Origin of the sequence: Algoriphagus lacus (assembly GCF_003583985.1) — a bacterium.
Classification (GTDB): domain Bacteria; phylum Bacteroidota; class Bacteroidia; order Cytophagales; family Cyclobacteriaceae; genus Algoriphagus; species Algoriphagus lacus.
The window spans coordinates 1-56585 of record NZ_QXML01000007.1 but is presented as its reverse complement, the minus strand read 5'-3'; the positions used below and the strand labels follow the sequence as shown (position 1 = coordinate 56585).

The following is a 56585-nucleotide window of genomic DNA, read 5'->3' as shown; positions in this document are numbered from 1 at the left end:
GGCCGCTGGGATGATTTCCTTTAGTTCATTGGCCCAAGAAATCAAACCCACCTCCGAAAAAGCCCTTCAAGAGTCCGTGGACAAGCACAAAGCCATGCTCTCCTCTACTCCACTGAAAGACTTTAAAGCCCGCAATGTTGGACCTACCAATATGTCCGGCCGGATCGTGGATATCGAAGTAGCTAACAACGGAAAGACCTTTTATGTCGCCGCCGCTTCAGGTGGAGTTTGGAAAACCGAAGACAACGGACAATCCTTTAACCCGATTTTTGACCACCAAGGTGCATTGGGAATGGGAGCCATTGCACTTTCCCCTTCTGACAACAATGTGATTTGGGTCGGAACGGGAGAAGATAATTCCAGCCGATCAACCTATGCAGGTGCTGGGGTATACAAGTCCACTGACGGAGGTAAAACTTGGGAGATGATGGGGCTTTTGCACTCCCACCATATCGGACAGATCCTGATTCATCCGACCAATCCGAATATCGTTTGGGTAGGTTCTATGGGAGCTCTCTACTCCAAAAACAAAGAACGCGGACTGTACAAAACTACAGATGGCGGTAAGACTTGGAAAAAAGTCCTGTACATCGACGACAACACCGGAATCATTGACATGCAGATGCATCCAACCAATCCGGACATTCTTCTGGCTGCAAGCTGGGAAAGATACCGACAGGCACATGATTTTATCGGCAATGGAAAAGGATCTGCAATTTGGAGATCGGAAGACGGTGGGAATACCTGGAAAAAAGCAGTCGAAGGCTTCCCGCAGGATGAATTCGTAGGCCGAATCGGTTTTGACTTCAGCAGATCCAACCCTAATGTAGTCTATGCATTGCTGGATAATCAGGGTAAATCAGATAAACCGGCAGATCCTCCACGCCAGCGAGGTAATCAACAGCCAGAGGAAAATCCACTGAAATTGGAGGATTTTGCCAATATGACCTTGGATCAAGCCTTAGCTTTGGAAGATAAACGATTGGAGTCATTGGCCAGAAGAAGTCAATTCTCGACCAAATACACACCAGCAGAGATCAAGCGTCAGTTGAAAACCGGCAAAATAACCACTGCCCAGATTGCCAATTACAATGGAGGTGCAGTAGATGCAAATGCGGCCATGTTTGGTGCACCAATCAAAGGAGCAGAAGTTTACCGCTCAGAAGATGCCGGTAAATCCTGGAAAAAAGTTTCAGAATCCGACCTGAGCAGACTTTACAATACCTACGGGTACTATTTTGGTGAAGTAAGAGTAAGTACTTCAGATGAAAATGAGGTATTCGTCTTGGGTGTACCGTTGATGGTGTCACGGGATGGGGGAAAAAACTTTGCAACTACCGATTCGATTGGTGATCCGCACTCCGATCATCAGGCAATGTGGATTGACCCAAAAGACAGCAAGCACATTTTGTTGGGCAATGACGGAGGACTATACAGAAGCTACGGGGGAGGATCCCGCTGGGATCACCTGAATACACAGATGCCGATTTCCCAATTTTATTCCATTATGGTGGACAATGCCACCCCATACAACATTTACGGGGGAATGCAGGACAATGGCGTTTGGTATGGCAAATCCACCAACAAGCCTGAAGATCTTTGGGAGCCGCTTTTTGGAGGAGATGGAATGGTCGTGGCTGTTGATACTCGAAACAATGACATCGTCTACACTGGATCCCAATTTGGAAACTACGCCCGAATCAACAAAAAGACGGGAGAAAGACGCAGAATCACTCCCGGGCATGACATCGGAAATGCCCCTAACCGTTGGAACTGGCGAACACCTGCCGAGCTGAGTTACCACAATCAGGATATTGTCTACATGGGCTCTCAGTATGTGTATCAGTCACTCGATCAGGGGAATACCTGGACGACCATTTCCCCTGATTTAACTAAAAACCAGAAAAAAGGAAATGTCCCTTTTGCCACCTTGACGGTGGTGGAGGAATCCCCACTTGAATTTGGAACACTCTATGCCGGAACCGATGACGGAAATGTCTGGATCACTAGGAACAACGGCGGAAGTTGGACAAGCTTAAATGCAGGACTCCCTCAGGATCGTTGGGTGAGCAGTATTTCTCCTTCCAAATTCAAAGAAGGTAGAGTCTACATCACGCTCAATGGGTATCGCTACGATGAATTCAGCACTTTTGTCTATAAAAGCGAAGACTATGGAAAAACCTGGACTTCGATCAAGTCAAACTTACCAGAGGAATCCACCAACATTATCATAGAAGATCCGAAAATGCCGAACATCCTTTATTTAGGTACCGATCACGGGTTGTACGTAAGCATAGATGAAGGAAAAAACTGGAATTTGTTCCAAGGAGAAATTCCTAATGTGGCCATCTATGACATGGTCATTCAGGAACGTGAAAACCACTTGGTAGTTGGATCGCACGGTCGTAGTGTTTATGTAGTAGACCTTAAACAAATCCACGAATGGGCAAAACCTGGCCCCATGGTGATGGAAAGTAAATAAATGAAAAAGCCCGGCTGATTTGTTCAACCGGGCTTTTTTGTTTTTGTCTACTTAGAAAAGTTTGAATCCTAAAGAGAGAACCCACTGATTCAACCGCTGATCTGTACTATATCCTCCGATACTTTCGACCACGCCACTTAAACCTCCTTCATATTTGGCATCGATAAAAAGATTACCGATATCGATCCCCAATCCTGCCTGATAACCAAAAGTTGCCGAATTGGTGTCCACATCCTGAATGTCATCACCGGCATTACTGATATCCGTTTTCAGGTTGATACTGGCAATCGGGCCGGCTTGGAGTCGAAGAATCTTAAACATCCTGAATCCAACCATAACGGGGATGTCCAATCGGTTAAAATCTGCTTCAAAATCTGGGTCCCCTCCTGGATTAAATCCGTTATATTTGAAATCACCGCTGGTCTGGGTGAAAAGCACTTCCGGCTGAATAAACAGACCTGCTCCCCCAAATCTTGCAAATGCGCCAATATGATATCCAGTCTGATTGTCTCCTCCTTCGATTTCATCATTATCGAACTTTAGCGTGGTACTGCTCACACCAATTTTTGGACCGAAGGAAAATCCTTGGGAATAACTTTCCAAAGCAAAAAAGCTGAGGAATAGCAAAACGATTATTTTTCTCATGGGATAGGAATTTTGGTTTAGTTATAAAAGATGGTATTCACCTTTTACAATTCCTTTGCCAAGAATTAATTGGAGAAAATTTAAGCTGCTTTCGATTTTGCCAAACTGTATAAATCAAAAAAATCCATTGGCTTGGCAACCAAACAATCAAATCCGTTTTGGCTTTTTTCCCTGAAATACTCCACATCACCCGCAGTGAATCCAATTGTAGGAATACAGCTTGTTCTATCGCTTTCTTTCAGGTGCTGTAAAAATTCGACGCCATCCATTACAGGCATCATGATATCTGTTAGAATAATGTTGAAAAATGGGTCAAACTCAAGATGCTGAAGTGCCTCTTTTCCATTGTGAGCTACCACAACTTCATCATTAGATTTCTCAAAAATCTTCCTAAGAATCAGGAGGTGTACAGAATCATCATCAACTAACAGGACTTTCATGAAATATGAAATACTTTTTCAAGTATATGAAAAGCATTTTTTAATAAAAACAAAAACTGACTTTTCTTACTAAAAAAATAAAAAAGGAGCTTAAAAAGCTCCTTTAAATTGCTAATGAAAGGGTGGGTTAGACTGTAGACCCTCCAAAAACTCCAACCAAGTCTAGAATGATCAGGCTTATAACAATCGGACAAACCCATTTGATAAAGAAAACCCAACCTACTCGATACATGCCTTTGAAGTTTGGTGCACCATGGGTCAATTCTTCCGCAAAAACCGAGATTCTCTGGGCCCAACCTGTATATAGGGCTAAAACCAAACAGATCACGATACCAGAGAACGTTCCAAAAGTAAAATCCATGATTCCGAAGAAGCCTATTAATTCATGACCAAGGAAATTGAGTCGCATATCTGCAAAGAAATTACCCTCAATTGAAGACAAAGCCGAAGGCACAGAAAGAATCATCGCAGCAATCCCCACAGTCCAAGTTGCCCTTTTCCTATTCCATTTTTTCTCATCAATCAAATAGGATACAGGGACCTCCAACATGGAAATGGTTGAAGTCAAAGCAGCCACCATCAACAGAATGAAGAATAAAGCCCCAATAAAATTTCCTCCGGGCATGGCATCAAAAACTCTAGGAAGCACATCGAAAACCAACGCAGGACCTGATGCAGGATCTTTACCGGGAAGCAATGCAAACAAGGAAGGGAACACCATCAAACCGGCAAGCAAAGCAACCATGGTATCCATGCCTACGATCCAGCTAGCAGCCTGAATAATATTCGATTTTTTATCCAAATAGGAACCGAACGTAATCATCAATCCCCAGCCCACTCCAAGTGAAAAGAAAGCTTGGCCCATCGCAATCATCACTACCCTGGAATTGATCTTTGAAAAATCAGGACTTAGGTAATATTCAATTCCTGCTTGCGCACCTTCAAGGGTAACGGAGCGTGCAGCAATAAAAATTACAATGATAAAAAGTAAGGGCATTAATACTTTAGAGGCCTTCTCAATCCCGCCAGAAACCCCTCCTAATACGATCAGGATGGTCGCTAACATGAACAGGAAAGTCAGAGGAATTACATACAAAGGAGTTTTTATAAACTCCTGAAAATCCACTTGAATATTGACTAATTCCGTAAAAATATAGGCAATTGTCCACCCAGCGATTACTGAATAATAACTAAAAACAAAAAAACAAACCGCCAAGCACATAAAGCCCGCAATTTGCCAAAGCTTGCTCCCTCCAGTATCGCGAATGGCTCCGATTGGATTTTTACCTGATTTTCTCCCCAAAGCGATTTCGTTAAAAAGCAGCGGCAAACCGATCAACAAAACGCAAAGGATATAGACAAATACGAAAGCTCCTCCACCGTTTTCTCCGGTCAAATAGGGAAATCTCCAGATATTACCCAAGCCGATTGCAGACCCTGCAGCCGCCATGATGAAACCAAGACTGGAGCCAAATTGACCTCTTTCCTCGGTGTTTGAACTGTCTGCCATGCCTGTAAAACGTTAAGATTTGGGGTGAAAATTAATTTTAAGAGCTGGCTAAGATAATTTGTTTTGCCAAAATTGCTATTCCCTCCTGGAAAGTTTTCGGCTTGTAACCAAGCTCTTTTCGCGCTTTATCGATGACAAATCCCGTTTTCATCGGCCGTTTTGCCGGCTGGGTGAAGCGCGTGGAATCTGTCTTGTGGATTAGTTCTTTTTTTAGGCCAAAGTAATCCGCTGTCATCATGGCCATTTCATACGGAGTCAATACATCAGCTCCTGATATATTAAAAATGCCTTGTGCTTTTTGCTTAGCAATAAGAATACAACCTGCGGCTAAGTCTTCCGCCAATGTAGGCGTGCGAACTTGATCATCCACCACCTGGATTTCTTTACCAGCTTCGAGAGAACTTTTTACCCAGAGTATGATATTGGATCGACTGAGATCATTGGCAATTCCGTAGACTAAGACCGTTCGGGCTATTGCCCAGGAAGTCTTTGCGTTTCTGACTAAGTTCTCTCCAATGAGTTTCGTTTCTCCATAAAAATTGACAGGTTCTGCTTTCGCCTCCTCGTCGTATGGACCGTCATTTCCTGAGAAAATGAAATCTGTGGAGACAAAAATGAAGTGAGACTGAACTTTTTCTGCTGCTTTTACCAGGTATTCCGTGGCTTTAACATTTGCCTCATAGCATGCTTCCTGATTCAACTCACATTGATCCACATTAGTCATGGCCGCTCCGTGAATAATCGTCTCAGGAGCAAGCCGAGTAATCACCTGATCCACTTCGAGAGGATTGGTGATGTCTAGCACTTGATAGGTGTATCCATTCCCGTTTAGCCGACAGGGGCCTTTACCAGTGGCAATCACCTCAAAGCCCCCTTCTTCCACCAACTGTTCAACCAACTTTTGCCCAAGTAGGCCATTGGCCCCTGTGATCAGGATTTTGGGTTTATTTGACGACGGGATACTGATATCCATAGGTTTCGGTGATTTTCTTTTTTGATAGTTTCTCCACTTTCACCTGCATGTAAACAGGATTATTGGGTACCTCCCGGGAAGTAGGCTCGGCCGCGATTTTTTCTACCACATCCATTCCCGAGATTACTTCCCCAAAAACCGTGTATTCTTTATCCAAATGAGGTGTGCCGCCGATGGTTGCATAAGCTTTAATTTGCTCCGGCGTATATTCCTTGGTAAGTTTTACATTCAGCGATTTTGCTATTTCATCCCGTTTGGAAAGCAGGAGATTGGTCAAGCTGTCGAATTGCTGAGCGGCATAAAGTCGGTTGTACTCTTCCTTGAGCGGCTTTTGGCTTTCCAGTTGGACATATTGGAGCACTGCCTTTTGCAAAGCAGGAAAATCCGTAGTCAACTCCAGTTCCTCATAGGTCCTTCCTTGAACAATGTAAAACTGTGATCCATTGCTTGCTTTGGTTGGATTGATATTGTTACCCTGCCGTGCAGCGGCAATCATTCCCTTGCGGTGAAAATGATTAGGTAAGATTTCTGCAGGAATGGTCGGCCATTGCTCCGCGGGAAGCCCTTCTTTCCCAAACACATCCCCTCCCTGCACCATGAAGTCTTTGATCACCCGATGGAATTGTGTGGAGTCGAATCTTCCTGCTTCAGCCAAAGCGATGAAGTTGTTTTTATGCTCAGGCGTATCGTCGAAAAGTACCGCCTTAATCTCACCATGTCGTGTAGAAATGGTGATGAGGTAATCCTTATTTTGTCCACAGGCCAAAGTACTAAACAGTAAAAGGCTCAGGGTGAGGGATTTTACAATTCTGATCATGGTTTGGATTGTGATTTTTTGATGTCGTCCAAGATTTCTTTTCCGCCTGCGGCAAAAACCAAGGCTGCCAACTTCTTTCCCAAGACTTCACTTTCAGTTTTTTCACCTGAAACTTCCAGTGATATCCGATGCTTGCCGTCAAGGCTGATAATTCCTCCTTTGAGGATTAATGAATCCTTTTCCAAAGTTGCCAAAGCAAAAACCGGAATGCTACAGCCTCCCTCCAAAACTCGAAGAAAAGACCTTTCTGCCTTAAGTCTGAATTCAGTCTGGGGGTGATTGCATGCTGCGATGATTTGCTGTCGCAAGGTAGGCTCAAGATTTTTCGCAGACTCTATAGCTACTGAGCCCTGTCCAACAGCAGGCGTGAATTCAGATAAATCCAGCAAACCTGCGATCATATCATCATAGCCCATCCGATGTACACCGGCATAGGCCAACAGCAAGGCATCGCAAAGTCCTTCCTCCATTTTCCGGATTCGGGTTTGAAGGTTTCCTCGCACATCCACCGTTTTCACATGGGGATAAAAATGCTTGAGCGTAGCCACTCTTCGTGTGGATGAAGTCCCCAAAGTCAGTGGCTTGGATGAATCCTGAATATCAATTCCACCTTTCACGGAAAGAAGAATGTCATTTTCCTTTTCCCGTTCTGTGAAGGCAATCAACTCAAATTCCTCCGCCAAGGTGGACTGCATGTCTTTGGCGGAATGCACGGCGATATCGATCCGACCATCGAGTAATTGATCTTCGAGTTCTTGGGTAAAAACACCCTTACTGCCGATTTTGGAAATGGAAACATCAAGAACTTGGTCACCCTTGGTATCAATGATTACAATCTCAGACTCCAATCCTGACTTTTTCAGCAAATCCTCTACGTGATACGCCTGCCAAAGGGCAAGTTTACTTCCTCTGGTTCCGATTTTGACTTTTCTACTCATTGCTGCTTATCTCTCTTGGAAGAATTTTTCCGCACACCTGCCTCCACGTAGTTGATAATTTCCTTGGCAATGTTGACTCCGGTGGCCTGTTCGATGCCTTCCAATCCTGGGGAACTGTTAACCTCCAGAATCAATGGTCCGCGGGCGGACTGAAGCATATCTACTCCGGCAATGTCGAGCCCAAGAGCCTTCGCTGCATTTAGCGCAGCTTGCTTTTCATTTCGGCTTAGCTTGATGACGGTGGCTACACCTCCACGATGCAAATTGGACCGGAATTCTCCTTCTGCACCCTGTCGCTTCATCGCACCGACCACTTTGCCATTGACCACAAAAGCCCGGATATCTGCTCCTTTCGCTTCCTTGATGAATTCCTGAACGATGATTCTGGCTTTCAAACCATGAAAGGCCTCCACAACTGACTGGGCAGCTTTTTTGGTTTCCGCCAAAACTACTCCCAAACCTTGGGTTCCTTCAAGCAATTTGATGATAAGTGGTGCTCCACCCACCTGCTCAATCAGTTGTTTCTCTGCTCCTTTTGAAAAGTTGGTGAAAGCTGTTTTTGGCATTCCCAATCCGTTTTTGGAGAGGATCTGAAGACTTCTGAGCTTATCTCGGCTACGGACAATGGCTTGGGAATTGACAGCCGAAAAAGCACCAATCAATTCAAACTGTCGGACTACCGCTGTTCCATAAAAGGTAACCGAAGCCCCAATTCTGGGAATTATCGCATCGACCCCTTCGAGTTTTTGGCCTTTGTAAATGATCGAAGGTCCCTCCTGCTCGATGATCAAGTCACAAAGACTGTGATCTACGATCAAGGCCTCATGCCCGGCATTTTTGATTTCTTCAAAAAGCCGGCGGGTGGAATATAAATTTGAGTTCCTAGAGAGGATGGCAATTTTCATTTTTTTGTTCGGTAAGCTTTGGACAGGTTAGCGCCATTAACATCCACGAGGAATCGGTCCCGTAGGATCTTTCTCCCCAGCAGTATGGAATTTTTCATGCTGGAGCGATCCGAAAGCGTAAATTCTGCAGGAAAAACCTCTCCTGCTATTCTGATTTTAGTCGTAATCAGAAAACGAGTCTCTGCTTGACCAAATGAGTTTTTGACTTTTTTCTCACGATACTTTTCAAAAACGAGCGTTTTACCCGTAAACTTTTTATGTGATGGCATCAATATTTGAAAACAGAGGACTTTTTTACCGTCCCTTTCTTCCTCTCGGATGTTTTCGGCATGAAGGCTACTTGTATATGCCCCGGTATCTATTTTGGCCCAAACAAGCTTAAGACCAAGCTGTGGAAGGGTGATTTTTTCCTTTCTTCCGATAATCTTCTTCGTCATGATCTCACTTTTTGGACATCATGACCAGAATGTCCATTGACAAATCGGTGAATATCATTTTTGCATTTCCGTTGCGCTCGAGGTGATAATGCGCCTCGTTGAATGCCTTGTAAAGCTGGAGCACGTGGTCCTCATTGAGCACTTTTTTACTGATGTTATCAATGAATTTACGGTCCTCTTCCGTAGTTCGTAGTAGTGCATCGAGATCGAAATTTTTCAGCATAATCTCCCGGGTCACATTCAAACCGGTAAGCATGAGTGATTTTTGAGCTTCCTTGTCCACTTTGTGAAACCTGTCCGCCTCTTCGAAAATCTCTTTGAGGTTTTTGGCCGCACAAAGCCTAAACCAATCCCGGATTTGGGTCACCTGTTTATCTTCCACCTGATCAATCATGCGATAGGCTTCCCGGAGGTTACCGTCTGCGAGCATGGCTATCTGCTCGGCAGCCTTGCTGTCACAAAGTCCAGCTTTAACCAGATGGGTTTTGATCTCCTCATCAGAAAAAGCCCGCACAAGAATCTTTTGAGTTCGGGAAAGTATCGTAGTCAACAGCTGATCTGCCTGCGAAGTGACCAGCATAAACAGCGTCTTAGCTGGTGGTTCCTCAATGATTTTCAGCAGCGCATTGGCGGCAGAAGGATGAAGGTACTCCGGAGCCCAAATCAGCATGATTTTATATCCACCTTCAAAAGACATCAGTGACAGCGCCTGAATAATCTTACGGGCGGAGGCTTTGGATATGTTCAGCTGCTTCTTTTCAAACCCATTGAAGTAAATAAAATCATGAACATTACCATAGGGCTGGGCGCTTGCAAATTTCCTCCAGTTGGCGAGCACATCGGTTTTTTCTTCCTTCTCATCCTCATCGCCTGTTTCTTCTTTCGTGGAAGCTACCACCGGAAAAGCAAAGTTTAAATCCGGCATTACCAGTCGTTTCATTCGCTGACAAGAGGAGCAAGTTCCGCAGGAATCCAACTCTGACCGATTTTCGCAATAAAGATAGGTAGCCAAAGCTAGAGAAAGGGTTAAACTTGCCGAACCTTCAGGTCCATGGAAAAGCAGCGCATGAGCCAAATGGTTGTACTTGACAGCGTTGATCAACTTTTCTTTGGTCTCCGGAAGGCCGGGAATATCTGCGAACTGCATAAAATCTTTGGATCAGGAAGTTTTATCCCAAATTCTATAGCTTTTGGTCAAATCAAAAATCTGCTCCATTATTTCTTTGTCTATTGCTGTCCATTCTTTCCCTCTTCTCCCATAAACCGCCTTCGCAGTTTCTTCGAATTTAGGTATTGTAAAAGTGGAAAATCCTGCAGCACCTCCCCAGGCAAAAGAGGGGATGAAGTTTCTGGGATAGCCATCACCGAAAATATTTGAGCCCACCCCTACCACTGTTCCGGTATTGAACATGGTATTGATCCCGCATTTGGAATGATCCCCCATCATCAATCCGCAGAATTGCAAGCCTGTATTGGCAAAGCCACCTTTGGTGTAGTCCCAAAGTTTGACAGGGGCGTAGTTGTTTTTCAAGTTGGAGGTATTGGTATCGGCCCCCAGATTACACCATTCGCCAATTACAGAATTTCCCAGAAATCCCTCATGGCCTTTGTTGGAATATCCAAAAATCACTGAATTGGAGATTTCTCCTCCGACTTTGGAAAACGGGCCGACGGTGGTATCCCCCCGGAGTTTTGCGCCCATATTGACTGTAGAACCCTCACACAAGGCAAAAGGACCTCGAATCAAGGAGCCTTCCTGGATCTCTGTGTTTTTCCCGATGTAAATCGGACCACCTTCTGCATTCAGAACAGCGGCTTTGATTTTTGCACCTTCCTCTATGAAGATATTTTCGGGTGAGTAGACGATGGTGTGTGCATCGTTTACCGGTTGCGAAACTCTTCCCTTTGTGATTAGTGCAAAGTCCTTTCGGAGTTCAGCGGCGTTGAACTGGAAGATGTTCCAGGTTTTTTGGACCAAGACAGGCTCTTGTTCCATCTGTACTGGTTCTTTTTCAGACGCAGAGGCAAGGTTTTTTTCGGTTTCTCCTATATATGCTGCTAAAAGTGTTTTGCCCCAATAAAGTGCTTGACTTGGGGCAAGCTTCTCAAGAATTTTTACTGAATCCCCATCCGGCAACCAAGCTCCGTTGATGGCTAAGGCAAAATGGGAAGCTCTTGGAAATTTCTTCTGCAAATAATCCTGAGTGAGAAAAAATGCATCAGCTGATGTGTACTTCTGCCATTTCTCGGAGATCTTCAGGATACCCACCCGAATATCTGCCACAGGCCGGGTAAAAGTAAAGGGGAGCAAAGATCCCCGAATGGCTGGGTCGTCAAACAGTACGATTGAATTCATAGGGCAAAAATAAAAAAGTCTCCCGGAATCCTTGCCCCGGGAGACTTTTTCGGCGATTGCCGCAAAGATTTACTTCTTCGCGTATCTCTTGTTGAATTTCTCCACTCGGCCAGCAGTATCCAAAAGCATTTTCTTGCCAGTGTAGAATGGATGAGACTCAGAGCTCACTTCAATCTTAAACACAGGATAAGTCTTGCCATCAGTCCACTCGATAGTCTCATGCGTATCGATAGTCGATTTGGTCAAAAATTTAAACTCGCTGGACGTGTCATAGAATACTACGTCTCTGTACTTAGGATGAATATCTTTTTTCATGATATAGCTAGTTTTCTGTTGCTTTTTCGAAATGAGGCACAAAGATATCCTTTTAAATAAATCTCACCAAATCTTTGGCGATGATTTATTTGAACCAAGAAGTGGATTTCTCAACCAAAAGGATCTTAATCATGCTAGGGTTATTCAAAATGGGCAACTCCTGCTTGATTCCCCTTTACTTACTCTTCAAATCACCCCGCTTTATTGATCTTATAAATTGTGACCAAGCGAAGGGATCAAGGATTCGAAGCGGTCTAGGACCATATAGGTCCTGATTTTGAATCATCTGCCCTTCCTGGAAATAGCGGAAATTTTCCCCACCTGAAGCAGGCATCGATTCCGCCCACCGGAGGAGCATTTCAGGACTCATATTAGCCCGGCTAATGGACATCGGATCTACAACATTCATGGCAATCACTGCCTTTTTGAATTCTTCTTCTGTAGGATAAGGCATAACCTCAATTTCAGCCAAGGCGATTTCGTCTACTTCCATAGTCAAAATCAAGCTGATTCGGTCATTTTCAACCTTTTCGGGAATCTTGAAGCTTTGCTTTTTGAGACCAATAAAGGTAAAAACCACACTGTCACCTTCCAGAACTGGCATTGAAAAGTACCCAAATCGCCCGGAGACAGTTCCTCTTCCTTTTTTGGGCACATAAATATTCACGCCCGGAACAGCATCTGTACTGTCTGCATTAAGAATGATACCGGACAACTGAATGACTTTTTTCTCTTGCTGATCCTGACCGTATGATTGGAAGGAAAGGAAAACAAGCCCAAAAAACAGAACTAAAGCGAAAGGAAGAAGCTGAGTAATTTTCACGAATATTGAATCAGATGAAAGCCTGGCTGAGCGGATACGATTTTTATCGAATTTCGGATGAAATTTGGTTTTCCTCCTGTCATTCAAGTTAAAACTTACTAATGAGACTCAAAAATATCAGTTTAAACTATGGTTTGCGAATTTTTAAGGCGCTTTCTGAAGAACCACGCGTAAGAATCATCCATTTGCTCTTGTTAAACAAGGAACTAAGCATATCAGATCTCGAATTGATCCTGGATTTCACCCAAACCAAAACCAGTAGGCATCTGATTTACCTGAAGAATGCCGGACTTTTGGGAAGCCGTAGAGTTGACCAATGGATGTTTTATTACATTTTGGAGGAGTACATTGAAATCATTCAGCAGATTTTCAAGTTTATCCAGAAAGACCCCAGCCTCATCAAGGATCAGGAGACGTACGAGATTCTGAAATCCAACCGGGAACTGGCGATCAACAAAATTCAGAACAATCAATACAGACGCTGATTACTCCTTGAAAACTTACCAACATTTATTCTTCGATCTTGACCATACCCTTTGGGATTACGATCGAAACGTCACCGAGTCACTTTCTGAATTGTACCAGATCTATGGCCTCCAAGATTTGGGAATTCCAACTTTCGAAAAGTTTTTCGATGCTTTTCACCACATCAATTTCCAGTTGTGGGGCTGGTATAATATTGGGAAAATCGATAAGCAATTTCTGAGAAAAGAACGCTTTCCTAGGATTTTTACCCAAGCAGGTGGAAACGCGTCCGCCATTCCTGAAGAATTTGAGGAAGATTTTATGGTTCGGACCTCTTCCAAGCCGCATGTTTTCCCCTACTCCAAAGAAATCCTGACTTACCTTAAAGAGAAATACCGGATTCATGTCATCACCAATGGATTCAATGAATCCCAGGCCAAAAAGATGGCATCATCCGGTCTGGACGTTTTTTTTGAACTTGTCGTGACTTCCGAAACAACCGGTTACAAAAAGCCAGATCCTCGAATTTTCCATTTCACGATGGACCAGCTGAAAACCAATCCAGAGGTATGCCTGATGATAGGAGACAATCCATCCTCGGATATCCTTGGAGCCCAGCGGGCACAAATCGACCAGGTTTTTTTCAATCCCGAAGGAAAAAAAATCGAGTTGGAGCCAACCTACACTATTTCCCATCTTCGTGAACTCGAAGACCTTTTGTAAGCCAAACAAAGCCCTTTCGGAGTACATCACTTATCTTTGACCACTCAGAAACCAAATAAACTCCAAATATCATGTTAAAGGGATTTTTCAACGTACCGACGCCTGTCAATGAGCCGGTAAAATCCTATGCACCGGGTAGCCCGGAGCGAAAAGAACTTCAAGCCATGCTAGTAGAACTTCGATCCAAGCAAATCGACGTTCCAATGTACATCGGCAATGAAGAAGTAAGAACAGGAAACACCCGCCCAATGTCTCCTCCACACGATCATCAGCACATTCTGGGTCATTTCCACGAAGGGGATGCATCCCATGTTGAGCAGGCAATCAATGCTGCTTTGGGAGCCAAAGAGGCGTGGGAAAGTTTGGCTTGGGAGCAACGGGCTGCGATTTTCCTAAAGGCGGCCGATTTGATTTCCGGGCCGTACCGTGCCAAAATCAATGCCGCTACCATGCTTGGGCAATCAAAAAATGCCATGCAGGCTGAGATTGATGCTGCCTGTGAATTCATCGATTTCCTCCGGTTCAATGTCAAGTACATGTGCGAAATCTACGCACAGCAACCGCCGGTTTCCGGCAACGGCGTTTGGAACCGCTTAGAACAAAGACCCTTGGAAGGGTTCGTTTTTGCACTGACTCCATTCAATTTCACTGCGATTGCTGGCAATTTACCTACTTCTGCCGCAATGATGGGAAACACGGTGGTTTGGAAACCCGCATACACCCAGATCTACTCTGCCCAAGTGTTGATGGAAATTTTTAAAGAGGCTGGGGTACCGGATGGTGTGATCAACCTGGTTTATGTGGACGGGCCCACTGCCGGTGAGGTGATCTTCAAGCATCCTGATTTTTCAGGAATTCACTTTACAGGTTCTACGGGGGTATTCCAGCACATCTGGAAAACTGTCGGAGAAAATATCAAGCGGTACAAATCCTACCCTAGAATCGTAGGAGAGACCGGAGGAAAGGACTTTGTCCTAGCCCATAAATCCGCTGATGCAAAAGCTGTGGCAGTCGGTCTAGTTCGTGGAGCCTTCGAGTACCAGGGACAAAAATGCTCTGCCGCTTCCCGAGCTTACATCCCTTCCAACCTTTGGGAGGATGTAAAAAAATATATGCTGGAAGATTTGGCTTCAATGAAAATGGGAGGCACAGAAGACTTTACCAATTTTATCAATGCAGTGATCGACGAAAAGTCTTTTGATAAAATCGCCAAGTACATCGAAAATGCCAAATCAACTCCAGGTGTTGAAATCATCGCCGGAGGCAACTATAACAAGTCCAAAGGCTACTTCATCGAGCCAACCGTCATTTTGACGCAGGATCCGATGTACACGACGATGTGTGAGGAAATTTTCGGTCCAGTATTGACGATCTATGTTTACCATGAAGAACACTTTGAAACCGTGCTTGACCTGGTAGATCAGACTTCACCTTATGCCTTGACCGGAGCTGTCTTCTCTCAAGACCGCTATGCGATCGAATTGGCTACACAAAAACTGAGAAATGCAGCGGGCAATTTCTACATCAATGACAAACCAACCGGAGCCGTGGTAGGTCAGCAGCCATTTGGAGGCGCAAGAGCTTCCGGCACCAATGACAAAGCCGGCTCGATGATCAACTTGCTCCGATGGGTATCACCACGCACTATCAAGGAAACCTTTGTGTCTCCAAAGGATTACCGGTATCCGTTTTTGGGTAAAGATTAAAGAATAATCAAGTCCCAATTTTCAAATTAAAACAATCAAGGGCCTCGGGAATTTCTCGAGGCTTTTTCATTTGAGCAAAAAAAACGGCTGAGTTTCCCCAGCCGCTCGTATTTCCAACTTCTTATTTCGCCTTTATGAATTAAGTATACATTGCTCCATTCACATGAAGCACCTGCCCAGACACGTAGCTGCTCATCTCCGAGGCCAGGAACACACACACATTCGCCACTTCTTCAGGCTGACCTCCACGCTTCATCGGAATGCCGTCTCTCCAACCCTGAACGGTCTTTTCATCCAGCACTTCCGTCATCTCAGTTTCGATAAATCCCGGAGCCACGGCATTGCAGCGGATATTTCTTGAGCCCAATTCGAGAGCGACGGATTTGGTAAAACCGATGATTCCAGCTTTGGAGGCAGCATAATTTGCTTGACCGGCATTTCCTTTCACACCCACCACAGAAGTCATATTGATGATCGATCCAGACTTGGCTTTCATCATGGTACGGGAAGCTGCTTTCACGGTGTTGAAGCAGGACTTCAGGTTTACGTTCATAATTTCGTCCCATGCCTCCTCGGTCATTCTCATGAGCAGGTTGTCTCGGGTGATTCCGGCATTGTTGACCAGGATATCCAAGGCGCCAAAATCGGCGACCACATCATTGATTAGTTGTTCGGCTGCTTTAAAATCAGAGGCATCGGACCGATAGCCTTTGGCCTTTATTCCAAATGCTGCCAATTCTGCCTCCAATGCCTGTCCCTTTTCAACACTGGACAAAAAAGTGAAGGCAACATTCGCTCCCTCAAGTGCAAATCGAATAGCAATAGCCCTTCCGATTCCTTTAGAGGCTCCGGTGATCAAGGCGGTTTTTCCTGAAAGTAATCCCATGAAGTGTAAAATTTTGTTCGGTCAAAAATAGAAAAAAAGCCCGGACTTTGGCTTTTCCCACTGCGCTTCATATGTTTTTCCATTGAAAACCACTGATTTAAATCCTCCAAATCGCAAATGCAAAAGATTCCATCAACAATTAATGATTTGCTAAAATTTTCGAACAAAACCCTTAAAATATTCAGTTCAAGCAGGTTTTCGATTGAAGGATTTGAAGGAATTCCGATTTTTTTCTGAAGCCAAAAGACCTATTTTTGCACAGTTTCATTTTGTAATCAAACCCATTTTAAATATGTCTTCGACAAAATTTGACTTGATCGTGCTGGGAAGCGGACCGGGAGGATACGTGGCGGCTATTCGCGCTTCTCAACTCGGATTGAAAACTGCCATCGTGGAAGCGGAAGAGCTTGGCGGTATTTGCCTGAATTGGGGTTGTATCCCAACCAAAGCTCTTTTGAAAAGCGCACAGGTTTTTGAATACATCCATCATGCTTCCGACTATGGGATTTCTGTTCAAGGTGCCGAAGCAGACTTTGCCGCAATGGTGAAAAGAAGCCGTGGTGTGGCAGATGGCATGAGCAAAGGTGTTCAGTTTTTGATGAAGAAAAACAAAATTGAAATCATCGCAGGCTGGGGTAAAATCCAGGCTGGCAAAAAAGTCGAAGTCACTGATAAAGAAGGAAAAAAGGCAGTATACGCAGCAGATCACATTATCATCGCCACTGGCGCTAGAGCACGCGAACTTCCTGCCATAAAAATCGATGACAAAAAAATCATTGGATACCGCAAGGCCATGACATTGGAAAAACAGCCAAAGAAAATGGTCGTAGTAGGTTCCGGAGCAATCGGAGTGGAGTTTGCGTACTTCTACAATTCCATCGGCACGGAAGTGACGATTGTGGAATTTATGGACCGCATCGTTCCTGTGGAAGATGAGGAAGTCTCCAAAGCTTTGGAAAAAATCTACAAAAAAGCCGGCATGAAGATAATGACCTCTGCTGAGGTAACTTCTGTTGATACCAAAGGCGAAGGCTGCAAAGTGACAGTGAAATCCGCCAAAGGAGAAGAAGTTCTGGAGTGCGACATTGTGCTTTCTGCTGTTGGGGTAGTTTCCAACTTGGAAAATATCGGGTTGGAAGACGTAGGAATCCTGGTAGAACGAGGCAAAATCAAAGTTGATGACTATTACAAAACCAACATGCCAGGTTACTATGCCATCGGTGATGTGGTTCCCGGTCCGGCTTTGGCACACGTAGCTTCCGCTGAAGGCATCATCTGTGTGGAAAAAATCGCTGGACATCATCCCGATCCTTTGAACTATGGCAACATTCCAGGTTGTACCTATTGTTCTCCTGAGATTGCTTCTGTGGGCATGACCGAAGCCAAAGCAAAAGAGGCTGGTTACGATGTGAAAATTGGCAAATTCCCATTCTCAGCTTCCGGAAAAGCTTCCGCTGCAGGTGCTAAAGACGGTTTTGTGAAACTGGTATTTGACAAAAAATACGGAGAATTACTTGGAGCCCACATGATTGGCGCAAATGTCACCGAAATGATCGCTGAGATTGTAGCCATCCGCAAACTTGAAACTACGGGGCACGAACTGATCAAAACGGTGCACCCTCACCCAACCATGTCGGAAGCGATCATGGAGGCTGCCGCAGCAGCCTACGATGAGGTGATCCATCTTTAATTTTCATATTAATTGAAATAAATCTGACACCGGGCTAAAACATTTGGCCCGGTGTCTTACTTTTAGCTTTTCGACACTACGCTCCATTACTTTTGCAGGAAGAAGAAATCATAGCGGGTCTCAGAGCCCGAGATCGTAAAACCACCGAATACCTCTACGAGAAATATTCAAGGGCATTGTATGCCGTGATTTCCAGGATTATTTCCGATCAGGACATTGCAGAGGAAGTTTTTCACGATGCTTTTATCAAAATCACCCGTAAAATCGACTTCTACCAAGAGTCCAAAGGCCGTCTCTACACCTGGATGGCCAATATTTGCAGGAACTCAGCTATAGATAAACTCCGATCCAAAGAAATTTCCCAATCGGGTAAGACCAACACCATTGACGACTTCGTATATGGCCTTGAAAGTCAATCAGGAACCATGGAGCAAGTGGAGGCGATAGGAGTAAGAGAGTTGATGAACCAACTGAACGAAGATCAGCGATTCATAATTGAGTATATTTATTTCAAAGGATACACCCACACCGAGGTGTCGGAGGAGTTTGATATCCCTCTCGGCACAGTTAAATCCCGGGTCAGGGCAGCACTTCAGGTATTAAAAAAGAACTTAGACAGCATCTAGTGAACATTCAGGAATACATCGAATCAGGCAAACTCGAGCTCTTCATTTTGGGAGAGCTGACTGAGCGTGAGCGCGAGGAAGTGCTGGCTATGGCTAAGAAATACCCTGAGATTCAGCAGGAACTCGATGCATTGGAGGAAACGATATTTTCCTTTGACCAAAAAACCGGTGCTGTACCAAGCCAAAAAGTCAAACAGAAAATTTTTGACAGCTTGGAACAGGATTTCAAAAAAGAAGAAACCATAAAGGCTTCATCATCAGCTTCAACACCGACGAAGGTGGTCAAGATGACCCCATGGAAAACCTTCGCAGTGGCAGCTTCGTTGGTTGCAGTCTTTGCCAGTGCAGCCGCGATCTACTTTGCAGGCAAATTCTATGAAACCGATCAGAAATTCACGGCGCTTCTCCAGGATCAGCAGGTGATGGCGGATAATCTGAATCAGGTCAAACTCCAATACGAAGAAACTGACTCCCGATTGGATCGATTAGTTTCAGGTGATTTCCGAAGAGTAGAGATGAAGGGAGAAACCCTTCCGATGCAGAAGGATGCTAAAGTGGACGTCTTCTGGGATCAAAAAGCCCAGGAAGTCTTCGTGGCTGTAAATAATCTGAATACCCTGTCAGATGAATTTGACTATCAACTTTGGGCCATAGGGAAAGACGGACCGGTAGGAATCGGCCTGGTCAATCCGGGTGAGAAATTCACCCTTCAACAGATGCAAGCTGTGGCAGAAGCTGGTGCTTTTGCCATCACCATCGAGCCAAAAGGGGGTTCAAAAGCGCCCACACTTGACAAATTGGTCGTGCTGGGAGAAGTTGCCTAACTTCACCTAGTTCAAAAATCCAAAGCCTGCTTTGCAAAGAGCAGGCTTTTTTCATATGATGATAATTTGTTTTTTAATCCCATATGGAATGCCTTGACTAATCATCTCCCTTTGTTTGAAGATTTTTTCGTGGGCATTTCATGCCTTTTCCTGAACTTACCTTTTCTGAAATCACTTTCCTTGACCTATATGGAACTCCAACTCTCCACTCCTGCCCTGCTCTTTTCTGCGATTACGCTGCTGATGCTGGCGTTTACCAACCGATTTTTAGCCATCGCTACTCTGATCAGAGGTCTGCATAAAAATTACCTCAAAGAGCCCGATCAGGAAATCATCGTGGAGCAGATTCACAACCTCCGCCGTAGGCTGACGCTCATAAAAAACATGCAGCTTTTCGGAGTTTTCAGCTTTTTACTCTGCGTGATTTGTATGTATTTGCTGTTCCAAGGCTACACTGCCGCCGCCAATTGGGTGTTTGTGATCAGCATGCTTTCCCTGCTGATTTCCCTCGGAATTTCTCTGATCGAAATCCAGATTTCCACCAAAGCGCTGAATCTCGAACTGTCAGATATGGAAGAGATCTTCGAAAAGCGGAAAAGCAGCCTGGACATTTTCTTTAAAAAAGACGATAAGTAACCATTATGCTGATTGATTTAAGAAGTGATACCGTGACCCGGCCAACTCCGGGGATGAAGGAAGCCATGTTTGCTGCCCCTGTTGGCGATGATGTGTTTGGAGAAGATCCAACCGTCAATGCCCTCGAGGAGAAAATCGCCAAACTCTTCGGAATGGAAGCAGCGCTTTTCTGTCCCTCAGGAACCATGACCAATCAGATCGCGATTCGGCTTCACACCGGTCCACAACGGGAAGTGATCTGTCACCAGTATTCTCACATTTATCTGTATGAAGGCGGAGGCATCATGGCAAATTCCTTGGCTTCTGTGAAACTGTTGACTGGAGATCTGGGAAAGATCACCGCCACACAAGTTGCCGAATCCATCAATCCGGACGATGTGCATGCTCCCGAAACTACCTTGGTTTCTCTGGAAAACACCATGAACAAAGGCGGGGGCAGCATTTATACCTTGGATGAAATCAAGCCAATCCATGCACTTTGCAGGGAAAAGGGGATCAAGCTTCATTTGGACGGCGCTAGACTTTTCAACGCCTTAGTGGAGACAGAAGAAAGTCCTTCCGATTGGGGAGCACATTTCGATACGATCTCCATCTGCCTTAGCAAGGGCTTGGGTTGCCCAATTGGATCTGTTCTCTTAGGAACAAAAGTCGATATCAAGCGGGCCAGAAAAGTCCGAAAAGTATTCGGCGGAGGCATGAGACAGGCGGGATTCCTTGCTGCAGCAGGGATTTATGCCTTGGATCATCAAGTAGATCGACTCAAAGAAGATCATGCCCGAGCTCGTAGTTTGGGCGAAATGCTCAGCAAATTGCCAGTGGTATCGGAGATTTTCCCGGTAGCCACCAATATTGTGATTGCACGATTGGAAGGCACCACTCCAGAGGAATTCATGAAAAAACTGGCTCAGCAAAATATCAAGTCGGTCAAGTTTGGAAAAGACTTGGTTCGCTTCGTAACCCATTTGGATTTTGGGGATGAACAGTTGGATGAGTTTGGAAAAAGGATTGGGAAAAATTAAGATCTAAGATAAAAGATCCAGAATCTCAGATTTGTCCCAACTTCCTAAAAGCTTTATTTCTAGCGTCTAATGTTTTGCAACTAATAAAATGAACCCCACTCCCCTAGCCGAACGCATGCGCCCCAGCCGACTGGAAGACCTGATCGGTCAGGAGCATTTGTCAGCACCTTCTTCTTTTCTCTATAAATCAATCAAGTCGGGAAATGTGCCTTCTCTAATCCTATGGGGACCTCCTGGAGTGGGCAAGACTACCATTGCCAATATCATCGCCAACGAGATCAAGGCGCCTTTTTACACCCTGAGTGCAATCAGTTCGGGCGTCAAAGACATCCGGGAAGTTATTGACAAAGCCAAGTTTCAGCGGGGCACCGTCTTATTTATTGATGAGATCCATCGCTTCAACAAGTCCCAGCAAGACGCATTACTCGGTGCGGTAGAAAAGGGAGTCATTCGGCTGATTGGCGCAACCACTGAAAATCCATCCTTCGAAGTCAATTCGGCACTGCTTTCCCGTTGCCAAGTATTCACATTGAACCCTCTGGGAAGATCCGAAATGGAGGCCATGATGAAGCAGGCCCTGGAGAAAGATGCGGATCTGAAAAAAATACAGGTTGAGCTCAAAGAAACGGATGCTTTACTGAGAATTTCAGGCGGTGATGGTCGCAAACTTCTCAATCTTTTGGAAATCGTCATAGATGGTGTCAACGAAAATCCTTGTGTGGTCACGGATGAAAAAGTGATGCAGATCGCCCAGCAGAAAGTCGCATTGTATGACAAATCCGGAGAACAGCACTATGACATCATTTCGGCATTTATTAAATCAATCCGTGGTTCGGATCCGAATGCAGCGGTGTATTGGTTGGCACGAATGATTGAGGGAGGCGAAGATGTCAAATTTATTGCCCGAAGGCTGGTAATTCTGGCCTCCGAAGATATCGGCAATGCCAATCCCAATGCCTTGCTTTTGGCTACCAACTGCTTTGAAGCGGTGAAAATCATCGGCTATCCTGAGTCCAGAATTATCCTTTCCCAATGCGTGACTTATTTGGCGAGTTCGCCAAAAAGCAATGCTGCCTATTTGGCGATCAATCAGGCCCAGGCTTTGGTAAAAGAAACCGGAAACCTCTCCGTTCCCCTTCACCTACGAAATGCTCCAACCAAATTGATGAAGGACTTGAATTATGGCAAAGCATATAAATATTCCCATGACTTCCCGGGTAACTTTGTCGAGCAGGAATTTCTACCTGATGAAATCAAAGGCACTAAGCTTTATGAGCCAGGAGAAAATGCCCGCGAAAATGAGTTGAGAAACTATCTGTCAGGAAAGTGGAAAGGGAAATATGGGTATTAGAAATTTTGGGAGACCTTGGATTAAAAAGGAAAAATTTGATCTCGAAAAAATCTATTGGTATCTGTGGCTTTTTCCGGGGAAATCTGTGTCAAATACTTAAAAAATAAAAAAGCCCGAGAAAAATTCTAAGGCTTTAAGTGGAAGTTGAGGGATTCGAACCCCCGACCCTCCCGATTGCATCGGGATGCTCTGAACCAGCAGCCAAGCTTTATTTCAAAATCAACTCCTCAATCTTTTTTCTAGATTTCCATGATTTCACTTCTCTTTCTCTGCGGAAGGCAGCTGTTTTGTCAGTGTGCTCTTCATAATAGACCACTTCCCAATCCGCAGATCCACCTGTGAAGCCTTTATGTTTGGAATTATGTTTTCGAAGTCGTTCAGCCAATCCTTCGCAAGTATGGCCGATGTAGAACGTGTTTTTTGACTTCGAAAAAAGAATGTAGAAACCGCATGCCATAAACAAAAATAAAAAAGCCCCAGAAAGATTCTGAGGCTTTAAGTGGAAGTTGAGGGATTCGAACCCCCGACCCTCTGCTTGTAAGGCAGATGCTCTGAACCAGCTGAGCTAAACTTCCGAAGTACGTTCGGTATTAATAAAATGTGGAAGTTGAGGGATTCGAACCCCCGACCCTCTGCTTGTAAGGCAGATGCTCTGAACCAGCTGAGCTAAACTTCCATTTTCCTTTCCTTTCGAAAGGGAATGCAAAGGTAATCTGTAAACTTTTTAATGCAATAGAGACCCTAATAATTTTCCTTTCAAAAAAAGTAATACAATGAAAATAAGGGGCTTAATTTCAGAGATTGAGTGACATCTTCATGCTTTTTATATAGGCGTCTAGTTGAAAATTCCGCTCAAATGCCTTTCTGGCTTTTGTTTTTAGGAAGGAATAATCCTCGCTTGAAAGTCCTTTAACTTTTTTCAAAGTCAAATACAATGAATTCGTGTCACCTTGGGTCAGTAAAAATTCCTCCCCTTCCACTAAAAAATCCACAAGCCCAACCTGTGGTGTAATAATGATGGGAATACCGTTCCTCAATGCTTCGATTCCAACTGTGGGCAAAACATCTGATTTTGAGGGAATGATCAAAAAATCCAAGGATTGTAGAAAATCGTTCACTTCAGAATAGGGAATCGATCCTAGGTAATTTATTGAGGAAAAGGCGCCACTCCTTTTTTGAACTTCTTTTTCGAGCTCCCCACCTCCTGCAATCTTTAAGCGAATAGGACTTCCCGAATACTCCTCATCCAACTTAGAAAAGGCATCCATCAAGGTCAAAATATTCTTGTTTCGATCAAGCCTTCCCAAAAAACCAAACACTAATCCATCTTGATTCTTTTCCTTGGAAATACCCATTCGATCCGGCAAAGGATTTAAGATAACTCTTCCTTTTCGGCATTTAAAAAACCCTTCCAAATCTTCCAATGCATGTTGGGAAGGACAAATAACCTGGTCACAGAAAAGCCGGTAAAAGAGGGATTTTCGAAGGAAAAAAAACCGAAGCTTCAAGTCCATTTTCCCCTTTGCTTCGATAATAGCCTTAGAATTGATGTGGTGGTAATCGATTTTCCTTGTTCTGCTTCCTCCGACGAATTTGGCAGTAATATTCGAAGTTATACTTCCATTATGATGACCTATGATAACTTCCGGGAGGTACTTTTTGTACAATTTGAAAAACCAGCTGAAATCTTTAATTCCAGTGGATTTCACTTTACTAGGCCAGGAAGTCAAAATCAATTCGCCATTTCCTATTTTCTTTACAACCTGCTCTTCGAAATACGGATCCTTGGAAATAAAAACTACTCGATAGCCTTCTTCAGTCAAGTGATTTCCCAAGAAATAACTCATACTGGCAAAAGATTCATCCTTGTAGTTATGGCAAATAAAGACAGTCTTCATAGTGAAAATTGATTTCAAAAGCTGTCCAAGATTCAAGAAAAAGCTTCCATTTGCTTATTGCAAATTCAGCATAAACCCTGCTCTAAACCATCTCCCCGGCATCTGAACTGTGCCAGCCTCGATATAGTCAGAATCAGTGATGTTGGAAGCCTCAGCAAAGAATCCAAGTTTCCCGAGTCGGTTGTAATCCACCCGCATGTCCAGCAGAAAGTAAGGATCTTGACTAATGCGCTCCACGTAGCGCATTTTGGTATTCCACTCGATTTTTTTCCCAAATCCCAAGAGCACTCCGCCAATTACCTGATTTCTCAATGCGGTCAAGGCATAACGTGACTCAAGACCGGGGGTCTCTATAAATTCCGCATCGATGTAATTGTACGAAATCATCAATTCCCTGACCTGAAAAGGCTGTCCATTGGGATTGGTACGGTAGTAAGCGGAAGCCTCCACTCCGTTGAAAACTACCTCATTGAAATTTTGAGGTTGCCAAGGCTCCCGTTGCGTATTTCGGGTCCACTCGATTAGGTTATCACTGGTCCGGTTAAAATAGACCAGCTCCCCTCTCCAGTTATTTTTAGTCCATTTTCCCCCAACTTCAAAGGAAAGCGCCTGCTCCGGCACCAAGTTTTCATTTCCAATATTGGTAGGTCCTCGATAATACAGATCTGTGTAAGTCGGTATCCGATAGCTGGATCCAACACCTGAATAGAATCTCAAAGCGGGCGAGGCTTGAAATCCGACTTCCATCCCTGGAAAATGCTTCCACCCATATTCCGAATAGTAATTGGAATACAATCCTGCCCGGATGTCAGTCTTGCTTCCCAAGTTGACCAATTGCTCCAGAAAAACGCCAAAAAGCTCCCGCTCGTGATTTCCGAGATTATTGGATTCAATAGACTCCTTTCGCCCTTCTATCCCAAAGCCAGTGGTTCCGAGTTTGCTTTTATAGCTACCGTTGGATTCTACTGCAAAAACAGTTGAGGTGTGATTGTTTTGATAAAATTCAGGCTCATTTCTTCGCAAGCGATATTCATCGTTATTTCTTCTCCAATAAGTCCGGGTGTTGAGGGAAAACCGATCCTTGGTGAAAGAATGAGCCAAAGAGGCCAAGCTGGTCTGTATGCTTTCCCATTGATCCGGAAAAGCAGAAGTATAAAATCCATTTGCACCAAAAGTCCGGTCGGTGTAAGCCACCATTCCACGGAGGGAATGATTAGCATTGAGATCAACACCTCCCTCATAGAATACGTTGCTTACTTGGTAGTCGGAGTTGTATTGGTGCCCATCAGAATCATCATAAGAAATCGCTAGATTTTGCTTGTAGTTCCCGACTGGTAGTGACCCCGCAAAATTGATCCCTTTCATCCCGAAGTCACCCGCATACCCTTGCAGTCTCAAACTTCGAACTTCGCTCAGGCTTGTGATCACATTGACCGCACCGGTGTAGGCGTTTTGGCCAAAAATTCGAGAAGCTGGACCTTTCAACACTTCCACCCGGTCAATGTTGACCAAGGGAACAGGAATATTCATCATGTGATGGCCTGTCTGGGGATCGCTGAGTTTGATCCCGTTGAGCAGCATCAGTGTTTGTTCAAAAGAGCCGCCACGTATCCCAATATCCGCCTGGACGCCTGTCACGCCTCGCTGTCGGACATCCACACCAGGGACAAAACTCAACACTTCCTGGAGACTACGCGCCGGGGTGGTTTCAATCTGCTGCCGATCGACAAGCGACAGATTTCTGCTTTGCTTGGAAAAAGGAATTTGAATCCGGTTTTCTTGGATGATCACTTCATCCAATTTTCGGGTAGTGGTGTCGGTTTGGGCATTTGCCTGCAAGGCAATTGCTATCAGTCCTCCCACCCATAGTGCTTTCTTCATCGAGGTAATTTGAAACTTGGAACCAAAGGTAAAGGGGTTTTTCTTCACCATCCAACACTGAACTAACTTCAAAAAAAGGTAAAAGTCACAGGCTTGGAATAAAAAAAGTTCGTCAAAAGCGCATTTGTCCCTATTTTGAGTGCAAATAGAAAAGTACCATGAATAAATTGAGTATTCTAGGTGGAATATTGTCCACTTTTATTCTGACAGCTTCTTTTCCTGCTTTTTCACAGCAGGGCAAAGACAATAATCAAAAAGACTTTTCGGAGTTTTTGGACCGAAAGGGAAATAGCTACCGAAGCGCCTCCGGAAAACCGGGAGAAGCCTATTGGCAAAATGCAGCCGACTACCAAATCGAAGTTGCCTTGGATGAAGCTAACCACACGCTTTCCGGAAAAGTTACCATCACCTATACCAACAACAGTCCCGAGGCTCTGGATTTTATCTGGCTTCAGCTTGAACAAAATCGGTTCACCCCAGACTCCAGAGGAACTTTGACAACCCCGATCCAAGGCAATCGCTACAACGGGGACACCGATGGAGGCTATGCCATATCCCAAGTAGCTGCAAAAGTCGGAGTAAAGGGGGCAGTTTCTTCCAAGCACTTGATCGATGACACCCGGATGCAGGTGTGGTTTGCTGAACCGATTCCTGCGAAAGGCGGTAAAGCAACTGTCTCAATGAATTTTTCCTTCAAAGTCCCTCAGAAAGGCATGGACCGAATGGGTAGACTGAAAGTGAAGGACGGCTGGATTTATGCTTTCGCACAATGGTACCCAAAAGTTGCCGTCTTTGACGAGATCGAAGGCTGGAACGTGGAGCCTTACTTGGGTGCAGGTGAATTCTATCTGGAGTACGGAAACTTTGACTACAAAGTGACTGTCCCTTACAATCACATCGTAGTTGGTTCCGGTAAATTGATGAATCCTACTGAAGTACTTAGCAAAGAACTTCAATCCCGCTATGCCAAAGCAGCTCAAAGCGACCAAACAGTTTACTTAGTCTCCCCCGAGGAAATCAAAAACACCCAACTCACCCGACCTAAGCAGAATGGCACCGTGACTTGGCATTTCCGCATTCAAAATGCAAGAGATATCGCCTTCGCCACATCCCATTCCTTTATCTGGGATGCCGCCCGAATCAATCTTCCTTCCGGCAAAACCGCTTTGGCACAATCTGTTTATCCCCTTGAAAGTAACGGTCAGGATGCTTGGTCCAGATCTACAGAATATAGCAAAGCTTCCATCGAATATTACTCCAAACAATGGTATGAATTCCCGTACGAAACTGCCTCCAATGTCGCTGCTGAAATCAACGGCATGGAATATCCGGGATTGAATTTTTGCCATTATAATTCAAAGGGAGAATCTCTTTGGGGAGTAACAGACCATGAGTTTGGCCACAATTGGTTCCCGATGATAGTCGGAACTAATGAGCGCCGCTACGCTTGGATGGATGAAGGCTTCAATTCCTTCATCAATCACTACAGTTCCAATGCATTTAACAACGGAGAGTACGCTTCGGACTTAAATCAAACCCGTCGTTTCAACGGATATTTTACCAGCGAAAGCCGCGAGGGCATCGACAACTATCCCGATGTCACCGACACCCGAAACCTGGGGATGGTAGCTTACATTAAACCGGCGATTGGCTTGATTATGCTTCGAGAGTATATTCTGGGGCCGGAGCGATTTGACAATGCATTCCGATCGTACATCAAAACTTGGGCTTACAAGCACCCTCAACCCACTGATTTCTTCAACCATATGGAGAACGTTGCCGGAGAAAATCTTTCCTGGTTTTGGAAAGGGTGGTTTTATGGCAATGGAAACATCGACTTGGGAATCAGCTCAATCCAACCATATGGTGGAAATTATGTGATCAATCTAATCAACAAAGGAACTATCCCGATGCCTGTACTCATGGAAGTCACTTTTGAAGACGGGTCCAAAGAGCGGATAAAACTTCCTGTTGAAATCTGGCAGCGGGGAGATTCCTGGTCACACCTTTTCAAAACCTCCAAAAAAATAACAGCAGTGGAAATCGATCCGGACAAAGTGATTCCGGATATCGATCTTGGAAATGATCACTGGCCTGTTGAGATATACAAATAAAACAAATGGCCCCGGGAATAATCCCGGGGCCATATTTGTTAAATCTGAATTTTAAAACTCGGGAGTTTTAACGGTTGTCGATTCCAATTTTTCAAGCCTTTAACCCAGCGCCTGAGCCAAATCCTCCAGTAAGTCATCAGTGTGCTCAAGCCCTACTGAAACCCTGAGCAAATTAGGAGGGGTTTTGGAATTTGGGCCTTCTACCGCAGCTCTACGCTCGATCAGACTTTCCACCCCGCCAAGACTGGTTGCATTGGCAAAATAATGAAGTTTGGAGACCATCAGATCTGCTGCTTCAGCACCGCCTTTTACTGTAAAAGAAACAATCCCTCCAAAACCAGTCATCTGAGAAGCTGCAATTTCATGACCCGGATGGGATTTCAATCCGGGATAAAATACTTTTTCAACCTTTGGATGATTCATCAGAAATTCCGCCAAGATCGTGGCATGCTCCACGTGGCCTTTCATCCGATAGGCCAAAGTCCGAATACTTCTGCACAGCAAGTAACAATCCATTGGAGCCGGAACAGCCCCACCCACCCGCTGAACAATTCGGATCTTTTCCCAAAAAGCATCCTTCACTTTTGTAATCAAGGCACCTCCCAAAATATCGGAATGCCCTCCAAAATACTTGGTACTACTATGCATGACAATATCCGCTCCCAGATCGATGGGATTCTGGAAAACTGGAGTTGCGAAGGTATTGTCACAGGCCAAGATGGCTCCCTGAGCCTTGGCCAATTCGGAAATCTTTCGGATATCGGTGATTTTCAAAAGGGGATTTGACGGAGACTCCACCCAAAAAAGTCTCGTATTGGGACGGATTGCCTTTTTGACTTCCTCCAGATTACTCATATCCACAAAAGTCACCTCATGAATTCCCGCAAAAAGCTGAACCATGGAATTGTGCAAGCCATGATACATGTCATCCGGCGCAACAATATGGGAACCTGGGGGCAAGGCTTGATAAACAGCAGTTCCGGCGGCGTTTCCAGAGGCGAATGCAGCGGCATCCTCCCCTTTTTCCAGCGCGGCAAGCAATTCTTCCAGAGATTGCCTGTTGGGATTGTTTGCCCGGGAATAAAGCATCTTCCCATTTCCGTGTTCAAAAGTGGTGCTTAGGGTAATGGGTTGAACCACCGGACGGGTGGAGTCGGTAATTTGATTTCCGATATGAATGCTGAGGGTTTCGAATCTCATGGTTGTACTATTTTTGATCAAGTTACAAGTTGAAACAATAAAAAAAGCCAGTTTTTGATTACTGGCTTCGCCTTTTATCGGATTCTATCCACCGATCGAACTAGTGCTTCATCTTTTCGGATAAACCGATTGGCGAGCATGTTCAACACCATTGCCACCAGTACTGCCCAGAATCCCGGCTTGTAAGATCCAGCTACTTCCACACCCAGCTCGGTATTGAGTCCATTGGTGGTCAGAAAGATGGCGGACACTAGACCAACCATGAGCAGACTGTTAATCATATTGAGCATCATCTGACGGGTTCTGTTTTTGTATTGAAAGATGGAGATCACCGCCATCAAGCCAACCAGCGCTGCCAAAGAACCCAGATACCATTTGGATGTGGACTGAATTACCTCACCCGAAGAATCCACATTGCTCAGTGCGAAAGCTGATAAGGACCAAGTTTGGCCGGAATCGGTTAGATCTTGTGACCATAGCTCAGTGCCGATGGTGACTCCCATGGCTGCGGCAACCAAGAACAGGAAAATGGTTTGAACTCGCTGAATCATTTTTTACAAATTTTTGGGCAAAGAAAAAGCCTTCCCGGCGCATTACCAAGGAATCCATCCCTGCTAGGGGGTAATTGATCTGGAATTGTATCTTTGCAGCCGTATGAGTGAGACCAAGCGGTATTTTCTGGAATTGAGTTATAAAGGCACTGCCTTTCATGGCTGGCAAATCCAAAATAATGCATTTACCGTTCAGGAGTGCCTGGAAAGCTCGCTTTCCACTTACCTCAGACAGCCGATCACCGTAATGGGAAGTGGCCGAACCGACACAGGTGTCCATGCCACGATGCAGGTCTGCCATTTTGATCTGAAGGAAGGAGTACTTGGGGAAAATTTTCTGAAAGGGATCAATTCCATCCTTCCCAGAGAAATAGCCATTCACTCCGTCCGTCCAGTCAAGCCCGATGCACATGCCCGTTTTGATGCATTTCAGCGCTCTTACTTTTACAGGATCATTTTCCGTAAAAGTCCATTTCTGGATGACTTGGCCTGGCTTTACTTTCATCCACTGGATGTGGATAAAATGAATCAGGCAGCTCAGATCCTGCTTCGGCATGAGGATTTTGAATGCTTCAGTAAGGTACATACGGAGGTGACCCATTTCCGATGTCAAATATTCTCAGCCCGCTGGGAACAAAAGGATGACCAATTGTTATTCCATATTACCGCAAATCGGTTTTTGCGTGGTATGGTACGTGCAATTGTAGGAACTTTGATTGAAGTGGGGCTGGGATTCAGAAAAGTCGAAGATATGGATGAACTCATCCTGTCCCGCAACCGTGCAAAAGCCGGGAAAGCTGCTCCTGCGAAGGGACTATTCCTCAGCCAAATCCTTTACCCCAAAGACATTTACCTAGACTGACCAACTTTGAGCTTAGATAAAGAAAAAGAATCTTCCGGCGAAATCGTCGACATGAAAGTACTGAGGCAGCTTTACACGTTTGTAAAGCCCTATCAGCCCCAGTTTTACTTTCTGGTGTTTTTGACGGTAGCAATGGCGATCCTGGCACCTACCCGACCCTACTACATCCAGATTGCGATCGATGAATATGTGGCTTTGGGTGATACCGTGGGGCTGATCCGAATCATTTACATCCTGGTTGGCCTGATGATTTTGCAGGCGTTGGTTCAGTGGGCACACACCTATTACTCAGGCTGGATCGGTCAGGTAATCATTAAAGACATCCGTACCAGACTCTACAGGCATCTTTTGAAACTTCGGTTGAAGTTTTTTGACAATACACCAATCGGCCGGTTGGTCACGAGGAATGTATCTGACATTGAGACGCTGGCTGATGTGTTCAGCGAAGGCTTGGCTGCGATCATTGGGGATTTACTCCAAATCATTACGATTTTGGGCGTGATGTTCTACATCGACTGGAAGTTGACCCTCGTGAGTCTGAGCACACTCCCGCTCTTGATTATTTCCACGTATGTCTTCAAGGAAAAAATCAAAGTCACCTTCAATGATGTACGAAATGCTGTTTCCAATCTGAACTCTTTTCTTCAGGAACACATCACCGGAATGAACATTGTCCAGATTTTCAACCGGGAAAAACGGGAATTTGAAAAATTCAAAGAAATCAATAGGGAGCACGCATCGGCCCACATTCGCTCCGTATTGTACTATTCAGTTTACTTTCCGGTTGCCGAAATTATTCAGGCGATCGGGATAGGGTTGGTCGTATGGTATGGAGCTGTCGGTGTATTGGGATTGGAACTGCAAATCGGAATTTTGATTTCCTTCATCATGTATCTCCAGCTTTTTTTCAGACCGATACGGATGATTGCAGACCGATTCAATACGCTTCAAATGGGCGTGGTAAGTTCATCCAGAATCTTTAAACTCCTCGGCAGCTCTGAACATATTGCAAATGAAGGAAGCTACAAACCGGAAAAAATTCAGGGAAATATCCGTTTGGAAAATGTCTGGTTTGCCTACAACGATGAGGAATATGTCCTAAAAAACATCAGTTTCGAGGTCAAAAAAGGCCAAACCATAGCTTTGGTCGGTGCTACCGGGGCCGGAAAATCATCCATTATCAACCTGATTTCTCGCTTTTACGAAATCAACAAAGGGCACATTTATATCGATGGCACAGACATCCGAGAATACGAGTTGGGTATTTTGCGAAAACACATCGGGGTAGTCCTCCAGGATGTGTTCCTTTTCTCCAACAGCATCTATCACAACATTACCCTCGGGAATCCGTCCATTACAAGGGAGCAAGTGCTGGAAGCTGCGGAGAATGTAGGCGCGAGAAAGTTTATTGAACGACTACCAGGAGGCCTGGATTACAATGTGATGGAACGCGGATCCACCCTTTCTGTGGGGCAGCGGCAGCTGATTTCCTTTGTACGGGCCATGGTCTACAATCCTGAAATTTTGATTTTGGATGAGGCCACCTCCTCGGTCGATTCCGAAACCGAAGAGCTGATCCAGGAATCCACAGAAAAAATGATGAAAGGCCGAACCTCCATCGTGATCGCACACAGATTGTCTACCATTCAGAAAGCTGATAAGATCATCGTCATGCACAAAGGTGAAATTGTAGAAACCGGGACGCATGAATCCCTACTAGAATTGGGAGGTTATTATACACAACTGCACCAAATGCAACTCAAAACCATGGCAATCTAATCTCATTGTTACTAGACCAATTACCATGAAAATTCGATTACTGTTACTATTTGCACTAGCCCCAATTTTGAGTCTGGCTCAGGAAAGAGGCGCTGGGATCAGAATTGGAGAGCCTATTTCCCTTACTTACAAAGATTTTATTGAAGATTACCTCTCATACGAAGTGATGCTTGGCGGAGGAGGAATCAACGGATCGGATTATTACAAAAAAGATTTTGAAAGTAATCCACCAGCATCGAATGCATTTTACCTCGGGCACTCAGCAAGTCGGGGTGTTTCAATCAATTTCAGAATGGCCCTGCATGAGGACATCACAGATGTTTTTGAAATCACTCAAGGATATTTATTGGGCTATGCGGGTGCCGGGGTCCAGTTACGTACTACCAATTTGGAGTATTCCTATGTCCTGAACACCAACAATCCAAATCAGCCTGTACAACTCGAGGAGCGCACCAATTTCGACTTTGGGCCGGAGGCTTTTGGTGGGGCTGAATATTACTTTGATGAAACTCCGATCAGTGTTTTTGCTGAAATCGGATTATTTGTCGAGTTGATTGACCGGATCAACCTCAAAGGTCAGGGAGGAATTGGGGTGAGGTATCTGTTTTAAGCTTATGAAATCGGTCACTATTCAAAACGACCCACGAAGGGATAGTTATTGATCATGCACGATTCCATCTGGCCTAAAATAAACAGTTAACAACAGATGAAAAAAGTCGGTATTGCCTTAGGAATTTTATTCGTGGTTTTTGCTCTTGCCTTTTATGGATTTGATCGGCTTGGAGGAAATAACCCCATCCTAATTGAATTGGTGGATTCTCCACCTCCAACGCTCTCGGGTAGGACCTACAAAGGAATACCTTTGGACAAAAAGATGGCGGAAACTTTTCAGGAGATTGAAGCTCTGGTTCCTCTCAACCCAGGCAAAAAGATTCATACCATTTACTACCTCGAACCTGCCGGAAAATTGGACACCTTGGTGGTATTTGTCGGCCTGGATCTACCCTTTCCAGTGGGTGATCTTGAATCAAAATCTTTTTTAGAAAGCAGCTATCTGCTGGCTACCATTCGGGGAAACAAATGGGTAATGCCAGGACCCGATACGGTGAAGGGAGAACTGGAAAAATTTGCGAAAGAAAAAAATCTCACACTGACCGGAATTTTTATCGATAAGATAATCAGCGAGGAAGAAGTACAAGTCATTGCCCCGATTCGATGATTTAGTGGTTTTAGGGATTTTTAACCAACCCTGGCACGGTACATGCCGTGAAAGGAAGAAATCTAAATCACTATTATGAGAAGAATCACATCCATTTTTGCGCTGATCGGGCTGATTGCATTTCAGGCGTGTGAGGGGCCAATTGGGCCTGTAGGGCCACAAGGTCCTCAAGGTGAACGAGGTGAACCCGGTGTCAATATCGTTTCGGAAGTTTTTGAAGTGGAGACGGACTTTACTAAAGCCAACAACTATGAGGCAGTTTTTGACTTTGATCCTCCGATCGTAAGTAGCGATGTTGTTCTGGCTTTTATCGAATGGGAAAGAGCCGGGCAAACACCAATCTGGAGAGCATTGCCGCAAACTGTGTTTTTTGAGCAGGGAGTCCTGATGTACAATTATGATTTTACCAAAGATGACTTCAGACTGTTTCTGGATGGCCCATTGGACTATTCCCTCCTTAGCGCAGATTGGACGCAGGATCAGAGGTTCCGTATTGTTGTCGTTCCCGGAGATTTTACGGGCAGTAGAATTGATTGGACGAATTATGAAGCCGTAACTCAAATGTTGGGAATTGAAGAAGAGGATTTCCAAAAAGTCCAATTGAAGAGAAAAAATTGATAGTAAACCAACTTATACCACAAGCGAAGCCCGGAAATCCGGGCTTTGTTTTTTTATTCTTAGGGTAATTCTGCTGCAAAAAATTTGGCGCTTATCTTTGCGCCATGCAACTCCAAAACGATCTGCTGCTAAGGGCAGCCAGAGGTGAAAAGACAGAACGAACTCCGGTTTGGCTCATGCGGCAGGCCGGCCGAATCCTTCCCGAATACCGTGCCGTCCGTGAATCTGTAAGTGGATTCATCGAACTTGCCCAAACACCAGAACTAGCAGCCGAAGTTACCATTCAGCCTGTGGACATATTAGGAGTGGATGCAGCCATTATTTTCTCCGACATTTTGGTCATCCCTGAAGCAATGGGCTTGCCCTATGAAATGGTAGAAAAACGTGGACCCTGGTTTCCTCAAACTGTACGATCCGAATCTGATCTTAAAAAATTGCGGGTCGCAGATGGAGACAACGATCTCAAATACGTAATCGATGCCATCCAGATTACGAAGAAACACCTGAACGGACGGGTTCCATTGATCGGTTTTGCAGGTGCACCTTGGACTATTTTTGCTTACATGGTTGAAGGAAGCGGCAGCAAGACCTTTTCTAAATCGAGAGAAATGCTTTACCGGGAACCGGTTTTTTCCCACAAGTTACTCCAACTGATTACTGATTCCACGATCAACTATCTCAAGGCCCAAATCCGAGCAGGCGCCGATCTGGTTCAAATTTTTGACAGTTGGGCTGGAATATTGGGGCCAAAACAGTATGAAGAATTTTCGCTCAGATACATCACTCAGATCTGTGATGCGATCACCGAGGCGCCGAAGACAGTTTTTGCCAAAGGCGCATTTTTCGCTAGAGAGTCAATGTCAAAACTAAGCTGTGAGACCATCGGTCTCGATTGGAACATGGGGATCGAGGAATCCAGAAGACTCATCGGACCTACCAAAACCCTACAGGGGAACTTGGATCCAGCGGCACTTTATGGCAATCCTGACCAAATAAGACAAGCCACTATCGAAATGATGGAGCAGTTTAAAGGATCAAGGCATATTGCAAACCTGGGACATGGAGTCTATCCGGATATTGATCCTGAAATGGTCAAGATATTTATACAAACAGTTAAAGATTTTCAATAAACAGATCAAAACAGAAAAGAAAAGGGGCTTAGGCCCCTTTTTCATTTTGATACATTTTGCATAAAAAGTATTTATATTTTACAAAATCAATAATTATACATCGATTTTTTTGCATTTTTTTTAATAAAAAATTGATTTTTAGAAAATAGGCCTCTAATTTCAACGAGGTAAAGGAAGAATTCTCTATTTCTTTCAGAAACCAGTTTCTAAAAAAACCTATTTCAAACCAAACCTAACAATTCATGAAAAAACACCTTACAAAATTGACGGGCTGGCTAAAATTGACCAGCATGGCGCTAGTAGGCGGACTGATGTTCACCAACGGGGTTTTTGCCCAAGAAGAAAAGCAGTTCAACTTTTCTGTTGCACTGAATTCCGATCAATTTTTCGGATTCTACCCTACTTTTCAAGGTTCTTACGGCTTCTCAGGCAAAACCCGGTTTACCTTCTATGGTATTCATTGGGGAGGTGGAACCGGTGCTGGTTGGGGCAATTGGACTGAGTTTGGCGTGGGAGCCAACTTCCAAGCAGCAAAGGGGCTTTCGATCAATCCTCAGATTGGTTTCCTCGGAGGTAACCTGCTAAGCTCAGGTACCAGTGGCCCTGCAATATTTGGGGACGGTATTGTTCCTAACCTGACTGTAAACCTGTTGAAAGAAAAAGTAGAAGGGCAGTTTTACTTCGGCTACTATGCACCCCTTAGAGACGAAGCACCAGCCAACGGCACAACACTTGCCTACACCCACTACTGGTTAAATCTTGGTTTCAGGGCAAGTAAATTTTTCTCGTTGGGAGCACACTATGAGCACCTGATCAACTCCGGCGGGTCCAATGTGGAGACTTCTACGGATGTGTATCAGTGGCTGGGCCCATATGTTCAGTTCAGTAAACCTACGGGAGGTCCATTTGCGAGATTTTCCTTCGGAACTGATTTGGTAGAAGCCAACGACTCCTTCTTCAAATTGACAACAGGTTTCAGCTTCTAATGGGACAGATCTGAAAAGCGCGAAGCCGGATTCCGAAAGGAATTCGGCTTTTTTATTTCTGGATTTGAATGGGATCACCTATCCTGATCTTACCGAGGCTGAGTGCGACTACGTTTTGACCAAAGTATACTTTGTTGTTAACTGATCGGTAGGAAGAGAGCGTTTTGAGCGGTTCTTTGCCTTGCTTGCCTGACTGCTGATCCACAGTAGTCAAGACACATCGCGCACATGGCTTTACAATTTTGAAACCTAAGCCTCCGATTTTTATTTCCCTAAGTGAATCCTCTAAATATGGAGCCCCGCCTGAAAAAACAATATTTGGTCGAAAGCGATCCATGGGTACTGGGGAATCAAGTCTGGAATTCAATTCATTCAGGGACTCTTGACCAATAATCAGGTAAGGCATTCCATCTGCAAAACTGACCGATTCACCATTTACAGCATAGCGTGGATCGACTTTTCGGTGTGAAGTTTCGGGTAAAACCACCAAGCGTACTTTAAAATCCAAAAACTCAGAAAACCATCGATCAAAATCGGAATGAACGGCTTTTGCCAAAACCTGATCATCCCAAATAGTAACCATGACTTCCGGACCCGTAGCGAGATCAAAGGGCACTTCAATGCATTTGGAAGGATCAGTTTTGTGGAAAACCTCCAATCCTCCTTCACCCAATTTTACTCCCAATAACGCCAGTTGAGGATATACCCGCTGTGTGACAAACATCCCCTCTTCGTCGACCAGCATCCATCGTCTATCATAGCGAAAACCTCTTTCCTCCACTTCCGATTCCATCAATCGAATTCCTCCGAGAGATTTGATTGGGTAAATAAAAATATCCTGAACGACCAATTGCTTTTCCATTCCTAAAAATACAAGCAATCAAAATCTGTTTGGATTTTATCTAGTAAAAAAGATAGAGGATGAAATCAAAAAGGACACAGGTGACACACTGAGGGATATTAATCAACCGTGAGAGATTTCAAATGGCCTTGAAAAGTCAATTCTTGGTCAAACAAAAGATTGTATTAATCCCTTGAGCAAAAAAGGAAAAATCGTCACATACCTGGAGACAAGAATTATCACCAGGCCAAGCAGGAACACCAAGACCCATTTGGCCCTTTCACGATTTCTGGAATTTGAAAAAAGGATCATTACCCAAGAGATGCAGAAGCATCTGAAAGGGTTGCGTAAGGCTAGGATCTTCATGTGCAAACTGCCAAATCCTGTTGGATGCTGTACCGAAGGAATGACAAATGGTATTTTCCCTTTCCAATCCTATGGCAGTTTAGCTGACAAACTGACACAAAAAACCTGTTTTTATCAGGTGGCACATACCTTGAACAATGGGGTTTGTATTAAATCAGCAACCACATAAAACTTATATAATCATGGGAAAAATTATAGGCATTGACTTGGGTACCACCAACTCCTGCGTGGCCGTAATGGAAGGTAACGAGCCTGTAGTCATCCAAAACAGCGAAGGAAGAAGAACCACTCCATCTATCGTGGCTTTTCTGGACAATGGAAACGGAGAGCGCAAAGTTGGCGACCCTGCTAAACGTCAGGCCATCACCAACCCAGCTAACACCATTTCCTCCGTAAAGAGATTCATGGGCAAGAAATTCTCTGAAGTCTCCGAAGAGAAAAAGCATGCCTCTTACAAAGTAGAGCAAGGCCCAAATGACACCGTAGTTGTAAAAATCGGTGACAGATCTTATACCCCTCAGGAGCTTTCAGCGATGATTCTTCAGAAAATGAAGAGCACAGCAGAGGACTTCTTGGGCCAAACCGTAACAGAGGCAGTTATTACTGTTCCTGCTTATTTCAACGATGCAGAACGTCAGGCAACCAAAGAAGCAGGACAAATTGCAGGTCTTGAAGTAAAGCGAATTATCAATGAGCCAACAGCAGCTGCTTTGGCTTACGGGATGGACAAAAAAAATCAGGACATGAAGATCGCAGTGTACGACCTTGGCGGAGGTACATTCGATATTTCCATCCTGGAATTGGGTGACGGGGTATTCGAAGTAAAATCCACCAACGGCGATGTACACTTGGGTGGCGACGACTTTGACCAAGTCATCATCGACTGGTTGGCTGCGGAATTCCAATCCGAAGAGCAGATCGACTTGAGAAAAGACCCTATGGCCCTTCAGCGCTTGAAAGAAGCTGCTGAAAAAGCCAAAATCGAACTTTCCAGCTCTGCTTCTACTGAAATCAACTTGCCATATATCACGGCGACCCAAACAGGTCCAAAGCACCTGGTTAGAAACCTAAGCCGAGCGAAGTTTGAGCAACTATCAGAAACCTTGATCAGAAGATCCATGGATCCATGTATCAAGGCCTTGAAAGATGCCGGTATGACTGCAGCTGATATCGATGAGGTAATCTTGGTAGGTGGATCAACCCGAATCCCAAAGATTCAGGAAGAAGTTGAGAAATTCTTTGGAAAGAAGCCTTCAAAGGGGGTTAACCCTGATGAAGTGGTAGCAATCGGAGCAGCAATCCAAGGTGGTGTATTGACCGGAGAAGTAAAAGACGTACTTCTTTTGGACGTAACCCCACTCTCTTTGGGTATCGAAACCATGGGCGGTGTATTCACCAAACTGATCGAAGCAAACACAACTATTCCTACAAAGAAATCCGAAGTATTCTCCACCGCAGTGGACAATCAACCTGCAGTAGATATCCATGTACTACAGGGAGAAAGACCTTTGGCCAAGGATAACAGATCTATCGGTAGATTCCAGCTTTCAGATATTCCACCGGCTCAACGAGGTGTACCTCAGATCGAAGTGACTTTCGACATTGATGCCAACGGTATTCTTAATGTGTCTGCAAAGGATAAAGGAACCGGAAAAGAGCAAAAGATCAAGATCGAAGCCTCTTCCGGACTTTCTCAGGATGATATCGAGCGCATGAAGCGTGAAGCTGAAGCAAACGCTGCTTCTGACAAGGCTGAAAAAGAAAAAATCGAAAAGCTCAACCAAGCCGACAGTCTGATTTTCCAGACTGAAAAGCAACTGAAAGAATACGGTGACAAACTTTCCGATGGGAACAAGGCAAATATCAACGCTGCTTTAGAAGCGTTGAAATCAGCTCATGGATCTAAAAACCTGGAAGGGGTAGACGCTTCCATGGCCAACTTGAACAAAGCCTGGGAAGCTGCATCTCAGGAAATGTATAACTCTACCCAGGGAGCGGGAGCTCAGCCTGGCCCTGATGCAGGGGCTGGAGCAGGTAGTTCCAGTGACGGAGTATCTGATGTAGATTACGAAGAGGTAAGCGAAGACAAGAAATAAGTTTTCTAAAACCAATTTAGACGGCATCTGCTTTTAAGTAGATGCCGTTCCTTTTGAAAAGCCAAGAATCAAGATTTTCAGATCAAGACTCTTGGCTTTTGTTTCATAATTCAAATCCTCAACAAAATGCAACTTACAGCAGACAATAAATTGAAAAAACTGATTGTGGTTGGAGACCGGGTTTTGATCCGATTGAAAAAGCCACACGAAAAAACCGGATCCGGCCTTTACCTTCCTCCGGGAGTTCAGGAGAAAGAAAAAGTCCAGCAAGGCTACATTATTAAAGCAGGTCCTGGATATCCGATTCCAATGCCGGTGGAAGAAAACGAACCATGGATGGATTCAGACGAGAAAGTCAAATACGTACCTCTTCAGGCTAAGGAAGGGGATCTGGCTATTTTCTTACTTTCCGGAGCCCATGAAGTGATGTATGAAGGCGAAAAATATTACATCGTTTCCCAAGCAGCAATTCTGATGTTGGAACGGGAAACAGACCTCTAAAAAAGAAGCCCGATCGTGTGATCGGGCTTTTAATTTAGTGAATCCAGCCTTTTTTAGGCCTAATGGATTTTGGTTCTTTATAGAATACCTTTATTTAAACTTTTTCATAAAAAAAAACCGAAGCGAAACTCACTCCGGCTTTATCAACAATAGACCCTGTTTTATTCTTTTGAATATATTCAAGACCCTTGGCTAAAAAGAAAATCCACCGATTTAGTCTTTAGAATTTATAAATCGCAGCAACACCAAATGTTGTTTGACTATTCTTCGTAAATAACCCATTCGCATCCATAAACTGTTGAGAACCCTGCTCATAACCGGTGTCATCCAATTTCTTGAAAACATCCATCCTCAATTCCGGCTTCAATAGGAGGTGACCATCTGCCAGTTTAACGTTCGTAGTAAAAGTGAAAGAATTAACTGAAGTTCCGATAAACGAACCGCTGACGTTATCGTAATTTCTCAATCCCCTTGCGCCATCTTCATTGTTAAAGTGCTCACCCCTTAGGCCTATATCAACAATATCGCCCAGCGCATAAGTAAGATAAAGATTGGCTCCATACCAAGTTTTAGTGCTAATCACATCGCCATCTGCCGGAACAAAAGTACCGGGAGAGCCTAGGGTCCCTCTCTGAGAGCCAAACATTACCCAGTAGCCAATATGGAATTTCTCAGAAACTTGATAGCCGCCGTTAAGATCATACACGGTGAAATTTCCATCGGGAGTCTTCCCTAGCTCATCTGCACTGGATTCATTTGTGTTGATGTAATTGAAATAAATATTGAGGCCTTCTACAGGCATTAAGGAAAGTTGCCCAATCAATCCCTTTGAGCGATTGTTGTCCTGAACGTAATCAAACCCATTAACAACTCCCAACATCAAGGAGACTTTATCACTAAATGTATAGCTTGATTTTAAACCTGTATGATAGAAAGGAATCCCACTATTGAAAGTATGATTAATGGAATAAAAAAAGTTAAGTGGGGCATCAATGTATTCATAGCCGATATGAGTTCCGAATTGCCCAAGAGTAAAGGATAATTTTTCGGTGACATTGTACTTAAAGTATGCCTGCTTAATAATTAGAGCTGAAAAGAGATCGTCTTTACCTAATTGATATCCATAGGCCGGTAATGATGTTGGCACATTCCCATAATTTCCATATTGCGCATTAGGACCATAGGCCAAGTCAAGCACCGCCTCAGACTTTTCATTTGTATAAGTGAATACTGTTTGGACCATCCCTAGAGCAAATTGATCTACTTTTCTGTCGAAGCCACGCCCCACACCAGATACCCCCATATTGTCCCTTGATGCTGGATTGTTGAAATTAGTAAAGTAATAGGAGTCTATGTAACCCGAGATTGACAGCTTTCCTCCGGATTCTACTATTTCAACTTCTTCGGCGGCCAGGATAGAATCTGGAGTTGCAGGATTATCAATTTCAGGTTGGGCAGAGATGTTTTTGGGCATCTTTGCTAAAGAACTGGCTTCTACCGTTGAGGCTAAAATAGAATTGTTGTCTACATTCATTGAAGACCTAGCTTGCAGAGATTTTTTTCCAAGGTCATCGGTAGAAATCGAAGGGATTTCTTTCTTTTTTTCTTCGACTTGAGCTAAAACTGCGTGTCCAATTGACAATTGCAGTACCAAAAGTAGTAGTACATGATTTTTCATTTTAATTTTGATTGTTGGTGAATGATAGAGTTGACCAATAGATCCCCGGTCCGGTCGAAAGAGAGTCGCGTTTTTTTCTCCGGACGGGGTTCTTTTTTTTTCTTTGGATTACTTATCGAAAACGATGGTGTATCCTCGGATTCCGTGCTCGTGAGAATCCAAACCAGTTCGCTCGTGCTCTTCTGATACACGGATACCGATAGTTACTTTAAGGATGTAAAAGATTACAAAAGCGGATGTAAATGCTGTTGCCCCACAGATGGCAGCACCAGTAAGTTGAGTCAGGAAGGTATGATCAGGGTTGGTGGAGAATATCCCTACTGCAAGGGTACCCCAAACTCCACAGGTTAGGTGCACTGAAACTGCTCCTACCACGTCGTCAAGTTTCAACTTGTCTAGAAAAATTGATGACAAAACCACCAAAATCCCTGCAATGAATCCAATCAAAATTGCTGCCCCTGGAGTGATGACATCTGCACCTGCGGTAATTCCAACAAGCCCTGCCAGTATTCCATTAAGTACCATCCCAAGATCAAGTCGCTTGAAAGCAATGTAAGAGGTGAATAAACCTCCTATCGCACCTGCACATGCACCCAAACAGGTGGTTACCAAAACAAGTGAAACTAAAGCCGGATTAGCAGACAAAACGGAGCCTCCATTAAATCCAAACCAGCCTAACCAAAGCAAGAAAGCTCCAATTACTGCCAAAGGCACACTTACAGCTGGCTTATTTACAGTCTGTCCGTTTACATATTTTCCAATTCTTGGCCCGACTAGGATCACACCTGCCAAGGCAGCCCATCCACCAACAGAGTGGACCAAAGTGCTCCCTGCAAAGTCATAGAATCCCATTGCTTTCAGAGCCCCACCACCCCACTGCCAGCTTCCGATTAGGGGGTATACAATCCCTACAAAAATCAAAGTGAAAATCAGATAAGCCCAAAGCTTAACTCGCTCCGCAATTGCACCGGAGACGATAGTGGCAGCTGTTGCAGCAAACATAGCCTGAAACAAGAAGTCAGTCCAATAGGTGTATCCTCCCGCAGCATATCCGGCGGTCACATCCGCGCTGCCTGGTGAAAACCAAAACATATTCCATCCGGCAGTATTAAAACTAAACCAACCTGGGGTTTCAAATCCTGGATACATGAGGTAAAAGCCCACAGCTGCATAGCTAAGGATTCCGATAACCGGGGTGACTGTGTTTTTAAACAGGATATTAACGGTGTTTTTTGCCTGACCGAATCCGGTCTCTACTGTGGCAAATCCAAGGTGCATAATGAACACGAGTGCGGTACACAACATCATCCAGACGTTGTTGGTTGTAAACAGATTTTCGGCAAGTGCGGTAGAGACTTCAACTGGCACAGCCAAATCGTTTGCTAACAGGGTTGAGAAATACATCATAGGTTTTAGGATAAATTTTGAATGTTTTTCAGAATTTAATTAGGATTTGAAAGCGTAAGCTTGATTCGAATGTAATTATAAAAAAAGCATAAAAACAAACTGATTTTTAAATTATTGGCAATTTTTTCAAGTATTAAAGATCATTTTTAATCCATTTTTTTCATTTTTTTCAATTTTTAAGAACAATTAGGATGTTTTTTAAACCTATTTCATAAAAAAATAAAATTTGGATAAGCTTTAGATAATTTTTCGAAAACGATTACGTGATCCACTAAACAGATCAAAAAATATTTTTATGATTCTTATAAAGAATATTATTTTGAATAATCTGCTTTTTTAAAAGTTTTATCTAATTTTTGAGTTTTATGAAAAATGTAAATTTTCTGAAAATCTGATTTTTTTTAACTCTATTTAAAAATAGATCCATTACAAATAGATAATCAAGATTTAATTATAACCATGAAAAACAAAAAACCCGGAAAATTCCGGGTTTTTACTTCTTTTTTAAACCTTTTTTATTTTTGGAGCCTAGCAAACTCTTTTGCAAAGTATGTCAAGATGATTTTCGCACCCGATCTTTTGATTGAAAGCAGAATTTCGAGCATTGCACGTTCAGAATCAAGCCAATCATTGGCTGCAGCAGCTTTTACCATACTATATTCACCCGAAACGTTATAAGCAGCAATTGGAACGGGGTAATTATCACTCAAAAGCTTGATTATATCCAAATAGGACAAGGCTGGCTTGACCATTAGAAAATCAGCACCTTCCTCCAAGTCCAGATCGGCTTCAATTAATGCCTCCCTGGAATTTGCAGGATTCATCTGATAGGTTTTTTTATCCCCAAATTTTGGAGCAGAATCCAACGCATCCCTAAACGGACCATAGAATGCACTCGCATACTTAGCAGTGTAAGACATAATTGAAGTTTCCTTAAAGCCATTTTCGTCCAAAAGATTACGGATATAACCAACTCTTCCATCCATCATGTCAGAGGGGCCTAAAATATCCACCCCTACCTCTGCCTGAGCTAGAGACATTTTTCCTAGGATTGCCAATGTTTCATCATTGAGAATTTTTCCGTTTTTCACCAATCCGTCGTGCCCATCGCTGCTGTAAGGATCCATGGCAACATCCGACATCAAGCATAATTCTGGGAATTTCCTTTTGATTTCTTTCAGTGCTTTTAAGTAAAACGTCTCGGGATTGTAACTCTCAGATGCAATTTGGTCTTTCAATGATTCCGGATAGGCGGGAAATACATCAAAAGACATTATTCCCAACTTCATACACTCTTCGATTTCCTTCAGCATGAGATCAATCGAATACCGATAAATGCCTGGCATGGAATTGACTTCGACTTGCTTTTTTTGCCCCTCAATCAGAAAAAGTGGGAAGATTAAGTCTTTTACAGAAACACTGGTTTCCTCAACCAGGTTGCGAACGGATTCAGATTTGCGGTTTCTTCGGGGTCTTCTTTGCATAATGAATTAAGGAAACAAACTTAAAACTTGATCTAAACTTAGACTTCTGTAGTCTTGGATGTAATAATGGCACTCCGGTAATTCATCCTTCCGATGGCTACTCAGGACACCTATCACCTTCATTCCGGCATTCAACCCTGCAGTAGCTCCTGAGAATGAATCTTCAAAAACTATACAGTTTTCAGGATCAACCTGAAGATTGAATGCGCTTTTGAGATAAACTTCAGGGTCGGGCTTATGCTTGCTTACATGCTCACTGGCGAGGGCAGATTCCAAATGAGGAAAAAGGTCCAACCTGCCGGCAATCAGCTCCATATTGGCAAAAGGAGCTGAGGTTGCCACACCGGTTTTTAATCCTGCTTTTCGCAATCCATGAAAAAACTCCAAAAACCCCGGAATAGGATCGACGTGGTGCTGATAGATTTCTCTGAAAAGACTCTCTTTTTCAAATTCCAAGTCAAGAAGCTCCTGACCTTCGATTTTCCTTCCCAAAAAATGGCTCAAAATATATCCATTGTTTTTACCATACATGTGAAGCATAAATTCTTCCTCAGTCGGGAACAGATTCCGTTTTTCGAAGAAGATTTTGAAAGCTTGGGAATGAAAGGGATTGGTGTGACAAATGACCCCATCCATATCGAATATAACTGCTTTTCTCACTGGCAAGCATAGGTTATGCTCTCTGTTTTAATCCTAGGGAGAGCCTTAAATTTACTTTTCAAATTGGGAGAAAACTCCCTCAATAATATCACAGCACTCATGCAACTGCTCCTCAGTCATCACTAACGGTGGGGCAAATCGAATAATATTCCCATGAGTCGGTTTTGCTAAAAGACCATTTTCAGCTAGTTTCATACAAATCTCCCACGCAGTGCTACTTTCCGGAGTATCGTTGATCACCACTGCATTGAGCAAGCCCTTTCCTCTTACAAGCTTGGCGACTCTGTATTTATCCACCACCATTTGCATTCGCTCACGAAACATTCTTCCCAGTTTGCGGGCATTTAGGGCTAGCTTTTCATCTCGAACAACTTCCAAGGCAGTCATTGCTACTTTTGCCCCGAGCGGGTTACCTCCAAAAGTAGATCCATGTTGACCTGGTTTGATTACTTCCATTATATGATTATCAGCCAATACAGCGGAAACCGGGTAAAATCCTCCTGAAAGCGCCTTTCCCAGAATCAAAATATCAGGCTTGGTATACGTATCCTGTCTTTCACAGGGACCCTCACAGGTACAGTTGCCACAAACAGCAAGAAGGGACCCAGTTCTTGCAATTCCTGTTTGGATTTCGTCAGCGATAAAGAGAACGTTTTCCGATGCACAGGCTTCTTTTGCCAATCGAATAAAGTTATTGTCAGGAACATAAACACCGGCTTCACCCTGGATGGGCTCTACTAAAAATGCTACTACACCATCTTCTTTTAAGGCTTGTTTCAGAGCAGATATATCATTGTAAGGAATTCGAATAAATCCATCAGTGTAAGGGCCAAAATTCTTTCGTGCATTTGAATCATTTGAAAAAGAAATGATTGTGGTGGTTCGACCATGAAAATTGTTCTCAGCAACAATAATCTTCGCATGATTTTCAACAACTCCCTTACGCTCATAGCCCCATTTTCTGGCAAGTTTTATGGCTGTTTCAACCCCTTCAGCACCTGTATTCATGGGAAGGACTTTATCAAATCCGAAGTATTCGGTGATGTATTTCTCAAATGGCCCAAGCATATCATTGTAAAAAGCACGAGAGGTCAGAGTTAGTGTCCCAATCTGCTCGATCATAGCTTCTTTTATCCTCGGATGGCAATGACCTTGGTTGACAGCTGAGTAGGCGGAAAGAAAATCAAAATACCGTTTTCCTTCTACATCCCAGAGGAAAACACCCTCCCCTCGAGCCAAAACCACCGGCAAAGGATGGTAATTATGAGCTCCATATTTGTCCTCGAGTTCGATTGCTTGGTTACTGGAAGTGATGGTTTCCATGATTTGGTTATTTTTACACGGTTTTTTAATACTTACAAGTCCCAAATATAGCAATTGCCTTAAGGCCAATACATGAAACAGGAAAAGAAGCCATTCCCCAAATTAACCGAGGAGGACTATTACCTCAATGACCAAGGCCTTATGGTTTTTACTGCGAAATACCACTTAAAAAGAGGGTATTGCTGCGGAAGCGGGTGCAAGCATTGTCCCTATCCAAAGAGCTAAGGAAAAGAGGGAATATTTTTAAAAGCCTTTGTTGTTAATTCCCAAAAAGTTCCGATATTTGCAGACTCATTACAGAAACGCATTCATTTTACGATACGAAATCATGGCAAAAGTTTGTGACATAACCGGAAAAAGACCTCGAGTAGGTAACAATGTGTCCCATGCAAACAACAAAACCAAGCGTAGATTTTACCCAAATCTTCACAAGAAGAGTTTCTACGTTCCTGAGGAAGACGCATGGATCACTTTGAAAGTCTGCACAAAAGCATTGAAGACAATCAATAAAAAAGGCATCACTGCAGTTTTGAAAGAAGCGCAGGAAAAAGGCATGATTGTAATCAGATAATCAAAGTCACAGTCCCTTAAATCAACACAGAGATGGCTAAGAAAGGAAATAGAGTACAAGTGATAATGGAATGCACTGAGCACAAAAACTCAGGCATGCCAGGTACTTCCAGATATATCACTACCAAAAACAGAAAAAATACCACCGAAAGATTGGAATTGAAGAAATTCAACCCAATCCTAAAGAAGGTAACTGTTCATAAAGAAATTAAGTAATTTAGCTCGGGAGCAATCCTGTTAAAACAATCAAGAAATGGCTAAGAAAGTAGTAGCAACCCTGAAAAAAGAAGGTGGCGTGTCTTACGCCAAAGTTATTCGTGCCGTAAAGTCTGAAAAGACCGGTGCTTACACCTTTAGAGAAGAAATGGTCCCTGCCGCAGCAGTACAGGACACGTTGAAAAAATAATTTGCCACGCGCATCGTAATGCAGTCAAGTCCCTCTGGTCTAAAGCCGGCAGGGACTTTTTCATTATATTTCACTTTTAAAACATAGCAGCATGGGAATCTTTGGTTTCTTTTCAAAAGATAAAAAAGAAAGCCTTGATCAGGGATTACAGAAAACCAGCGAATCGATTTTCTCAAAAATCAGCAAGGCAGTTGTTGGCAAATCTAAAGTTGACGAGGATGTATTGGATCAGTTGGAGGAAATACTCATCACTTCCGATGTCGGAGTGGAAACCACGATCAAAATCATCCGGAGAATTGAGGAGCGGGTATCAAAAGACAAATACCTCAACACAGCCGAACTGGACACCATTCTCCGGGAAGAAATCGCCTCACTTCTGGAAGAAAACAATACTCAAGATCTACTTGATTTTGACATTCCAGCCAATAAAAAACCATATGTAATCATGGTGGTCGGAGTAAACGGAGTCGGAAAAACCACTACAATCGGAAAGTTGGCAAATCTTTTTAAAAATGCTGGTAAATCGGTCGTACTGGGAGCTGCCGATACGTTTAGGGCTGCTGCTGTGGATCAATTGATCCTTTTGGGAAACCGAGTTGGAGTGCCTGTGGTATCCCACGGCATGAACACAGACCCAGCCTCAGTGGCTTTTGACGCAGTGAAACAAGGGCTGGACAGCGGTGCAGATGTAGTGATTGTTGATACAGCAGGTAGGCTTCACACAAAAGTTAATCTCATGAATGAGCTGAGCAAAATTAAACGCGTGATGCAGAAATTCATTCCTGATGCACCTCATGAGATCTTACTGGTTTTGGACGGCTCCACCGGTCAAAATGCTTTTATACAGGCCAAAGAATTCACCAAAGCCACTGAAATTTCTGCTTTGGCCATCACCAAATTAGATGGAACAGCAAAAGGAGGTGTCGTAATTGGCATTTCGGACCAGTTTAAAATACCGGTGAAATACATTGGTGTGGGCGAGAAAATGACCGATCTCCAGATTTTCAACAGAAAAGAATTTGTAGACTCTCTTTTCAAAAAGAAATAAAGTTCAAACTCTTAACTAATAATCCTCCAAAGTTTTGGGGGATTTTTTTTACCCAAACTTGAACATGAAAATTCTTTTTACGTAATTCAATATGATATCATTTTAACATCATATTAACATGGAAAAAGTCATCAAACCCTCATCTGGCTATTTAATTCTTTTCTTGGCTTTGGCCGGAATCGCCGCTTCCATTTTCTTTTTTACTCAAGCCTTGCCGCTTCCTATAGTAGGCGGTATGGTTTTGCTTTTGTCCATCATTTGTTTAGCTGGTTTCTTCATTGTAGACCCCAACAAAGCCATGGTTCTTTTGCTCTTCGGCGAATACAAGGGAACTGTAAAAGCGAATGGCTTTTTTTGGGTGAATCCATTTATGACCAAAAAGAAGATTTCCCTAAGAGTCAGAAATTTTGAAAACAAACCACTCAAGGTGAATGACAAAATCGGTAATCCGGTGATGATTGGCACAATCGTCGTCTGGCAAGTCGAAGACACCTTCAAAACCACTTTTGATGTGGAAGATTATGAAAATTTTGTCCACTTGCAGACCGATGCAGCAGTAAGGAAGATGGCAGGGCTTTTCTCTTATGACAACTTTGATGACGATCACTCGGAAATTACACTTCGCTCAGGTGTGGAAGAAGTCAACCATTCATTGGAAAAAGAAATTGCAGAAAGGCTACTGCAAGCAGGAATTAAAGTAATCGAAGCTCGGATTTCAAATCTAGCTTATGCCTCAGAAATCGCATCAGCAATGCTTCAGCGACAGCAAGCAACAGCTATTGTGGCAGCAAGACAAAAGATAGTCGAAGGTGCAGTGGGAATGGTGGAAATGGCCCTTGCCGACTTGAAAATGAAAGATATCATTGAATTTGATCAGGAAAAGAAAGCCGCTATGGTTTCCAATCTGATGGTAGTACTTTGCTCGGACAGAAGCGCTAGTCCGGTTCTGAATGTAGGGACGCTAAACCAATAATTTCCAATGGTGGTCATTGAGCAACAAAGTTTCCGTGGTACGGTCCTGATGTATGGGATCATCATGCTGGAACTCCCTACCCTTTTATTGATCAGTTTGCTTTACTTCAATGGAAAGCTTGGTGATGGGGGTTGGATAGCATTTGCCACCGTCGGAACACTCATTCCATTGACCTTCATATTGATGATGAGTCTAGTTTTGGAAACACGGATTGACCCGTATAGCTTTTCTTATCGGAACTTTCCATTTCAGACCAATTGGAAAAAGATTAGGAAGGAGGATATTTCGTCCATTTCAATTCAAAAAAAAGATGGATTCCCGGACTATGGAGGTATCGGGCTAAGGTTTTACGGAAAAACCAAGGCCTACATTTACTTTGCAGACCATGTAATTGAGATTGAATCGGGTGCAAAAAAACTGGTTCTCACAACCAAAAAACCAAAAGAATTTGAGGCTGTGATTGACTTGTGGAGAGCTGAAAAACTAGTGAATTGATGTCAGAATACGTATTCAAAGAGACCCAACGATTTAAACAGATTTGGATTTGGGCTGTCCTAGTAGGCGTGACAGCTATTTCCCTCTGGGAATTGTTTTTTATTGAATCCTCAAAGCCAACAGAATCTTGGGGTAAGGCTCTTCCTCTCGTAATTCTCTTCCTGGTTTTTGCACTTTTGCTTAATCTAAAATTAAAAATCAGGATCGATTCTGAAAGCTTAAAATTTAGCTTTTACCCGATCATTCGTGAGCGAAAATACCAATTCGAAGACATTGATTCTATGGAACTAATCGAATACAATGGACTCCTGGAATATGGAGGATGGGGAATCAAATGGAACTTGAACTCTTGGTCATACACCACCGGAGGAAGACACGGTATATTGGTGAAAACCGGAAATAAAAAATTCCTTTTAGGTACACATAAGCCTGAAGAAGCCAAGAAAGCCTTAGAACAGTTTGCTTCATTCAAATCCCAATCTTATGGCAGCTAAAAAACCGTTCGCACTGAGATTGGACGAGAAAATGATGAAGGCAGTGGAAAAATGGGCGGAGGATGAATTTCGCAGTACCAATGGACAGCTGGAATGGATCATTCGCGAAGCCTTAAAAAAAGCAGGAAGGCTTCCTAAATCCACCCAAAGCGAATCGGAATCCAGTTGAACAAACACAAAATTCCCGCACAATAGAAAAAGCTTATCCGATCTATTTCGCTTTTGGTAACTTGCGACAGCATTTTGATCCCTATGAAATCCATCATCAGCTTTGTCATACGCTACATACCACGGCCAATTCTTCAGAAAATAAGCCCTCTGGTGATGAAAGTTCTTTCTCAACTCAACAAAGGGAATGAAGTGGAATGCCCAGTCTGCCGCAGTCAATACAAAAAATTTCTCCCCTATGGACGGATTGCGCGGGAAAATGCGCTTTGCCCTAATTGTCTAGCCTTGGAAAGACACCGTCTGATGTGGCTGTTTTTGAAGGAAAAGACCAACTTCTTTTCAGCCAATTTAAAAGTACTCCACGTCGCTCCGGAGCATTGCTTTATTGAGCGATTTGAAGCCCTGCCTAATCTGGAATACATTACTGCCGACATTGAATCACCTTTGGCCAAAGTGAAAATGGACGTTCATTCCATTCCTTTCCCGGACAACACGTTTGACGTAGTATTTTGCAACCATGTTTTGGAACATGTGGACGATGACCTATTGGCCTGCTCCGAATTCAACCGAGTACTAAAACCCACTGGCTGGGGAATCCTCCAATCGCCGGTTTACAACTTGGAAAAGACCATCGAGGACAAGACAATTACCGAACCAGCCGAAAGGGAAAAACTCTTTGGACAGCGCGATCACGTGAGAAAGTTTGGTAAGGATTATGCCCAACGACTCCGCAAATCAGGGCTTCAGATTGAAGAGAATCAATTTGTAAAACACCTTGATTCGGAAAAAGTAAAGCGATATGCACTAGCATCAGACGAGGTGATTTTCGTCTGCAGGAAAGGAAATTAATTTTTAACACCCTTTCTAAAAAGCTCGACTACTAAACCTGCTCCATATCCACAAAGCTGGATTATGGAAGTCAACAAGGCCAAAATTCCAACTAATATCGATTGATATTTCCAGCTGGAAGTAGTGATTACCAACCCGGCCCAAACTCCCAAAATGAGTAGATGGGGGATTAACAAAAAGTGAAAAAAGAGCGCATTCAGAATTATTGAAATCAAAAACAGTAAAAAAAAGGTCGGTAGCCAATGTACTAGCTTAATTGCTTCCGGGTGAAATCTGGAGACATTTACCCGATTTCGACCAAAAGAAAATGCCTGTTTTGCAAAGGACCATAGTGTGTTCTTTCGTTTGTGATACACAAAAGCCTCCTCAATCAGTTCCAGTTTAAAGCCTGATTTTTTGATCCGGATGCTCCATTCGATGTCCTCACCACGATTTGGATCCACAAATCCACCTATTTTTTCGAAAAGGGCTCTTGAAACACCCATATTGAATCCTCTTGCCTGATACTTTGACGGATTTTTAAGCTTCCCCCGGATACCACCGGTGGTCCAAAATGAAGTCATGGCAAAATCCATCGCCTTCTGCAAATTGGAAAAATCAGCAGCTGCAGCGTCAGGACCTCCATATGCATCCAATTTTCTTTCGTGAATTGCATCATTTAAAACACGCAAATAATCAGGAGGAAGGATCACATCCGAATCAAGGATAACGAAAAAGTCTCCCTTCGCTTGATTCATACCAAAGTTTCGGGCAAACCCCTGGCCTTGGTTTTTTCGAAAAAAGTATCGAATTGACAATATTGACTCAAATTGAGCAGCAACCTGATCCGACTTGATGGAAGAACCATCTTCGACTAAAATCACCTCGAAATCAAAATAGGTTTGATTTTTCAGGCTTGTAAGAAGTTCAAAAATCTCCGATGGACGATTATAAACCGGTATGATGACCGAAAAAAACATCAAAAGTCAAAGTTGAGCTCCTCGTCAATTTTATACTCGATCTCTTTGGATTGATTGGACGTCATCAATTCCGCAATGAAACCTGTGACGAAGAGTTGTACTCCTATTATTAAAGCGACTAAGGCAAGGAAAAACAATGGCTGATCAACGACCTCCCGGACTTTCAATCCCTTGCTCAATCCATATATCTTTTCAAAAATCAACCAGGCAGTAATGACAAAGCCAGTCATAAATGATACAGTTCCCAAGAGACCAAAGAAATGCATGGGCTTTTTCTTGTACCGATGAACAAAGGAAACCGTGATTAAGTCCAGGAATCCATTTAAGAATCGCTCCAATCCAAACTTGGAATACCCGTATTTTCTCGCCTGATGCTGAACTACTCTTTCCCCGATTTTCCCAAAGCCATTCCATTTGGCCAACAGCGGAATATAGCGATGCATTTCTCCATAGACATGAATGTTTTTTACCACTTTATTTCGGTAAGCTTTCAATCCACAATTGAAATCATGAAGCTGAATACCGGAAATCCATCGGGTTACTCCATTAAAAAATTTGGAGGGAATTGTCTTTGAAATTGGGTCGTGACGCTCTTTTTTCCAACCGGAAACTACGTCAAGTCCTTCCTTAATCACCGCTTCATACAAGCCGGGAATTTCATCAGGACTATCCTGCAAGTCAGCATCCATAGTAATGACCACTTCTCCTATAGCCCGTCTAAAGCCCGCATCCAAGGCGGCAGACTTTCCATAATTCCGAGTGAAATTGAGGCCTTTTAGATGGGGGGTTTGAGAAGAAACTTTTTGAATTACTTCCCATGAACGGTCCGTACTGCCATCATTGACAAGGATTACTTCATAAGAAAAGCCGTGCTCATTCATCACACGGCTAATCCACTGAGTCAATTCTGGCAAAGATTCCTCTTCATTAAAAACAGGAACTATTACGGAAATCTGAGTCATAGTTTAGAATTCGAGAGACTTATCTCTCTTTTTGAGGATTGCTGCCAAAATTAAGGCAATAATCGCATAAGCTATCAGACCAAATCCAAAGTTTTTCAATTGCCCTGTCAATGTATAATTGGATTCGGCATTGGCCTTCATTTCATCCAGCATTTCTGGGGCAAGATCGTCAGGATTTTGGCCAAAACTCTCCATCATATTTAGACCTGCTTCAAAGGAAAGCTCACCCAAAACTTGTGGAAGAGAGGGATCAATTACATGATAAAGCAAAATTTGCCCCACTAGAGTTACCAGCCCCGATATGATCATGGTTATGAAACTAAAATTAAAAGCTGTTCCAAAACTCATAAATCCTCCTAAATCGGATCGGTACTGTTTTCCAAAAAAAATGATCAACACAAAAAACACCACTAATGCAACTAAGCCGAACCACGCTGATGCCAATAAACTGGAGTCAATAAAATACGCGATGTAAGTTAGTACCAATGTAACCAAGCCAATGGTAAGACCTGGTTTAACCGAGGCCTGAAAAGGAGATTCTTGCTCTTCCATAAAAGAATTAGTTAGGATTTTTTCTTAAAATAATTGAAATAATAATACTAAAAAACATTCCTGGAATGACTTTCCAAAGTCCGTCATTCAGCGCAATATCCCAAGGAGTCATTGTTTTGAGATTCTCACCTGTGGTATTAAACGAATCCTCTCCTACCTGAGCTACTATGGTTTCCTTATTTTCCATCAACACTCCCCATTTGACATCCTTGATAACAGCGAAAAAATCCGGAGAAAAATTCAAAATAATCCAAATTCCAAGGGTGGATAAAATCGCCATGAGTGAATAAGTAACAAATCCAACTGTCATTCCCTCAGCAAAGGAAAGAAAGCCTGAATTTGAATACTCTTTGAAGAATTTTATGGACAAAAAGAGCGAAACTGGAACTAAGAAATAGCCAAAGATGAGATTAAGATTTGTGGGGTCTGGATTTAAAAATGACAGAAAATAAAATGAAACCACACTGAGTATCCCTCCCAAGGTACCAAACTGGTAAGCCGTAATTAAGTATTTATTCATTGACCACGATTAATTGGCCCTTTTGAATGACATATTTTACTTTGCCTTGAAGTTCTTTTCCAAACCAAGGATTATTTGCTGACAATGATTTATTACTCTTTTCATTGTAAAGCCACTTTTCTTCGGGAGAAAAAATGGTCCAAGAATCAACTGAACTTTCAATAATTTTTGCCGGCCCTGCGGTTATTTTATCGATCAAAAGTCCCCAGCCTAATTCCTTGGATAGCATTACCAAAGCAGGCAAAAAGGTCTGCAAGCCCGCCATACCAAAAAATGCCAAATCAAATTCAGCAAATTTAGAGTCAAAATCCTGAGGTTGGTGATTGGATACTAACGCATCGATTGTTCCATCCTTCAACCCTCCAATTAAGGCCTCTCTTTCCTTCTGACTTCTAAATGGAGGTTTTACTTTATAATTTGAATCAAAGGTAACCAAATCCTCATCTGAGAAAATTAACTGATAAATCGAGACGTCGGCAGTAACTTTTAATCCTTCCGCCTTAGCCTTTCGGATTAGGTCAACTCCTTTCGGGGTATTTACAGTTTGGAAGTGGACTCTACCACCGGTATAACGAATAATTTCAAGGTTTCTCTGGATCGCAACATCTTCTGCCAAATTTGGAATTCCTTTCATCCCAAGTTTGGTAGAAATCAATCCTTCATGCATCTGTCCGAATATTCCTAGAAGTGGATCATAGGCATGATCAAAAAGAATTCCATCAAACTTCTGCAGATATTGAAGGATTTTCATGTATCGGTCAGAATTAGAAAGAGTTTTAATTCCATCACCAAAAAATTTCAGACCTGACTGAAAATGCATATCCAGAATTTCAGTTAGATCTTCACCAGCTGCGTTCCTTGTTACTGCTCCCATCACATGCAATTGTGAGGTAAATGACTTGGCTTTGTTAAGAACGTAATCCACCTCATTCTTAGACTGGATCACGGGGTCGGTATTTGGCATGATCAATGCCTCAGAAAAACCGCTGGAAGTCAAAGTTTGGCATAAACTTTCAACTGTCTCTCGATACTCCTGCCCGGGCTCTCCAATTCCACACCGAAGGTCAATCCAGCCTTTTGACCCAAGAAGATTAGCGCAGTCAATGACGGTAGAGAAGACATCTGAATTTGATTTCAAAACCTCTTCAACTAGACCGCTTTCAATAGAGTAATCTTTGGGTTCCAAAATGACACCATCTTGAATCAATCTGAGGTTTTTTAGTAATACAGCCATCAACTTGAGTTTTGCTGCAAAACTGCAACAATAATCCTAATATGAAAAATGAGATTAATAATTCCTGAGGAATAAAAAATCCGAAGGTATAAAACGCAAAAAACCCAGCTTTATGAGCTGGGTTTTGAATAATGTGGCGGCGACCTACTCTCCCGGGTGTAACCCCAGTACCATCGGCGCTGCAGGGCTTAACT

60 protein-coding genes and 3 tRNA genes (1 of these 63 running past the window's edge) are annotated in these 56585 nt (G+C 43.5%); 30 read left to right on the top strand and 33 right to left on the bottom strand.

Annotation, left to right across the window (positions count from 1 at the left end; genetic code table 11):
- Positions 1 to 2482, top strand: the 3' portion of a protein-coding gene (locus tag D0X99_RS14245; protein ID WP_119478513.1) for a WD40/YVTN/BNR-like repeat-containing protein. It extends 29 nt beyond the left edge of the window; the window shows 2482 of its 2511 coding nt (coding positions 30-2511); its start codon lies off the left edge, out of view; its stop codon occupies positions 2480 to 2482.
- A gap of 51 nt (positions 2483 to 2533) precedes the next feature.
- Here D0X99_RS14245 and D0X99_RS14240 read toward each other — a convergent pair whose 3' ends face one another.
- From D0X99_RS14240 to D0X99_RS14185, 12 genes are all read right to left on the bottom strand, one after another.
- Positions 2534 to 3127 (bottom strand): porin family protein, encoded by a 594-nt coding sequence (locus D0X99_RS14240; RefSeq protein WP_119478512.1) that lies wholly within the window; start codon positions 3125 to 3127, stop codon positions 2534 to 2536.
- Between the two features lie 80 nt (positions 3128 to 3207).
- Entirely contained in the window at positions 3208 to 3567 is a 360-nt protein-coding gene (locus D0X99_RS14235) for a response regulator (RefSeq protein ID WP_119478511.1), read from the bottom strand.
- A gap of 127 nt (positions 3568 to 3694) precedes the next feature.
- Entirely contained in the window at positions 3695 to 5077 is a 1383-nt protein-coding gene (locus D0X99_RS14230; RefSeq protein ID WP_119478510.1) for a sodium-dependent transporter, read from the bottom strand.
- Positions 5078 to 5114: 37 nt separating this feature from the next.
- Positions 5115 to 6050 (bottom strand): SDR family oxidoreductase, encoded by a 936-nt coding sequence (locus D0X99_RS14225; RefSeq protein ID WP_119478509.1) that lies wholly within the window; start codon positions 6048 to 6050, stop codon positions 5115 to 5117.
- Positions 6022 to 6867, bottom strand: a complete 846-nt coding sequence (locus D0X99_RS14220; protein ID WP_119478508.1) for a peptidylprolyl isomerase — start codon at positions 6865 to 6867, stop codon at positions 6022 to 6024. Before D0X99_RS14220 ends, D0X99_RS14225 begins: the two co-directional genes overlap by 29 nt.
- Positions 6864 to 7805, bottom strand: a complete 942-nt coding sequence (gene hemC, locus D0X99_RS14215; RefSeq protein WP_119478507.1) for a hydroxymethylbilane synthase — start codon at positions 7803 to 7805, stop codon at positions 6864 to 6866. The genes D0X99_RS14220 and hemC overlap by 4 nt, the downstream gene beginning before the upstream one ends.
- Positions 7802 to 8710, bottom strand: coding sequence for a 30S ribosomal protein S6--L-glutamate ligase (rimK, locus tag D0X99_RS14210; protein WP_119478506.1), 909 nt, complete (start codon positions 8708 to 8710; stop codon positions 7802 to 7804). The genes hemC and rimK overlap by 4 nt, the downstream gene beginning before the upstream one ends.
- Positions 8707 to 9147: an ATP-dependent zinc protease family protein gene (locus D0X99_RS14205; RefSeq protein ID WP_119478505.1), complete on the bottom strand. Its 441-nt coding sequence runs from the start codon at positions 9145 to 9147 to the stop codon at positions 8707 to 8709. The genes rimK and D0X99_RS14205 overlap by 4 nt, the downstream gene beginning before the upstream one ends.
- Before the next feature lie 4 nt (positions 9148 to 9151).
- The gene (locus D0X99_RS14200) at positions 9152 to 10294 is read right to left on the bottom strand and encodes a DNA polymerase III subunit (protein ID WP_119478504.1); all 1143 of its coding nucleotides are present in this window, start codon (positions 10292 to 10294) and stop codon (positions 9152 to 9154) included.
- Positions 10295 to 10306: 12 nt separating this feature from the next.
- On the bottom strand, positions 10307 to 11503 hold the full coding sequence (locus D0X99_RS14195) for a GlmU family protein (RefSeq protein WP_119478503.1): 1197 nt from the start codon (positions 11501 to 11503) through the stop codon (positions 10307 to 10309).
- Between the two features lie 69 nt (positions 11504 to 11572).
- Positions 11573 to 11818 (bottom strand): type B 50S ribosomal protein L31, encoded by a 246-nt coding sequence (locus tag D0X99_RS14190; protein ID WP_119478502.1) that lies wholly within the window; start codon positions 11816 to 11818, stop codon positions 11573 to 11575.
- A 175-nt stretch (positions 11819 to 11993) separates the two neighbouring features.
- The gene (locus D0X99_RS14185; RefSeq protein ID WP_119478682.1) at positions 11994 to 12605 is read right to left on the bottom strand and encodes a carboxypeptidase-like regulatory domain-containing protein; all 612 of its coding nucleotides are present in this window, start codon (positions 12603 to 12605) and stop codon (positions 11994 to 11996) included.
- Positions 12606 to 12742: 137 nt separating this feature from the next.
- Here D0X99_RS14185 and D0X99_RS14180 point away from each other — a divergent pair, with 137 nt between their 5' ends.
- The 3 genes from D0X99_RS14180 (at position 12743) to pruA (ending at position 15535) form a co-directional block, all read left to right on the top strand.
- Entirely contained in the window at positions 12743 to 13126 is a 384-nt protein-coding gene (locus D0X99_RS14180) for an ArsR/SmtB family transcription factor (protein ID WP_119478501.1), read from the top strand.
- Between the two features lie 7 nt (positions 13127 to 13133).
- Entirely contained in the window at positions 13134 to 13829 is a 696-nt protein-coding gene (locus D0X99_RS14175) for a YjjG family noncanonical pyrimidine nucleotidase (protein ID WP_119478500.1), read from the top strand.
- Between the two features lie 71 nt (positions 13830 to 13900).
- Positions 13901 to 15535: an L-glutamate gamma-semialdehyde dehydrogenase gene (pruA, locus tag D0X99_RS14170; RefSeq protein WP_119478499.1), complete on the top strand. Its 1635-nt coding sequence runs from the start codon at positions 13901 to 13903 to the stop codon at positions 15533 to 15535.
- 139 nt (positions 15536 to 15674) lie between these two features.
- Here the strand turns inward: pruA and fabG are convergent, their stop codons facing one another.
- Complete coding sequence (fabG, locus tag D0X99_RS14165) at positions 15675 to 16421, bottom strand: 3-oxoacyl-[acyl-carrier-protein] reductase (RefSeq protein ID WP_119478498.1); 747 nt, start codon at positions 16419 to 16421, stop codon at positions 15675 to 15677.
- Positions 16422 to 16713: 292 nt separating this feature from the next.
- On the opposite strand from fabG, the gene lpdA reads away from it, so the two are divergent.
- The 6 genes from lpdA to D0X99_RS14130 all read left to right on the top strand — a co-directional run bounded on the left by lpdA (position 16714) and on the right by D0X99_RS14130 (position 22567).
- Complete coding sequence (lpdA, locus tag D0X99_RS14155) at positions 16714 to 18111, top strand: dihydrolipoyl dehydrogenase (RefSeq protein WP_119478681.1); 1398 nt, start codon at positions 16714 to 16716, stop codon at positions 18109 to 18111.
- Between the two features lie 92 nt (positions 18112 to 18203).
- On the top strand, positions 18204 to 18737 hold the full coding sequence (locus D0X99_RS14150; protein ID WP_119478496.1) for an RNA polymerase sigma factor: 534 nt from the start codon (positions 18204 to 18206) through the stop codon (positions 18735 to 18737).
- Entirely contained in the window at positions 18737 to 19561 is an 825-nt protein-coding gene (locus D0X99_RS14145) for an anti-sigma factor (RefSeq protein WP_119478495.1), read from the top strand. Before D0X99_RS14150 ends, D0X99_RS14145 begins: the two co-directional genes overlap by 1 nt.
- Before the next feature lie 189 nt (positions 19562 to 19750).
- Entirely contained in the window at positions 19751 to 20197 is a 447-nt protein-coding gene (locus D0X99_RS14140) for a DUF2721 domain-containing protein (protein WP_119478680.1), read from the top strand.
- A 5-nt stretch (positions 20198 to 20202) separates the two neighbouring features.
- Positions 20203 to 21216, top strand: coding sequence for a threonine aldolase family protein (locus D0X99_RS14135; protein ID WP_119478494.1), 1014 nt, complete (start codon positions 20203 to 20205; stop codon positions 21214 to 21216).
- A gap of 88 nt (positions 21217 to 21304) precedes the next feature.
- Positions 21305 to 22567: a replication-associated recombination protein A gene (locus D0X99_RS14130; RefSeq protein WP_119478493.1), complete on the top strand. Its 1263-nt coding sequence runs from the start codon at positions 21305 to 21307 to the stop codon at positions 22565 to 22567.
- A 138-nt stretch (positions 22568 to 22705) separates the two neighbouring features.
- On the opposite strand, the gene D0X99_RS14125 is transcribed toward D0X99_RS14130, so the two are convergent.
- The 6 genes from D0X99_RS14125 to D0X99_RS14100 form a co-directional block, all read right to left on the bottom strand.
- Positions 22706 to 22776 (bottom strand) — tRNA-Cys (locus tag D0X99_RS14125).
- The gene (locus tag D0X99_RS14120; protein WP_119478492.1) at positions 22776 to 23024 is read right to left on the bottom strand and encodes a GIY-YIG nuclease family protein; all 249 of its coding nucleotides are present in this window, start codon (positions 23022 to 23024) and stop codon (positions 22776 to 22778) included. Before D0X99_RS14120 ends, D0X99_RS14125 begins: the two co-directional genes overlap by 1 nt.
- A 43-nt stretch (positions 23025 to 23067) precedes the next feature.
- Positions 23068 to 23142 (bottom strand) — tRNA-Val (locus D0X99_RS14115).
- Positions 23143 to 23168: 26 nt separating this feature from the next.
- A tRNA-Val gene (locus tag D0X99_RS14110) sits at positions 23169 to 23243 on the bottom strand.
- A 118-nt stretch (positions 23244 to 23361) separates the two neighbouring features.
- Positions 23362 to 24465 carry a glycosyltransferase family 4 protein gene (locus tag D0X99_RS14105; protein ID WP_147392236.1) on the bottom strand — a complete coding sequence of 368 codons (1104 nt, stop codon included), beginning with the start codon at positions 24463 to 24465 and terminating at the stop codon, positions 23362 to 23364.
- A gap of 54 nt (positions 24466 to 24519) precedes the next feature.
- Positions 24520 to 26346 (bottom strand): TonB-dependent receptor plug domain-containing protein, encoded by a 1827-nt coding sequence (locus D0X99_RS14100; RefSeq protein ID WP_119478679.1) that lies wholly within the window; start codon positions 26344 to 26346, stop codon positions 24520 to 24522.
- Positions 26347 to 26504: 158 nt separating this feature from the next.
- Between D0X99_RS14100 and D0X99_RS14095 the strand changes: the two genes are divergently transcribed.
- Positions 26505 to 28460 carry a M1 family metallopeptidase gene (locus tag D0X99_RS14095; RefSeq protein WP_119478490.1) on the top strand — a complete coding sequence of 652 codons (1956 nt, stop codon included), beginning with the start codon at positions 26505 to 26507 and terminating at the stop codon, positions 28458 to 28460.
- 99 nt (positions 28461 to 28559) lie between these two features.
- Here D0X99_RS14095 and D0X99_RS14090 read toward each other — a convergent pair whose 3' ends face one another.
- The gene (locus D0X99_RS14090; protein ID WP_119478678.1) at positions 28560 to 29660 is read right to left on the bottom strand and encodes a trans-sulfuration enzyme family protein; all 1101 of its coding nucleotides are present in this window, start codon (positions 29658 to 29660) and stop codon (positions 28560 to 28562) included.
- A gap of 74 nt (positions 29661 to 29734) precedes the next feature.
- Positions 29735 to 30211 (bottom strand): DUF4293 domain-containing protein, encoded by a 477-nt coding sequence (locus D0X99_RS14085; RefSeq protein WP_119478489.1) that lies wholly within the window; start codon positions 30209 to 30211, stop codon positions 29735 to 29737.
- Positions 30212 to 30314: 103 nt separating this feature from the next.
- Between D0X99_RS14085 and truA the strand changes: the two genes are divergently transcribed.
- The 7 genes from truA to D0X99_RS14050 all read left to right on the top strand — a co-directional run bounded on the left by truA (position 30315) and on the right by D0X99_RS14050 (position 36805).
- The gene (gene truA / locus D0X99_RS14080) at positions 30315 to 31073 is read left to right on the top strand and encodes a tRNA pseudouridine(38-40) synthase TruA (RefSeq protein ID WP_119478488.1); all 759 of its coding nucleotides are present in this window, start codon (positions 30315 to 30317) and stop codon (positions 31071 to 31073) included.
- A 6-nt stretch (positions 31074 to 31079) separates the two neighbouring features.
- Complete coding sequence (locus D0X99_RS14075) at positions 31080 to 32852, top strand: ABC transporter ATP-binding protein (RefSeq protein ID WP_119478487.1); 1773 nt, start codon at positions 31080 to 31082, stop codon at positions 32850 to 32852.
- Positions 32853 to 32877: 25 nt separating this feature from the next.
- Complete coding sequence (locus tag D0X99_RS14070) at positions 32878 to 33462, top strand: hypothetical protein (RefSeq protein WP_119478486.1); 585 nt, start codon at positions 32878 to 32880, stop codon at positions 33460 to 33462.
- A 96-nt stretch (positions 33463 to 33558) separates the two neighbouring features.
- Complete coding sequence (locus D0X99_RS14065; protein WP_119478485.1) at positions 33559 to 34071, top strand: hypothetical protein; 513 nt, start codon at positions 33559 to 33561, stop codon at positions 34069 to 34071.
- Positions 34072 to 34146: 75 nt separating this feature from the next.
- Entirely contained in the window at positions 34147 to 34689 is a 543-nt protein-coding gene (locus D0X99_RS14060; protein ID WP_119478484.1) for a collagen-like triple helix repeat-containing protein, read from the top strand.
- A gap of 104 nt (positions 34690 to 34793) precedes the next feature.
- Positions 34794 to 35819, top strand: coding sequence for a uroporphyrinogen decarboxylase (hemE, locus tag D0X99_RS14055; RefSeq protein ID WP_119478483.1), 1026 nt, complete (start codon positions 34794 to 34796; stop codon positions 35817 to 35819).
- Positions 35820 to 36061: 242 nt separating this feature from the next.
- The gene (locus tag D0X99_RS14050) at positions 36062 to 36805 is read left to right on the top strand and encodes a DUF6733 family protein (RefSeq protein ID WP_233553727.1); all 744 of its coding nucleotides are present in this window, start codon (positions 36062 to 36064) and stop codon (positions 36803 to 36805) included.
- 52 nt (positions 36806 to 36857) lie between these two features.
- On the opposite strand, the gene D0X99_RS14045 is transcribed toward D0X99_RS14050, so the two are convergent.
- Positions 36858 to 37685, bottom strand: coding sequence for an MOSC domain-containing protein (locus D0X99_RS14045; RefSeq protein ID WP_317133431.1), 828 nt, complete (start codon positions 37683 to 37685; stop codon positions 36858 to 36860).
- Positions 37686 to 38194: 509 nt separating this feature from the next.
- On the opposite strand from D0X99_RS14045, the gene dnaK reads away from it, so the two are divergent.
- Positions 38195 to 40108: a molecular chaperone DnaK gene (gene dnaK, locus D0X99_RS14035; RefSeq protein WP_119478481.1), complete on the top strand. Its 1914-nt coding sequence runs from the start codon at positions 38195 to 38197 to the stop codon at positions 40106 to 40108.
- A gap of 126 nt (positions 40109 to 40234) precedes the next feature.
- A complete protein-coding gene (locus tag D0X99_RS14030) occupies positions 40235 to 40609 on the top strand; it encodes a co-chaperone GroES (protein WP_119478480.1) in 375 nt (124 codons plus the stop codon).
- 220 nt (positions 40610 to 40829) lie between these two features.
- Here D0X99_RS14030 and D0X99_RS14025 read toward each other — a convergent pair whose 3' ends face one another.
- The 5 genes from D0X99_RS14025 to rocD all read right to left on the bottom strand — a co-directional run bounded on the left by D0X99_RS14025 (position 40830) and on the right by rocD (position 47161).
- Positions 40830 to 42287, bottom strand: coding sequence for a porin (locus tag D0X99_RS14025; RefSeq protein WP_119478479.1), 1458 nt, complete (start codon positions 42285 to 42287; stop codon positions 40830 to 40832).
- 108 nt (positions 42288 to 42395) lie between these two features.
- The gene (locus tag D0X99_RS14020; protein ID WP_119478478.1) at positions 42396 to 43694 is read right to left on the bottom strand and encodes an ammonium transporter; all 1299 of its coding nucleotides are present in this window, start codon (positions 43692 to 43694) and stop codon (positions 42396 to 42398) included.
- A 515-nt stretch (positions 43695 to 44209) separates the two neighbouring features.
- On the bottom strand, positions 44210 to 45178 hold the full coding sequence (hemB, locus tag D0X99_RS14015; protein ID WP_119478477.1) for a porphobilinogen synthase: 969 nt from the start codon (positions 45176 to 45178) through the stop codon (positions 44210 to 44212).
- A 6-nt stretch (positions 45179 to 45184) separates the two neighbouring features.
- Positions 45185 to 45838 carry an HAD family hydrolase gene (locus D0X99_RS14010; RefSeq protein WP_119478675.1) on the bottom strand — a complete coding sequence of 218 codons (654 nt, stop codon included), beginning with the start codon at positions 45836 to 45838 and terminating at the stop codon, positions 45185 to 45187.
- A gap of 51 nt (positions 45839 to 45889) precedes the next feature.
- Positions 45890 to 47161 carry an ornithine--oxo-acid transaminase gene (rocD, locus tag D0X99_RS14005; RefSeq protein ID WP_119478476.1) on the bottom strand — a complete coding sequence of 424 codons (1272 nt, stop codon included), beginning with the start codon at positions 47159 to 47161 and terminating at the stop codon, positions 45890 to 45892.
- Positions 47162 to 47233: 72 nt separating this feature from the next.
- Here rocD and D0X99_RS20420 point away from each other — a divergent pair, with 72 nt between their 5' ends.
- From D0X99_RS20420 to D0X99_RS13960, 10 genes are all read left to right on the top strand, one after another.
- Positions 47234 to 47386 (top strand): DUF5522 domain-containing protein, encoded by a 153-nt coding sequence (locus D0X99_RS20420; protein ID WP_158587707.1) that lies wholly within the window; start codon positions 47234 to 47236, stop codon positions 47384 to 47386.
- Positions 47387 to 47489: 103 nt separating this feature from the next.
- Positions 47490 to 47732, top strand: coding sequence for a 50S ribosomal protein L28 (gene rpmB, locus D0X99_RS14000; RefSeq protein WP_119478674.1), 243 nt, complete (start codon positions 47490 to 47492; stop codon positions 47730 to 47732).
- Positions 47733 to 47764: 32 nt separating this feature from the next.
- Positions 47765 to 47947: a 50S ribosomal protein L33 gene (rpmG, locus tag D0X99_RS13995; protein ID WP_009036148.1), complete on the top strand. Its 183-nt coding sequence runs from the start codon at positions 47765 to 47767 to the stop codon at positions 47945 to 47947.
- A 37-nt stretch (positions 47948 to 47984) separates the two neighbouring features.
- On the top strand, positions 47985 to 48137 hold the full coding sequence (locus D0X99_RS13990) for a DUF4295 domain-containing protein (protein WP_119478475.1): 153 nt from the start codon (positions 47985 to 47987) through the stop codon (positions 48135 to 48137).
- Positions 48138 to 48228: 91 nt separating this feature from the next.
- A complete protein-coding gene (gene ftsY, locus D0X99_RS13985) occupies positions 48229 to 49185 on the top strand; it encodes a signal recognition particle-docking protein FtsY (RefSeq protein ID WP_119478474.1) in 957 nt (318 codons plus the stop codon).
- A gap of 118 nt (positions 49186 to 49303) precedes the next feature.
- On the top strand, positions 49304 to 50158 hold the full coding sequence (locus D0X99_RS13980) for an SPFH domain-containing protein (protein WP_119478473.1): 855 nt from the start codon (positions 49304 to 49306) through the stop codon (positions 50156 to 50158).
- A 6-nt stretch (positions 50159 to 50164) separates the two neighbouring features.
- Entirely contained in the window at positions 50165 to 50653 is a 489-nt protein-coding gene (locus tag D0X99_RS13975; protein WP_119478472.1) for a hypothetical protein, read from the top strand.
- Positions 50653 to 51147 carry a hypothetical protein gene (locus D0X99_RS13970; RefSeq protein WP_119478471.1) on the top strand — a complete coding sequence of 165 codons (495 nt, stop codon included), beginning with the start codon at positions 50653 to 50655 and terminating at the stop codon, positions 51145 to 51147. Before D0X99_RS13975 ends, D0X99_RS13970 begins: the two co-directional genes overlap by 1 nt.
- Positions 51137 to 51316, top strand: a complete 180-nt coding sequence (locus tag D0X99_RS13965; RefSeq protein ID WP_119478470.1) for an Arc family DNA-binding protein — start codon at positions 51137 to 51139, stop codon at positions 51314 to 51316. Before D0X99_RS13970 ends, D0X99_RS13965 begins: the two co-directional genes overlap by 11 nt.
- Before the next feature lie 83 nt (positions 51317 to 51399).
- Positions 51400 to 52164, top strand: coding sequence for a class I SAM-dependent methyltransferase (locus D0X99_RS13960; protein WP_119478469.1), 765 nt, complete (start codon positions 51400 to 51402; stop codon positions 52162 to 52164).
- Here D0X99_RS13960 and D0X99_RS13955 read toward each other — a convergent pair.
- The 6 genes from D0X99_RS13955 to D0X99_RS20615 all read right to left on the bottom strand — a co-directional run.
- Complete coding sequence (locus D0X99_RS13955; protein WP_119478468.1) at positions 52161 to 53123, bottom strand: glycosyltransferase; 963 nt, start codon at positions 53121 to 53123, stop codon at positions 52161 to 52163. The two genes, D0X99_RS13960 and D0X99_RS13955, sit on opposite strands and share 4 nt — an antisense overlap.
- The gene (locus D0X99_RS13950; RefSeq protein ID WP_119478467.1) at positions 53123 to 54085 is read right to left on the bottom strand and encodes a glycosyltransferase family 2 protein; all 963 of its coding nucleotides are present in this window, start codon (positions 54083 to 54085) and stop codon (positions 53123 to 53125) included. Before D0X99_RS13950 ends, D0X99_RS13955 begins: the two co-directional genes overlap by 1 nt.
- Positions 54086 to 54088: 3 nt before the next feature.
- Positions 54089 to 54637: a DUF4199 domain-containing protein gene (locus D0X99_RS13945; protein WP_119478466.1), complete on the bottom strand. Its 549-nt coding sequence runs from the start codon at positions 54635 to 54637 to the stop codon at positions 54089 to 54091.
- A 7-nt stretch (positions 54638 to 54644) separates the two neighbouring features.
- The gene (locus D0X99_RS13940) at positions 54645 to 55157 is read right to left on the bottom strand and encodes a DUF4199 domain-containing protein (RefSeq protein WP_119478465.1); all 513 of its coding nucleotides are present in this window, start codon (positions 55155 to 55157) and stop codon (positions 54645 to 54647) included.
- A complete protein-coding gene (locus tag D0X99_RS13935) occupies positions 55150 to 56391 on the bottom strand; it encodes a dihydroorotase (RefSeq protein WP_119478464.1) in 1242 nt (413 codons plus the stop codon). The genes D0X99_RS13940 and D0X99_RS13935 overlap by 8 nt, the downstream gene beginning before the upstream one ends.
- On the bottom strand, positions 56318 to 56585 hold a 268-nt coding region (locus D0X99_RS20615), incomplete at its 5' end, for a hypothetical protein (protein ID WP_233553726.1). The genes D0X99_RS13935 and D0X99_RS20615, both read right to left, overlap by 74 nt.

Bases quoted from the DNA above. Each gene is read 5' to 3' on its own strand.
- D0X99_RS14240 (WP_119478512.1), bottom strand. From the start codon at position 3,127: ATGAGAAAAATAATCGTTTTGCTATTCCTCAGCTTTTTTGCTTTGGAA.
- D0X99_RS14235 (WP_119478511.1), bottom strand. From the start codon at position 3,567: ATGAAAGTCCTGTTAGTTGATGATGATTCTGTACACCTCCTGATTCTT.
- D0X99_RS14230 (WP_119478510.1), bottom strand. From the start codon at position 5,077: ATGGCAGACAGTTCAAACACCGAGGAAAGAGGTCAATTTGGCTCCAGT.
- D0X99_RS14225 (WP_119478509.1), bottom strand. From the start codon at position 6,050: ATGGATATCAGTATCCCGTCGTCAAATAAACCCAAAATCCTGATCACA.
- D0X99_RS14220 (WP_119478508.1), bottom strand. From the start codon at position 6,867: ATGATCAGAATTGTAAAATCCCTCACCCTGAGCCTTTTACTGTTTAGT.
- hemC (WP_119478507.1), bottom strand. From the start codon at position 7,805: ATGAGTAGAAAAGTCAAAATCGGAACCAGAGGAAGTAAACTTGCCCTT.
- rimK (WP_119478506.1), bottom strand. From the start codon at position 8,710: ATGAAAATTGCCATCCTCTCTAGGAACTCAAATTTATATTCCACCCGC.
- D0X99_RS14205 (WP_119478505.1), bottom strand. From the start codon at position 9,147: ATGACGAAGAAGATTATCGGAAGAAAGGAAAAAATCACCCTTCCACAG.
- D0X99_RS14200 (WP_119478504.1), bottom strand. From the start codon at position 10,294: ATGCAGTTCGCAGATATTCCCGGCCTTCCGGAGACCAAAGAAAAGTTG.
- D0X99_RS14195 (WP_119478503.1), bottom strand. From the start codon at position 11,503: ATGAATTCAATCGTACTGTTTGACGACCCAGCCATTCGGGGATCTTTG.
- D0X99_RS14190 (WP_119478502.1), bottom strand. From the start codon at position 11,818: ATGAAAAAAGATATTCATCCTAAGTACAGAGACGTAGTATTCTATGAC.
- D0X99_RS14180 (WP_119478501.1), top strand. From the start codon at position 12,743: ATGAGACTCAAAAATATCAGTTTAAACTATGGTTTGCGAATTTTTAAG.
- pruA (WP_119478499.1), top strand. From the start codon at position 13,901: ATGTTAAAGGGATTTTTCAACGTACCGACGCCTGTCAATGAGCCGGTA.
- fabG (WP_119478498.1), bottom strand. From the start codon at position 16,421: ATGGGATTACTTTCAGGAAAAACCGCCTTGATCACCGGAGCCTCTAAA.
- lpdA (WP_119478681.1), top strand. From the start codon at position 16,714: ATGTCTTCGACAAAATTTGACTTGATCGTGCTGGGAAGCGGACCGGGA.
- D0X99_RS14140 (WP_119478680.1), top strand. From the start codon at position 19,751: ATGGAACTCCAACTCTCCACTCCTGCCCTGCTCTTTTCTGCGATTACG.
- D0X99_RS14135 (WP_119478494.1), top strand. From the start codon at position 20,203: ATGCTGATTGATTTAAGAAGTGATACCGTGACCCGGCCAACTCCGGGG.
- D0X99_RS14130 (WP_119478493.1), top strand. From the start codon at position 21,305: ATGAACCCCACTCCCCTAGCCGAACGCATGCGCCCCAGCCGACTGGAA.
- D0X99_RS14120 (WP_119478492.1), bottom strand. From the start codon at position 23,024: ATGGCATGCGGTTTCTACATTCTTTTTTCGAAGTCAAAAAACACGTTC.
- D0X99_RS14105 (WP_147392236.1), bottom strand. From the start codon at position 24,465: ATGAAGACTGTCTTTATTTGCCATAACTACAAGGATGAATCTTTTGCC.
- D0X99_RS14100 (WP_119478679.1), bottom strand. From the start codon at position 26,346: ATGAAGAAAGCACTATGGGTGGGAGGACTGATAGCAATTGCCTTGCAG.
- D0X99_RS14095 (WP_119478490.1), top strand. From the start codon at position 26,505: ATGAATAAATTGAGTATTCTAGGTGGAATATTGTCCACTTTTATTCTG.
- D0X99_RS14090 (WP_119478678.1), bottom strand. From the start codon at position 29,660: ATGAGATTCGAAACCCTCAGCATTCATATCGGAAATCAAATTACCGAC.
- D0X99_RS14085 (WP_119478489.1), bottom strand. From the start codon at position 30,211: ATGATTCAGCGAGTTCAAACCATTTTCCTGTTCTTGGTTGCCGCAGCC.
- truA (WP_119478488.1), top strand. From the start codon at position 30,315: ATGAGTGAGACCAAGCGGTATTTTCTGGAATTGAGTTATAAAGGCACT.
- D0X99_RS14070 (WP_119478486.1), top strand. From the start codon at position 32,878: ATGAAAATTCGATTACTGTTACTATTTGCACTAGCCCCAATTTTGAGT.
- D0X99_RS14065 (WP_119478485.1), top strand. From the start codon at position 33,559: ATGAAAAAAGTCGGTATTGCCTTAGGAATTTTATTCGTGGTTTTTGCT.
- D0X99_RS14060 (WP_119478484.1), top strand. From the start codon at position 34,147: ATGAGAAGAATCACATCCATTTTTGCGCTGATCGGGCTGATTGCATTT.
- hemE (WP_119478483.1), top strand. From the start codon at position 34,794: ATGCAACTCCAAAACGATCTGCTGCTAAGGGCAGCCAGAGGTGAAAAG.
- D0X99_RS14050 (WP_233553727.1), top strand. From the start codon at position 36,062: ATGAAAAAACACCTTACAAAATTGACGGGCTGGCTAAAATTGACCAGC.
- dnaK (WP_119478481.1), top strand. From the start codon at position 38,195: ATGGGAAAAATTATAGGCATTGACTTGGGTACCACCAACTCCTGCGTG.
- D0X99_RS14030 (WP_119478480.1), top strand. From the start codon at position 40,235: ATGCAACTTACAGCAGACAATAAATTGAAAAAACTGATTGTGGTTGGA.
- D0X99_RS14025 (WP_119478479.1), bottom strand. From the start codon at position 42,287: ATGAAAAATCATGTACTACTACTTTTGGTACTGCAATTGTCAATTGGA.
- D0X99_RS14020 (WP_119478478.1), bottom strand. From the start codon at position 43,694: ATGATGTATTTCTCAACCCTGTTAGCAAACGATTTGGCTGTGCCAGTT.
- hemB (WP_119478477.1), bottom strand. From the start codon at position 45,178: ATGCAAAGAAGACCCCGAAGAAACCGCAAATCTGAATCCGTTCGCAAC.
- rocD (WP_119478476.1), bottom strand. From the start codon at position 47,161: ATGGAAACCATCACTTCCAGTAACCAAGCAATCGAACTCGAGGACAAA.
- D0X99_RS20420 (WP_158587707.1), top strand. From the start codon at position 47,234: ATGAAACAGGAAAAGAAGCCATTCCCCAAATTAACCGAGGAGGACTAT.
- rpmB (WP_119478674.1), top strand. From the start codon at position 47,490: ATGGCAAAAGTTTGTGACATAACCGGAAAAAGACCTCGAGTAGGTAAC.
- rpmG (WP_009036148.1), top strand. From the start codon at position 47,765: ATGGCTAAGAAAGGAAATAGAGTACAAGTGATAATGGAATGCACTGAG.
- D0X99_RS13990 (WP_119478475.1), top strand. From the start codon at position 47,985: ATGGCTAAGAAAGTAGTAGCAACCCTGAAAAAAGAAGGTGGCGTGTCT.
- ftsY (WP_119478474.1), top strand. From the start codon at position 48,229: ATGGGAATCTTTGGTTTCTTTTCAAAAGATAAAAAAGAAAGCCTTGAT.
- D0X99_RS13980 (WP_119478473.1), top strand. From the start codon at position 49,304: ATGGAAAAAGTCATCAAACCCTCATCTGGCTATTTAATTCTTTTCTTG.
- D0X99_RS13975 (WP_119478472.1), top strand. From the start codon at position 50,165: ATGGTGGTCATTGAGCAACAAAGTTTCCGTGGTACGGTCCTGATGTAT.
- D0X99_RS13970 (WP_119478471.1), top strand. From the start codon at position 50,653: ATGTCAGAATACGTATTCAAAGAGACCCAACGATTTAAACAGATTTGG.
- D0X99_RS13965 (WP_119478470.1), top strand. From the start codon at position 51,137: ATGGCAGCTAAAAAACCGTTCGCACTGAGATTGGACGAGAAAATGATG.
- D0X99_RS13960 (WP_119478469.1), top strand. From the start codon at position 51,400: ATGAAATCCATCATCAGCTTTGTCATACGCTACATACCACGGCCAATT.
- D0X99_RS13955 (WP_119478468.1), bottom strand. From the start codon at position 53,123: ATGTTTTTTTCGGTCATCATACCGGTTTATAATCGTCCATCGGAGATT.
- D0X99_RS13950 (WP_119478467.1), bottom strand. From the start codon at position 54,085: ATGACTCAGATTTCCGTAATAGTTCCTGTTTTTAATGAAGAGGAATCT.
- D0X99_RS13945 (WP_119478466.1), bottom strand. From the start codon at position 54,637: ATGGAAGAGCAAGAATCTCCTTTTCAGGCCTCGGTTAAACCAGGTCTT.
- D0X99_RS13940 (WP_119478465.1), bottom strand. From the start codon at position 55,157: ATGAATAAATACTTAATTACGGCTTACCAGTTTGGTACCTTGGGAGGG.
- D0X99_RS13935 (WP_119478464.1), bottom strand. From the start codon at position 56,391: ATGGCTGTATTACTAAAAAACCTCAGATTGATTCAAGATGGTGTCATT.